Origin of the sequence: Legionella pneumophila subsp. fraseri, assembly GCF_000586315.1 — a bacterium.
Classification (GTDB): domain Bacteria; phylum Pseudomonadota; class Gammaproteobacteria; order Legionellales; family Legionellaceae; genus Legionella; species Legionella pneumophila_B.
On sequence record NZ_JFIM01000033.1, the window covers coordinates 1 to 45,844 of the forward strand.

The window sequence follows — 45,844 nt, forward strand, 5'->3', positions numbered from 1 at the left end:
TAGAAGCCTTTCGATAGGTGGCGGGGTCCATACTATTACGTCAGGTACTCCATCCTGATCGCTTGGGACAATTAATCCATGCCAATGCAGGGTTATTGGCGACGCACTTTTATTTTCAACTAAAACATGAAACATATCTCCTTTATTGGCAAAGTAACCTTTGTTGTCCTTTGTGCCGTCCGGATGGGTAAAAGTGAGTTTAAATTCCTTTGTTTTTTCTCCTTTACCATCGACCTGGAATTCTTCCTCACTGACGGTTATGACCGTCGGTTTACGTTTGTTATCTGTTGCATGAGAGGGGTTAAAAGGAGTTATCATGATAGTTACTATCATGATAAAAAAAGATATTTTACTCAAAGTTCGCACTGTAATTTTATTGATTAGAATTCTTTTCCAACGGGCTTCGGCTAGAGGAGTAAGTCGATAAAAGTCTGTTGTATTGGTCATTTTGATGGTTTTTCCATGTACATCATAGTTCTATTATTTTTATCAGTTAATAACGCAGTAAGCAAATCGCTGATTTTAGGGGTTATTAGGATTAATTTTGAGAATCAGTCGCGCAATTGCAAATAATTCTCGTTTGTATTATTGTTCTCATTTACTGGAATTACACCATGTCTTCAAGTTGCGATAATTCATGAAGGATGAGTGATTCGGCGTTTTTTTACAGGGAATATAATGAAAAGAATTTTTTTAACATCGATGATTGGGATAGTTTTAAATTCTGCATACGCTTTTGAGAAAATTGGAGCATGCGGAGCTCATACCTGGCATGAAGTGACATCGAAATCGGGGTCGTGGAAAATCACTTTAAAAATGATCAGTCAGAATGGCCAATTTGTTGAGCCTTCATGTGCAGAAATTGCTGAATCAGGATTGACTCAGGATAATCCTTTGCATTATGGACTTAAATTCAGTAAAGACGCAGATTTTAATCTGGCTTACACTTTAACGGCTGTTAGCGAAGAACAGGGTTTTCAATCAAAAGCTTGTGTGTTTGTTATCACCGCTAATGGACCTGCGCAACCGGATATTCAGGCGCTTAGCTATCATGGGGCTGAATGTGCATGGCGGGTAGTCAAAGGAGTAGGGGAAAATTTTAGTGTCGGGTAGCTCTATGAAGCAGCCTAAAACCACTTCTTTTTTCTGAAAATTAAAAACAATACAAAAGCACACAGCACTATCAATCCAAGGGCCCAAAAGTAGCCATATTTCCAACCTAATTCCGGCATCCAATAGAAATTCATCCCATAAATGCCGGTAATTAAACTTAAAGGTAAGAATATGGCTGCGAAAGCGGTTAATACTTTCATGGTTTCATTCATGTTTTGCATCAACTGATTATCGATTTGTCCTAATAAGCCATTTAGCATATCGCGAAGAGAATCGACTTCATTGACAATAAGGTGGCAGTGATTCGATAAATTATATAAAGAGGTTCGACACTGCTCTGAGATGACTAAAATATTTCGGCTTGTGAGGCGCATTAATATTTCTCTTATCGCTATGGTATAACGCTTAATTTTCATGACGCCATGCTTTAATTCCAAAACTTGCGAATAGGTGTTTTTATTAGTGGTACGAACTTGCGCGTCCAATTGATCAGCCAATTCTTCATAAGCCAAATGAATTTTGGCGTAATCATTAATTACTCCTTCCAGAAGCAAAAATAACAAAAAACAAGATGTTTTAGCATAGGGTAAGGATTTTGGGCAGCTTTTTAACAGATCAAACAAGACAGACGACAGTGTTTTAGAAGCAGTAAAGCAATAATTGGGTGTGAGATGAATAATCAAATTGCCAAAATCAGCATCATAACTGTCATTCAACTTCATTGAGCACAAGCCTTGAATTTGCAAAGTGAGCGCTTCATCGATATCTATGGTTGTGGATCTATTGTCTTTTTCTCCACACAATTGAATCACTTGTTCGGGTAATCGTAATTTCTCTCGCAATTTTTTAAAGATATTTTTTTGGTTTAAATTGCTATGTATCCAATAAATTTTATCTTTATCCTGATAATCGATGTTTAAATCCTCAATCGCAATTTTTTGCATACTATGATTTTTTAAATCAAATTCAATAGCGATTGATTCAAACGAATGCATTTCAATGCTCATCCCTATACGATTAATTTCCTCATATAGTTTAAGAATAGGAGACTTAAATGATATTGACAAACTATTTTTAAATAGCCCGGGTTTTCCAATAGACTGTGAGTATCTCGTGGCTAGCTAGTCTTCTGTTTCGCCGTTGCCTTGTTTATATTCTATCTCTATATATAATTCAGGTTTTGTTCTGGACAATGAGTATAAAATCAGAATCCATTAATATAGGTTATTTTTGAGCATTTAATGAATCAAGATATGGAAAAGATTGAAAAGATGTACCAACTGATTATGGAAATGAATAAGTTGAAGCTTGTTTTCCGTAATACCATAACTAATCCTCAACGAAAGGAAAGCACAGCGGAGCATTCCTGGTCGGCTTCTATGATAGCCATCATTCTTATGAATGAATTAAAAAGAGAATTTATAGACGTCGATGAATTAAAAACTATTAAGTTGGTTCTTATCCATGATGTCGTTGAAATTTATGCTGGAGATGTTTTGGCTTTTGATATGGAAGCAAGAAAGGATAAGGAAAAAGTAGAATTGGAAGCGCTTGAAAAACTGAGGGCTGTTTATCCTTCATTTGGGATAGAATTGGATGGTTTATGGCATGAGTTTGAGGAAAGAAAAAGTCTTGAGGCAAAAATAGCCAAAGCAGCCGATGCGATTTGTCCAATTTTCCAACGTCTCCAGGCAAAACAATCTTATATCCCTTTTAATATTTCAATGGCTCAACTTGAAAAAACAAAATACCCTTATTTTCAATTTAGTGAAACGTTTAGTAATTTGTTTGAAAAATTAAAAGTGGATTTACTCAAAGAGCAACTCATTCTTTCCTAGTGTCATTTATGCTTGCTTTCAACACATCCTGCCAGACTCAATGTTAAAGAGCTCTCAAGACAGATTAAAAGTTGGTGAATCAAAATGAATCCTCTATACTTTTAAAAACTCTTATTATCAAGAAGATAAGCATTATGTATGATGATCTATGGAAGCCTTATGTGTCTGCCGGCCTACCCTCTTTAAAATTGGGTGGCATTGTCTTAAATGGCCAATTACTCTCTGAAACACCTATTCACTTAGTGTTAAAGGCTTTTAATCGACATGGTTTAATTGCAGGTGCTACCGGAACAGGTAAAACAAAAACCATGCAGGTATTGGCTGAGCAATTATCCCTAAATGGAGTACCCAGTTTAGTGATGGACATTAAGGGGGATATTTCTGGCTTGGCTATGCCAGGTGAAACTTCTACTAAATTAGTGGAGAGAGGCCAGCAGTTACATATCGATTTTACTCCCCGAGGTTTTCCAGTAGAGTTATTGACGCTTACTCCGGAAGACCCTGGGGTTCCATTACGTGCGAGAATTGATGATTTCGGGCCATTGCTTTTTTCGCTGATGCTGGATCTGAATGAAACCCAATCGGGAGTAGTGACTGTATTATTTGAGTATGCCAGGGCGAATCAACTGAATTTGGTTAATTTGGATGATTTTAAATCCTTGCTCCAATTTGCTCAAACGGATAGAGGCAACCAGCTGATTGCCGCACAATTTGGCGGAATAGCTTCAACATCTATTGGTACTATTGTTCGTAAAATCATCGAGCTTGAGTCTCAGGGAGGCAAACAGTTTTTTGGTGAGCCTTCCTTTGTTATTCAAGATTTGTTGAGAACGGATGCGAATGGCCATGGTGTTATCTCGATACTAAGATTATTAAATATGCAGGACAAACCTAAGTTATTTTCCAGTTTTATGCTGAAATTGCTGTCTGATGTTTATCGCCAAATGCCGGAATTAGGTGATCCGGACAAACCACGGTTGGTTCTCTTTATAGACGAGGCGCATTTAATTTTTAATTATTCCAGTAAAGCATTACTTAATTTAATAGAAACAATAGTTAAGTTAATCCGATCCAAAGGAATTGGTTTGATATTTTGTACTCAAACGCCTAACGATATCCCTGAGATTGTTTTAAGCCAATTGGGGTTAAAAATCCAACATTCATTACGTGCTTTTACTGCAAAAGATCGAAAAGCTTTAAAATTGGTATCGCAGAATTTTCCAGTATCCAATTACTATAATACGGAGCAACTACTCACTACTTTAAGTATAGGGGAAGCGTTAGTGAGTGCCTTGGATGCCAAGGGTCAACCAACGCCTTTAGTTCATGCGATGATTAGAGCACCTGAATCGCGTATGGGGCCTTTAAGCAATGATGAGTTAAAGGCTTTATTGAATCAATCGTCCCTTTTCGCTAAATATTATCAAATGATAGATGTGCCCTCTGCGAAAGAGAAATTGTCTGAACTAATCTCTGATCAACAAGTTGCAAAACAACAGACCAGTCAGAAAGAAAACAATTCCTCCGTGTTGAATAATTTAAGTAAAAACACCTTATTCCGACAAGTGGTACGTCAAGTTTTTAGGGAACTCACAAGAGCTATTTTGTCTTTGTTTAAGAGTAAAAGAAACTAGACCAGTGATTTTCCCATATTAATTTTTTAACTTATGCCACGCATAGTCAAAATAAATGCAATTCAATCGACAAGGATATACATGATAAACATCACAGGAACCTACACTGATCAATATCAATTGGCTATGGCTCAAGTCTATTTTTTAAAAGGGTACCATGAGCATAAAGCGACATTTGATTACTTTTTTCGTGCTCTTCCTTTTAAAGGAGGCTATGCGATTTTTGCGGGTCTGGAGGATTTAGTGGATGTTCTGGAACAACTTCGTTTTGAACAACAAGATATAGAGTTTTTACAACAGCAGAACATGCATCCTGATTTTATTAACTATTTGAAACAGTTTAAGTTCAATGGCACGGTGTATGCGTCGCTCGAGGGAGATGTTGTGTTTCCTACTCGGCCAGTTGTGAGTATCGAAGCCAATTTGATTGAAGCGCAAATCATAGAAACGTTATTATTAAATATTCTTAATTTTCAGACGCTTATTGCGACAAAAGCCAGGCGCATCAGACAGGTTGCCGGGGAACGTATTTTAATTGATTTTGGATTAAGGAGAGCACAGGGTGCTGGAGGGTATTTTGCAAGCCGTGCAGCCATAGTTGGTGGTTTTGATTCGACAAGCAATGTCAGAGCCGGACGTGATTATTCAATTCCTGTATCGGGTACTATGGCTCATTCTTTTATCCAGAGTTACGATAGTGAGATACATGCTTTTTCTGATTATGCCGAAGCATGGCCAGAGAATTGCATCTTGCTAGTAGATACTTATAATACCTTACAAAGTGGTGTTCCCAATGCAATCAAAATAGCTAAGGAAATGGAGAAGAGAGGGCATAGACTCAAAGGCATTCGCCTGGATAGTGGCGATTTGGCATGGTTAGCCAAAAGAGCTCGCCACATGTTGGATGAGGCTGGCTTAAACTATGTGGCTATTACCGCTTCCAATCAACTTGATGAGTATGTTATCAAAAATTTGTTAGAGCAGGATGCACCTATTGATGCTTTTGGTGTGGGGACCAATCTTGCGATTGGTGCTCCGGATGCGGCTCTCGATGGGGTTTATAAATTGGCATTTGTAAATGGCCAACCTAGTATTAAATTATCAGATACCCCTGCAAAGATTACCATTCCTTATCAAAAGCAAGTATACAGGGTACTCGAAAAAGATGGGACTTATCGAGGTGCGGATGTTGTGGTTCTGAGAACAGAAAAAAAAATTGATATGATGCATCATCCTTTTGAAATTCTAAAATCGCTTTCGATAAAGCACTATAAACAAGAGGCATTACTGTATAAAGTGATGGAAAATGGCAATCGGTTGCTACCTAAAAAATCACTTGGAGAAATAGCCAGGTTTAGCCAACAAAGCTTTTCTAGATTGCCGTTCGAATACAAGCGTTTTATTAATCCTCATATTTATAAAGTGGGTTTAAGCACCGAGCTTAAAATGAAGAGAGATCAGCTGATAGCTGAACACTCAAGGTAAATTTATGAAGACTTTAATCATCCTCGACGTTCAAAATGATTTCATGCCAGGCGGCTCACTGGGAGTACCGAATGGTGATGCTATTGTTCCCGTTATTAACAGCATTTTGCACTATTTTGATCTGATTGTTGCATCACAAGATTGGCATCCCCCGAATCATATCAGTTTCGCCTCCAATCATCCGGGCCAGAAACCCTTTGAAAAAATCAAACTGGGTGATATGGAACAAACTTTATGGCCTGACCATTGTGTCCAGGGCAGTATTGGTGCTCAATTTCATCCGCAATTGAATACTAATCCTATTGAAGCCATTTTTCGAAAAGGAACTGACCCCAATATAGACAGCTACAGTGGTTTTTATGATAATTTGCATCAGAAAACTACCGGACTGGCCGGTTACCTACGCGAAAAAGGCGCTAAGGAACTTTATTTTTGTGGTTTATGTGCTGACATTTGTGTTTATTTTACAATTAAGGATGCCGTCAGTGAGGGATTTTGCTGTAGTTTGATTGAGGATGCAACTCAAGCGCTTGTGAAGTATGATTTCATAAAAATAAAAAACGAATTTATCAAGCAAGGTGTTAACCTAATTGACAGTTCAAATTTACAATTTGATGTCGAAGGAAATCCCCCGGCGTATTTTTAAGATCCGCTACCATAAGGTTTCGTGATGATTTCAAGAAGGTGCCCATTGGGGTCTTCAAAATATAATCCTCGCCCTCCATCATTATAATTCATCTGACCTAATCGGGTTTGTCCCGGGTCAGCCCAATAATCCACTTTAAGTTGACAAATTCTCTTAAAAATGGCATCGAACTCAGTCTCTGTTACTAAAAAGGCATAATGTTGAGAAGCAATTTCTTTATTTGTTTCACAGAAATCAAGGCTCACCTGGTTACTCATCTCAACCACAAGAAATGGGCCATATGGAGTTGCTTCGGGTAAGCCTAAAATCTCAGTGAGAAAGTGAGCTGATTTATCACGATCTTTCACCCACACGATAGTATGATTCAGTTGTATATTCATCATAACTCCTTGTTCCTGTCGATTGAAGAAATTGAGTTACTTTATTTCATTGTTTTTTTATGAAGTATAGGAATAGTCCCATCATTAAGATACACAGGATAATATAAATTGCTGGTAATAAATATTGTGACATTGGTAATACGCTTAATCCCAAGATAACCACAGTAACCAATCCCATATTGATAAAATTCATTACCGCGGAGCCATGGGCTTTATCGGAAGTGTGGCTCATAGCAAATGTCGAAGCATTTGCAAAAATAAAAGACAGTCCCAAATATATAAATATCATGGGAAGAAATAGCTTGATGAATGCTGAATGATGGGTCAATGCGGCTATCATCATTGCCAGTGCGGCAAACCCTGAGATTGAAATGCCCAATTGGATTCCTGCACGTTGCGAGTATTTTTTCGCAAATTGAGCGGACAGGACTGAGCCCAGAGTCAGGCCTAAGGAAGGTAAAATATTGGCAAGGCCATACTCTGTTGTACTCATGCCTAGCAAATTCATAGCAATAAACGGTGCCGTCGCTGCAAAAAGGTAGACAAAACAGGACGCGCCACCCATTAGTGCCCCACCAGAGATTAAAGGTTTGTTTTTAAATTGACTTACATATCCATGAAGCAGATGCTTCATTTGAAAAGCATTGAGTTGAAGACTTTTTTGTGTTTCGGGAAGCTGTGTGGCCATCGCAAGCAGGATGAGTCCATAAACAATACCTGCATAAAAGCAACTTTCCCAGCCGTAATGAGAGTTTAAAATGCCCCCAAGCGCAACACTCATACCGGGTGCTATCGCAAAAGCCAGCATCAAATAGGAGGTTTTTTGTGCGGCTAATTTGGGTGGATAGGATTCATTAACCAAAGTGAAAGTCATTTTTAGTCCTACGCCGGATCCTAAAGCTAATAGAAACCGTCCTAAAACAAGTAATGGATACAGGGCAAACATTCCGGCCAATACACATAAAATACTGCTGATAATTTGCAAGCTAATACCGCCATAAAGTGTTCTTTTTCTTCCATAGCGATTCGTTATAGGGCCATAAATAAGTTGGCCTAAGGCGTAACCAATCAAAAAACTGGTGATAGTCTGTTGCGCGGCATGCTCTGTGATCCCAAAAAATACAGTGATGTTGGGCAAGGCCGGTGTAAATAAGACAGCATTTACGGAAGCAAAAGAAATTAGCAACAATAAAGTCACGAAAGAAAGTTTGGTTTTTGGATACATGATGAGAATAATTTTAACGATTAACAGTTAAGAACAGTATAATTATTGACAAAATAATTAACAATATCATAATTAATTAACATTTATTAACTATATTGCAATAATAAAATTGAAATCATGGGTAAATTTGATCAAATCACTTACTTTATTGCTGTTGTTGAAGAGCATGGTTTTGCAGCAGCCGCAAGAAAATTTGGCGTATCTACAGCCGCTGTTAGCAGGCAGATTGCACGTCTTGAAGCCGAGCTAAAAGCAGAGCTGTTGGTGAGAACAACTAGAAAATTATCATTAACTGACATCGGGGCTCGCTATTATCAGCAATGCAAAAAGACTCTTTTGGAGTTAAATGAGGCAGAAATAGCGATTGCTAGTAGTCGGAATGAAGCGGTGGGCATATTAAATGTTACTAGCAGCCGTTATTTTGCTATGAGATTTCTTCTCCCTTATTTACCAGAATTCATGGAGTTAAATCCAAAATTGCAGATTAAAATTGAATTGGCGGAAAGATTTCCTGATTTAGCTCAGGAAAACGTTGATGTACTTTTTGGTGTTTCTATGGAGGGCCCCCCTGAACTGGTGCGTAAGCGAGTTTCTACAACACGGTATGTGCTTTGCGCATCGCCGGATTATCTGGCAAAAAATGGTATTCCCAAATCACCTTCCGAACTTGGGAAGCACCGTTATATCACTCACAGCATGCGAAATCCTGATAATTTGGTTACATTTAAAGACAATGAGCAGATTTATGTTGAACCTGTGTTATGGCTCAATGATAGTCGTGCTTTGTGTGAGTGCGCTTTACTTGGGATGGGAATTATCAAATTACATGAATACATAGTGGCTGAAGCATTGCAAGATGGGCGCCTCATTGAGGTTTTGCCTGAATTCCAAGAGTCCAGTTTATCGGTGTACCTTTATTATCAGGCAAGCCGATATTTACAGCCTAAGATACGAAGATTTATTGATTTTTTTACAAAATAACAATAAAAGCAAGTATTTTGTGTCATTCTAGCAGGTCTGAGTTAAAAGCAAAAAAGTTCGGGGGCACGTGCTTTTTTTAGAGAGAGATGTCAGGTTATGCAAGGTCTCATTATGTCGCAAATTAGGTGTATCTGTTAATAAATGCTTCAGGTTGCTTTGTTAGAATAACAACAGTCAGAAACATTATTAACTAGAGAATCTTGAAATGTTTTTAAAACTTGAAAAATATAGTCCCATACTTTGCACAGCAATTTTAGAAACATATGGTAATAACCCTAAAGTTCTAATTTTCTGATTGTATAAGTGTAATAAAACATGATAAAATGTGCACAATTTTTACTATTTGTTTGCATATATATTAACCCTATAGGATTGCAATAGATAGTGCCACTTTGATTTAATTAATTTTTAGAAGTTAATATGCATAAAAAATACAACTACTACAGTCTTGAAAAAGAAAAAAAAACATTCTGGCAACATATACTGGATATTCTGAAGGCCCCATTTAGGCTACCTGGGTGGGTCGTTTCTTTTTTCTTGGCACGAAATATTACTCATGTGGCATTAAATCCTAATAATATTCCGCAACAACGTTTAATACATCTTACAAAAACAAGCAATAATCCAGAGGATGATATTGTTGTCATTAATTTCAAAAAACGGCCTCCTCACAAATGGTTTAATGACACGCTGATTAAAATAGCCAATACCATTGCGGCTCTTCCTTTTGTAACACCAAGATTACGTACAAGATTACATTACGATAATGAGAATGATATCAATCATGTGAACAAGTTGCTTGCCGAGATCGATGCGCTTGTTCAGGGCAAATCAAAACAAAAGTATTGCAAAGGCAGGGCATTCGATTGGTCAAAAATTCATCTGAAGGGATTGGAGTTCCTGGACCCTAAAATGAGAGGCTATGTTTATGAACAACTGCATGAAAAATATGGTTATGTCTCATATACAACAAAACGCAAACCTAATATTGAATTTTTCACCTTAAAAACTCCTGATGGATCTGAATTGGATTCAGTGCAAGTTACAGGTGAAGACGAAGAAAAAAAACCAATGGGGGAACGCAAGTTTATTATTACCTGTATTGCGCGGGATCAAAATTTCATCAATTGGATAAAGGATTTAAACTATACGGCAAAAAATCTGGGCGCCACAGCCATCAGCTTCAACTACAGAGGCGTAGATTACAGTCGCGGTCTTGTCTGGACAGAAAATAATCTTGTCGACGATATTCTGGCTCAGGTGCAAAGGCTAATTAGCCTTGGTGCCGACCCTAAGAACATCTGCCTTGATGGTATGTGTATAGGTGGGGCGGTAGCAACAATTGCCGCAGCAAAACTTCATGAGAAGGGCATGAAAGTCAAGTTGAATAATGAACGCTCTTTTACTTCTCTTTCTTCTCTAGTATTTGGTTTTATTGTACCTGAGTTACAAACAGCAAATTGGTGGAGCCCTTTGACTTATGGTCGCTTCCTACTGGCTGGTGTAGTTTATGCTTTACTCACGCCTTTAATTTGGCTGGCAGGATGGCCAGTTGATGTGACCAAAGCCTGGAATAGAATACCTGCTCAGGATAAAATGTATTCTGTTGTGCGGGATAAAGACAATGGTTTGTACGATGGAGTAATTCACGATCACTTCTGTTCCATTGCGTCGTTGGTTGATTCTCAAATTAATTCTATTTTATATAAATTATCCACTGATCAGCCGCTTACTGAGGAAGAAAAACAAATTTTGTGTGATGATCAGTTTTCTCACCATTTTAAACCAAGTCAAAGTGTTTTAAAAAATCCAAAATACAAAGGCCCGCATTTTATTTCCCGACAAGATTTGGTAGCTGAGCTTGGTCATCGAGAAGAATATTCCAATCATGATTATTTCCTTGACCGCTTGCGGGAAAAATTTCAATTGGATCGCGCAAAACGGCCAGTGGCTTTGACTGAAGATGGGGAAAAGGATATAGATGGGATTCCATCGCAACTATCTAATCATAAAGAGCGTCCCTTAATTATTGCCAGCAGTGGAGGAACAGGGCATATCTCAGCCACGCATGGCATCATTAATGATTTACAGAGTAAAACAGATAATGTTGTCATTACGCAGCATCATGCGGAACTTTACAAAAACAAGCCCTTCTCAATTACATCTGTTCTGATTCGTATTGGTGTTTGGTTTACCTCTCTTCCTATCCTGGAAGACATACTGAAAGGAGTTATGAGGTTTATCGGATATCCCGTTTTACCGAGCTCCTCCATCTTTTGGGATCAAATGTCTAAAATACAGCAGAGTGAAACTAAAAAAGAAAATGGAATTGAAACAGGCAGAACTCGTCCTTATGTGGACATGCTGTTGGATATATACCCGGAGGGATATGAATACACGGCATTCAATAACGCGACTCACTTGACTTCCAGTATTGAAGACATTCAAACGATGATAAGCTTCAAGGGGCATGTTGAAGAGGATAACAGGAATATAGTCTATCAAAATATATTACAACGCCTTATGCATGCGGCGAAACAGAATACTCCTTACACAAGATTAATTTCCACACAGGCACTTTCTTTGGGAGCTATTTGCGATGCCGTTAAATACTACAATACGGTATTTCTGCCTGTATACAATGCTGAAAGAGGAACTTCCTATCAGCCTATTGCTATTGATCAGTATATGACCGATTTGCCTTCACTGGGTTGTATTCATTTTATGAATAATTTGGAGGAACTCACATCAGAGCAAAGACAATTGATGGAGATACATGCAGTAAATATGAGTGAACCATTTAAAGAGGCGCATTTTGGCAAAGAACAAGGCTTTAAAGCGGTTCATAATATTGACCCACGCAATAACCCAATGATTCGCAATGCCTTTAAAGACCCCTCATTGACAAAATACCTGGATAAGACCCAGGCATTTGATTTGCACTTTAATGTTTATAAAAAGGAAAAGCAAAGTGCACTGCCAGTGTTAAATGGTAAAGAAAAAATTACAATCAAACCGCATGCTAAAATTGCTTCCATCATGATAGGCTCTCTGGCGGCAAATGCTTCAGCTGATTATGCGAAGTATTTATTGAATCAGGGGTATGAGCATATTTTTCTTTTCGGCGGGCTTAATGATTCCATTGCAGCACGTATCGATCAAATCATCAATTCTTATCCTGCCTCCAGGCGTGATGAGATACGTAAAAAAATTATTCTCCTGGGGAATCAATCTGACGTTGAAATGGCACCGATAATGACGCGTAGTAACTGTGTGGTTATCCGTGGGGGTGGTTTAAGTGTCATGGAACAAATGGCCATGCCCATTATGGATGATAAAATTGTATTATTACATCATGAAGATAATGAAGAGGGCCCTTTAACATCTGGTCTCAGTTGGGAAGATGGGAATGCTGATAAATTAATTGAGTACCTGTCCGAAAAAGGGGCATATGCTAAAAAAACTTCACCTGGCTTGTGTTCCGGTCATCTCCATGAGGCAGAAAAGGATTTTGAAAAGAAATATATTACCCAGCTGAAGTCGACAGGAACCAAGGGAAAAGTAGATTTAACAATCCCTCAGCAAAAGAAACCTCCCCTGAAAAAAGAATGGGATAGGAAAACGGGATATACTGAATCCGGACATATATTATCCCATCAGCATAGATTTTTTAACACGATACCTGAAGGAAGAGAGCCATTTGGCTCCAAGGAAGAGATACATCACCATGAGCAGCTTTCTAGTCAAAGTTTGGTTAGTGTAACCGCTGGTTGATAAAATATGCCTCTAATCATCGAGGCTCGTTTTAGAGCGGCCTTCTCTGAAACTTGTCTGCTCGGGATAGTATCAATTTGTGATTGCAATACCTACTGATTGATGCAATTCCAAAAGCAGAATTGTATTTTATTAGCCCACATTGCATTTTATATTTTATTTTAGTACAATTACATGCCTTTTTGACGATTAAATGAATTTTTTTGTCATTAATTATATTTTTTAATAATAGAGAAATCAATATGCCTAAAATTTTAGATAGCAATGCATATCGCGAGATGGAAAATGAGCTCAATAATCTTTTCGAGCAAATTTATAAGCATGGTAAAAATGACAGAACCGCGATTACATTACAAGCTCAGCAATTTTTAGATAATTTGAGTGAATCCATAAGGGATCATTCCCGCTTATTGCTTACCAACATTGCCAGAGAAGAACTCATTTATTTTAAGGAAAAAAAACCTGGGGATTCGCGAGAGAAATTTCAAAATATCGATAAGATGAGTGATTACTTTAACAATTTATCTGCATTGATTAATTTCTCGGTGATGCAGCAAGAAGATCCTACTCTGCGGGTTTTTTATTATGATATGTATATTCAACTAATGAATTTTTGCTATCTTAAAGGAGATTTGTTTGGAGCAGGTGCAATATATACGGGATTAATATCCAATAACCTCCCTAACTCTATTGATCGGAAGCAATTGAGTTCCGAGAGTCGCTTGATTTTTAAAGATTGTGAAGAAAAATTTAAGCGATTATTTAATCTCTCAACGACATACAATGCACACAATAATTTAAAAAGACAATTCAAAACTGCTTTGATACCCGCATTACCAGCACTTCTCACGGTTCAGATATATACTAAAGACGCTTACGATAACTCTGTCAGCGATTTTGAAAGAATTCAGGAGAAGTTACGTCAGTTGGATATAGAACATAATCGGTTTCTTAATCAATTACAAAATGACCATTCAACCTGGTCTAAAGCTTATTATGATTATATGAGTAATGTTTATCTCCCGCAAAGCATATTCGAATACACGACTCTCTTAAGAGAGTATGAAGAACTTGTCACAACACATGGTGGCTCTATTGCGAAGCAGTTTCATGAGGATAAGAATTCAGAACCTCTGGTAAATTTTGTTGAATCAACGCTATCAGAAAATCAATCAGTTCTCAAAGTATCTCCTTTTCAAAATGAGAGAATTGTTGAAATGCTTTCCGAGATTGACGTGGTAAAAAGTGAGTGCTCAAGCCCAGCTGTGTTTGATGACCTCTCCTGGAAGTTGAGAGACATGAATTGTACCTTGGTAAAAGCTAAATCTATTGGTGATTATACTTCCAAAATTTTTGCAAATCTTGATACTCCATACATGGAAGAAAATACGGATGAAGATCCGAAACCAGTGCTTGTAGAAGAACTGCAAACGGATGATGTGTACCAACTTCACCATAGTGGTATGAAATTGATGCGTGAGCTCGAACAGGCTATAGAAGATCATAAACCGAAAATTACTTATCATTGTTCAGGTGAGGCAAACTATGGTTTCTTTAGTGAAGCCAGGAGGAGAGGGAGACATTTGAGTCCAGAACCAATGGATATCGAAGTCATGGATGTGGATGTTATGGATTATGATGAGAATGATTTACGTGATCAAACCGTTATGATTACGGTGTAATTTGTCTTGCATCTATAATTGCAATCCATCGGATAGCTCTTGTAGATGCCAATCCGATTTTTATCTTATTTTGTCCTATTTCCTTGCAGAAGTTTTTCTATCTCTTCTGGTGGTATAGGCTTGCTCATTAAAAAGCCCTGAATGTCATTACATCGCCTTTTCTTGAGGAATTTAAGCTGGTTTTGCGTTTCGACTCCTTCGGCGATGATATTAAAATTCATACTTTGTGCGATAGCAATAATCGCATCAATGATCGCTTCATCTCCTGGCGATTTTGAAATATTCTGAATGAATGATTGGTCGATTTTAAGACTATCGACAGCGACCTGTTTTAATAAATTCAGGCTGGAATTTCCTGTGCCAAAATCATCTAAAATAATCAACACACCCAGTGATTTCAACTTTTTGATCGTTCTTTGTATTTCTTTGTCAATAATCACATTTTCAGTAATTTCCAGCTCCAGACAATGAGGTTCGACTGAATATTCTTTTAAAAGATCCTCCACCATTGCAGGGAAATCTCGTTGTCTTAACTGTTTACTTGCTACATTACAAGCGACACGAATTTCAGGCAGCCCCATTGTGCGCCACGTACCAATTTGTTTACAGGTTTCCCGCAAAACCCACTCCCCTATTGGTACGATAAGCCCTGAACTTTCGGCAGTGGGAATAAAATCCAAGGGTAAAATAATACCTTTTTGCGGGTGATTCCACCGGATTAATGCTTCCATGGAACGAATCTCATGAGTATTAACTGTAAATTGAGGCTGGTAAAGGAGGAAAAACTCATGATGGATAATCGCTTTTTGCAAGTCCAATTCCAGCTGAAATTGCTGGTTTGTTTTCTTGTTGAGTTTCTCTGTATAAAATGAGAATTGGTTACCGCCGCGAAATTTTGCCTGATACATCGCCATATCCGCATTACTGAGTAAAGTGTTTACTGTTTTGCCATCTGTTGGATAAACGCTAATACCGATGCTGACATGAATATTGATGTCTCTTTCAGCGATATGAAATGGTTTTTGAAAGGATTGGAGGATTTTTTGAGCTACTCCGGCAATTTGCTCTTCAGAATTAAACGATTGAAAAAGCATTACAAATTCATCCCCACCAAGTCTGGCGAGAGTATCCTCTTTTCGCACCAAAGAACGTAATCGTTCAGCGACGGCGCACAGTAATTGATCACCGGCTTCATGGCTCAAGCTGTCATTGATCATTTTAAAGCGGTCCAAGTCAAAAAATAGTATGGCAAATTTCATTTTATGGCGGGCATAACCGCTGATAGCATGTTCAATACGATCAATTAATAACAAGCGATTGGGTAAATTGGTTAATACGTCATGAGTGGCCTGGTACTCCAGCTTTTCCTTTAATCGCGTTTGCTCAGTGATGTCTCTGAAGCTCCATACACGGCCTACTGTTTGCAGACCAACGCGATGCGGTTTGGAACAGCATTCAACCACTTTACCATTTCTAAAATGATAAATTTGTATACTGGAATCATCGATGTGAATAGAAAATTCTTTAACATGTTGGGCATGCTGTTCTGAATTCAGTAATTGCGTTGACATATACTGAATGAGTTGGGATTCGCTGGTTTTTTTCATGATGGATTCGGGTATATTCCACAATTTGACGAATTGAGAGTTGTAATCAACGATTTTCCCTTGTAAATCGACAACCAGAATGCCATCCGAAGAGGACTCAATCGTTGCTCTCAATAAGGAGAAGGATTGTTGCAAAGATTCGGTTCTTTCCTCTACCAATTGATTTAAAAATTCAGTGTGTTTTTGAGTTTCTCTGGCAAGTACCCATTTTTGTGTTAACGCGCTTGCCAGCTGTCTTACGGCAATCACATCGAAAGGTTTTTTTAATACCAATAAATTATCACTTAAGCCTAAGGTATTCACTGTGCTTTCCCATGAGTAGTCGGAATAGGCACTGCATATAACAATTTGTATTTGTGGATCAATGGCCCAAATGCGTTTGATGGTTTCTATCCCATCTATCCCCGGGGGCATTCTTATGTCAACAAAGGCGAGCGGGTATGGCCGGCCTTCTTCAAGTGAGCGTTTCACTTTTTCTATGCCTTCAATGCCTTGAGTCGCCACATCGATTTCAAATTCAGGCAAAGAAATTCCAAGTTGTTCTGTCTCATCATCAAACAGCTCGGCATCAAATTTATTTAATAATACAGAGTTCTTGCTGACATTTAAGATTTTCATAAAATCCTGATGAATCGCTGGATTGTCATCGATGACCAGAATGCGAAAAGATTCAGTGCTCATTTCTACCTCGTACCCAAGGTTTTTGGATTGATGGGTAAATCTAATATAAATTGGGCGCCTTTGCCATTGCCATTACTTTCAGCGTATAGCGTACCACCCAGATCCCGTGCATAAATTGCGGAACAGTGTAGTCCAAAACCATGACCATTTTTTTTGGTTGTAAATCCAAAAGAAAAAATTCGATCCAGGTTATCTTTTTGAATTCCAAGGCCATTATCATTTATTTTAATCATAATATGATTATTTTCTGCTCTCCTGATGGAAATAACAATTTTTCTGGAATCATTCGCTTCGTGTAATAAAACAGAATCTTTCGCATTAGCGAGTAAATTGGTAAGAATTTGAAATAACTTGGATTTGTCAGTGATAAACTCATTGATATCCGGTTCAATCTCAATACGGACATCAATTTGATGTTTGTCCAATATGACTGATTTTACCGCATTAAGAATCACATCATGGATTGAAATTTTCTCTGTTAAATTCGATAAGCCGCTCAATGATTGCTGCATGGCTATGATTTCTTTAATATGATTAATGTTAGTTTCCAGACTGTTGGCTTCCTTCATGTTTTCTTCATATTCTTCATGCAGGGTTTTCGATAACGCGTCCAAATAGGGAAGAATCAATTTACCTTTTGGATTCTGTAACAAGTATTCGCTTAATTGATTGATGTTTTCGTCAAGCATGGTTTTTATAGCGGACAGTTTTTTATAATGAATGTTGGATATATTCTTTTTCAGAATAATGGCAGAAACATTGACGCTGTTTAAAATATTGCCCACATTATGAAGTATCGAGGTGGCTACTTCCGACATCCCGGCAAGACGAGCTGTTGAAACCAGTTTATTATTCAGTTCAAGAACTTGTTCTTCAATTATTTTTCTTTTGGAGATATCCATCAAAACCCCGGAAATTTCATTTTTCTCCGGGTTGGCTCTTGCTATGGTTCGGTACCATTTGTACTCATTGTCTGCATTTCTTACTCTTAGCTCATAATCATAATCTTCTTTTTCTTTGAGGGCTTTTTCGACCACATTTTTTAGTCCTGCCTTGTCATTAGGATGTACAATATCCAAAAATGAAGAATAGTTCAGTGCCGCATTACTAGGCGGCAAACCCAGAATTTTAAATAGTCCTTTGGACCATGTCGCAGTATCTGTGTTTGCATCATAATGCCAATATCCCATTTGCGCTATATCTTGGGCGTATTCGAGTTTCGAATTAATATCCCTCATTTCTTTAGAAGAAATATCAATAGAGCGCTCTAATAAATAGCGGTCTTGATCGTTTTCGTAGTATGTTTTATTGATATGTGCAATAAATTGAGTCCAACTCTCCAGATTTTGTGGTAATCCATCAACAGTAAAACCAAGTTTTTTTAACTGTCGCCGCAACAACCGATGCATTTCTGTCATTATTACTGAATTCCTTTTTGGTTTATGGACTCTCTAACAGGGTCGTAATGGTCATGGTTTGATTATGCAATTCGCAGGTACCTGTTGCCAGAGGTGATAATTCACCGTAAGAGTAGAAGCCAATTTGTATCGATTTAGGAGGCAGTGATTGTAATGTTGTTTCTGTCTCTTCCTCCGTAAGTTCACCTAATACCAATCTTCTGCCGACGCAACTGATATCGATTGCCAAAACAGGTTGTGTATTCAAGTTTCCATTTTTAAAAAGTCTATCATTAGCGTTTTCTCCCGCCTCATTGGCACTGACAATCAGGCGGTCAAAATTGGCACGCATTAATTGAGCATAGTATCCTTGAGGCAAATCGCCAGCAAAAATGAGGGATTGCTCTTCTTCATTGACTCCCAGAATAGTGCGCACAATGTGTTGAGAATCTGGTGCAGATGGGTTACGGATAGCAAGCGGGTAAAGCAAGCCTGCCGCTGGTAATTCAGAAGCCCTGTCACCAAGATAGGTTTTATAAAGTTTTAGCGCGGGCTGGTTGTCCAGTTCATAGAGAATATTTGCTTTAGATTGTGTAATGACTCTTTCTGGTCCAAAAATATCCCAACCTCCTCTTGAACCATGCCCTACATGGATTTGATCACCATAAAACCCTACTGCCCCAATGCAATGGTCTATAATTTTTCCATCGTAAATAATCCAGGTATTTTTAAAATCCGCACCATCTCCTGCCAGACCGCCTGTAATAATAACCCCTTTGCCAGCATGCTGGTTTAATCCTTTAATTAATTCGGAACCGTTGACATTTAAGCCATCGGACAAAACAAATATGCTTTGGGGATTTTGCTTTTGATGCAATGATTTTGATAAATGAATTCCTGCCTCATAAGACTCTTCAGTGCTTTTAACCTCTGTTTTTGCCAATTGAAGTTTCGTTGACTCAAATTGAACTACTGCAACCGAAATGCTGTTATCAAAAATATTAGGCCCAAAAATTTCTCCTGCAGTGGAGCATCCTATGATTTTTGATTTTTTATAGGCTTGAGCCAATTCTTCAATTGGTTTGCTGTTTGCCCTAAATACGGGACTGGCAAAAACTAAAATTAAGGTATTCTCGGAGTCGAGTTCAGGAAATGTTGGGATACTCCACCCCTGGTTTTGAATGTATTGAAATGATTCTATTTTCATCATATGGTGTGATTCGGGTTTATCTTATGATTAATTATAGTCTATGTTCAAAAGGATCAATGAAGAGGAGGGTTATCTATTGCAATGTTCATATAGAAAAAGCGCAAATTCATTCCTGTTTATTATCACGATTTTGCCATTTTTTGAAGTTGCTTAGTAAGTCATTAATCAAGCGGTCATTGATTCTTTTTTTGAGATAATAAGCATGAAATGGGATTGTGAGTTCAAGGTCTTTTATTTTTAAGATTTTTAACTTTTCTGATAGCAAACTATCAGGCAGATAACTCCAGCCTAAACCGTACTCTACTATAGATTTTATTGCATCAATAGTACTCATTTCAAAACCCAGGTTTAACACCAGTTGATTTTTTTCAAATAGGGTATCAATTTTATCACGCAGCGCAGCCCCCTGCTCAGTTAAGATGGCGGGGAACTGTGAAAGTTCTGAGAGTGAGAGTGCGGAAGTTCTATGGGCTAGCTCATGATTTACTGCCACAACCAAATTCAGTTTTTCCTCCCAGAGCAAAGAATCGCCCAATAATTTTTCAGACACTTCCCGTGCGGGGCAGATAACCAAATCAACCGTGCCATGGTTCAGAATATACTCCACTTCTTTTTCACTAATGGTTTTCAGATGCGCTTGGATGGCAGGATTGATTTCTTTTAAGTATTTAAAAAAACTCGGCAATACGTAGTGAGAAACATACACCGAAGCCCCTATGATGATGCTTTGTGTGAATTGTTGTGAGTTTTTAAGGGTATGGACCATATTTTGATGTGCGGAAAACATTTGCCTGGCATAAGGGATAAGCTGTTTGGCTGCTTCAGTAAAAATTAATTTGGAACCCTCGCTAATTATCAAACGTACATTTAACTCGTCCTCTATTTTTCGAATGCGTTTGCTCATGGCTGATTGAGTGACATGCAATTTTTTAGCCGCCAGGGTGAGGGAATGGTATTCAATGACAGCGAGAAAGGATTTGATGTCTCTAATGTCCATAGGATTCTTGCCTTTTTACAAGAAGTATAGCATAGAGGCACTAAGCGCTTTCTAAATAAGGATGGCAAGATCATCATAACGTTTAGGCCAAAATCGAGGCATCAGGCAAAGAAGGGCAGTGAATTGAAAACAGGCAATGACTCTGTCGATTCCCAAAATTTATGCGACACTGGTTTAAAGATTTAGAAGAGATAATCTACTTTAAAAAAAACTGTATGCCTAAAAATGTCAGGGTTAATAAAATGGAAATCATCGGGAAAACAATAGGGAATGAAATAGCCTCTGGTGGTTTTTTTTCTGTCAGTTTGATTTTAATTAATGAGGCATGAATGATGATAAAAATACACAATATGATGCTGCTGGTTAATTTGGCCAGGGTTGTAATAGGGAGGGCATAGGCAAATAGTAAAATAATAAGAGACACCAGTAAGGTCGAGTTGACTGGTGTTTGCGTTTTGGAATAAACAAAGGAGAATATTTGAGGGGCATTTTGTTGATTAGCCATACCATAAATAAGTCGCGAAGCCATAATAATTTGCACCAGAATTCCATTGGTAATAGAAATTAGTGCAATGATTGAAAACAACAAGGGGGATTGTCCCTGAAGCTTAATAATTTCAATAAGGGGCATGTCCGTTGTGACTAAAGCATTGGGTGGTATGGTCGAGACGATAACCCAGGCGACTGCAACATATAAAATGGTTGCGGATATTAAAGCAAGAAAAATAGCTTTTGGAAGAGTTTTTTCAGGATTTATTGTTTCCTCGGCGGTATTCACCATATCTTCAAAACCAATAAAAGCATAAAACGCAATAAAAGCTCCGATAAGCACCCCATCAAAAGAATGAGGAAAAGAGAAGGATTGGATGTCGATAGAAGCTAATGAATAACGACCGTAATAAATAATCATCAATAATCCACCCACTTCCATGAGTGTCATGAACAGGATAAGAGTCGCTGATTCACGAATACCCCAAACAGCAACTCCCGCTAAAATGACAACTAAAATAGTGATGATAAGGGAAGGCGGTAAGGGTAAAAACAATTGAAAATATTTGACAAAGCCATGGGATAGGGTGGCTGCCGAGATCACACCTGTTAAAATCACTATCCAACCGATTAAGCCAGATAGCCACCTTTGCTGGAATGCTTTCCGCACATAAAGAGCGGAGCCTGCGCTAAGCGGTAACCTTGAGCTTAGTTCCGCATAAGAAATGGCAGTAAAAAAAGCGATGATGGAGGCGATTAAGAAGGATAGAGGGGTAAATTGTGCTGCCTCCTTTGCAACTTCACCAACAAGGGCATAAATTCCCGCGCCCAATATGGTTCCAAGTCCATAAAAGGCCAGCAGTGTTAATGATAAAGTCCGTTTTAAGTGCATTACTCCCCCATTTTATCTGGAGATCTATAGTCGTAGAACAAGTCTTCTTTTTTGTTTGCTTACTTTTTTATTTTTCGCCGGTTACTAAATAGATAGTGAAATTAAATTGATATTCACCATGATATTTGGCTTGGCATTCATTATCGTAATATTGAACCATAGCTTCGTTGATTTTTTGTATCTCTTCATTGGGCAATTGTTCTTGATAAAAAGCAATGCCATTGACGAATTTCCTGAAAACATCCAGGGAAGGGAGGGTAATGGATTGCCGGCATAGCTTTACTTTTAGCTCCTGACAGCTTAACGACTCCAGTTTTTTTTCCAGATTGTTTAAGTGAGAATAATCTACGGGAGGGATAAAATCATGCAAGGATACAAATTGCCCTGATTTTTTTAAAGCGTAATAACTCATGATAAACGGATCGTCTCCTGCTGGAAAAAGAGTAAGAAATTTTCCCCCGGGTTTCAATGCGTTAACGATATTTAAAAATGCTTTTTGAATATTGGCACATGCCCATTGCAAACACCAAAAAGAGACGACATAGTCAAATTGTAAGTGGAAGTCCATTGTGAGTACATCGGCTTTCTGGACTGAAAAGTTAGGATATTCCTTACTCACGTCTTGGGCTAAATGTAACATATTCTCGGAAGCGTCTATGCCTAATACAGAGCCTTGAGGCACTTTCATAAGAATGTTTTTTGTAAAAGCGCCGTTACCGCAGCCGATGTCCAATATTTTGTCGTCAGGCTTCATTTTCAGGCAGGGTAAATATTCTTCAGCCACAGTCGCTTGAATGTAAGATCCAATGGCGTAGTTATTGGCGGGCCACTCACGTCTTGACATACTTATTCCTTTCTTTTGAGATGGTTATTTATTCCATAATTGTTCAGGTCATCATTGTTCATGATACATCACGGATAGTCTCTAAAATAGATCATGAATTCGTTTATGAATAGTTTTTTATTGAGATGAATGAATTAAATCAATTATAGTGAGCACTGTAAAAAAATCAGGATGTTTTTACTTCAAACTATGAAAAGGAGTCAGGTATGTTCAACCAGAGTCAGCAAAAAATTGTTTGTGTACTTTATGATGATCCCAAGGGTGGCTTTCCTCCAAACTATGCCAGAGAATCCATTCCAGAATTGGATCAATATCCTGATGGTCAAAGCCTACCTGCTCCTGATTCGATGGATTTTATTCCAGGTGAACTGCTAGGTTCTGTTAGTGGTGAATTGGGACTGAGACAATTTCTTGAAAGCAATGGACATCAATTTATAGTAACCTCTGATAAGGATGGCCCTGATTCAGTATTTGCCAGGGAGCTGAAAGACGCTACTGTCGTCATTTCCCAACCTTTTTGGCCAGCCTATTTAACTCGTGAACGTATTGAGAGAGCGCCTAAACTTAAGCTGGCAATTACAGCAGGTATTGGTTCAGATCATGTCGATTTGCAAGCAGCCATGGAACATAATATCACTGTTTGTGAGGTCACTTATTGTAATAGCATCAGCGTTGCTGAACATACAGTAATGATGATTTTGGCCTTGGTGCGGGATTTTATTCCCCAATACAATACGGTAATTGATGGCGGGTGGAATATCGCGGATTGCGTCAGTCGCTCTTATGATTTGGAAGGCATGCAGGTGGGATGTGTTGCTGCAGGGCGAATTGGATTGGCTGTTTTAAGACGCTTAAAGCCATTTGCTGTAAAACTGCATTATACCGACAGGCATAGACTGCCAGTACAGTTGGAGCAGGAACTGAATTTGACTTATCACCCCTCTGTTGAATCCATGGTGAAAGTTTGTGATGTGGTATCGATTCATTGTCCATTGCATCCGGAAACAGAATACCTTTTTGATGAGCGATTAATAAAACAGATGAGACGAGGCTCTTATTTAATCAATACCGCCAGGGGGAAAATATGCGATCAGCACGCTGTGGCCAAAGCTCTGGAATCTGGGCATTTGGCTGGTTATGCCGGAGACGTTTGGTTCCCACAACCTCCAGCCAAAAACCATCCATGGAGATCGATGCCAAATCACGCCATGACACCACATACCTCAGGAACTACCTTGTCCGCACAAGCGCGGTATGCCGCGGGAGTCAGAGAAATATTAGAGTGTTGGCTAGGGAACAAACCAATTAGGGATGAATATTTGATTGTGTCTCAAGGCCGTTTAGCCGGGGTTGGTTCTCACTCCTACAGTGCAGGCAATAGTACAACAGGGGCTGAGCAAGAAGTAGAATTGGTTTGATTCACCGTCGCTTAAGCCGTCTTATGTCTTTCTGTTTTCATTCAAAGTAGCCGCTGCCTTTAAAGACAGCGGCCAGTTCAGGGAAAAGGGACAAACAGTGATGATTTAAAATTTAAATAAATTCTTTTGGAGGTCTGGTTTTAAACCAACATCCTCTTGACCAAATGAAAAGAAAGCTGGATTGTAGACAGGGTGTGTTTGCTCAAACTGCTCTAGAAAATCGTCTGCTGTCTGTTTGTTATCCCAAGTGTTATGGTTTGAGTCAATATTTACTGTTTCTGTGGATTGATTGGCTGTTTCTTGTCTAGGTTGAGGCACTTCTTGTTCCTGATGCTCATATTTTCTTCTTTTTGTATTGGTATGAATTTCTCTCTCCGAAACGATTGATAGATCAAAATAATCCCTGTGATCAAGTAGCGAATGAATACAGTTTGCCATGTCTTTTTCAGATGATGTGTCACGCTCTGTAGTGCCTCCTTCTCGAACCGCATGAGTAAAACATTGACCTTCCTGATTGATTGAAAAATAATTCACAAGTCGGCCGAATCCCTCAAAAACGTAAGCTATTTCCAGTTGTTGATTACCTTTTGATAAGGGGAAAGCTAAATTTAACCAGGGGTCCATTAAAAACTGTTCATTGACAATTAATATAAAATGATTATTAAAGGTCGCTAATCGCAGGGAGTAAATTAGGCTTTCTGGTTTTTGTGCCTGGTGTAACAGAAGTGCAAAAGCAAAAAAAGCTTTTTCCTGGCAATTACCAAAACCGGAGCCTCTGCTATACAGAGCAATCTTCAGAATTTTATTTAGCCAGGTCAAATCAGTTCTTTCCAGAGTTTCATCAGCGAAAATTTGAGTTAGCTTAACCAGTGACGCATCGTCTTCATTATCGGTAGGTAAATCACAGGAACTGATGTTTTGTGCCAATTGATTGCCAAGCAGAATCAGCTCCCAGAGTTTTTTTTCTTCAGCATTGAGATGGAATTTATCATTAACTGTCCGGACTTTTGCTTTAACTTCCTGAACTTGAGAATGAGTAAGGGCGGCATGCTGATTCGGCTTTTTTGTTTTTTCAGAAGATTTGCAGTGAAGCTCTCTTTTTTTGGAGCGTTTTTCTTGTTGCTGATTGAGTGCTTTTTCTTTCATCTTTTGAAAATCACCTAAAAGGCTATCCATAAATAATTCCTGTCTATTTTTATCAGCCGCTTTGGCACAGGATTTTGTGAACATGTTACACTCTCTTTTAATAGTTAATTACGATATGACACATTGAACCTCTGATAATAATGAGCTGGACTGCTGTAAAAACAGAGCCTGGCTCACTGAGGCTGCTATTTTATAAGTTAATTATTAAGATAATATTAATTTTTGCATTTAAATTAACCTAACGGGATATGTTTTTGTCACTTTACAAGCGGTTTTTGATTTAAAAAAGTATAATAGATAACAAAATAAGAACCGCCTGTGTTTATAATTGGAAAATTGATGAGCAAAGAACAAATTAAGAAAACAGCACTGGAGATTGTCAAATACATTCATGACAATATAAAAGCGTGTAATATTCCCAATCAAAAAAAAGAAAATAAGTTTTTTGCGCCTTTGGTTTATCTCTGTCAGACAGAATGCGATAAGATTTTGAGTAACACCAAAATCAGTTTGTTGGAGCGTCTTTTAAAATGCGCAAAAATTATTGATGATCTACAGTCAGGAAATTGTATGCAGCAAGCCTTTTTAGCATTTCAACGTTTATTGATGCAATTGGTTGAAGATAAGTTATCTGATTTTTCCACTTGCATTCCAATTTCTATTATGACCATTTCCAACCATGCCTTTTTAATCATTGATAACGATATAGTGTGTGATCCCTGGTTAAATTTTGTGGGAGATTTGCGGGATTATTGCTTTGCAAAAATGAACAGGAAGGAGTATTTTGGAATACGTTCCGACTGGACTTGTTTTACCAATACAGAAATCTATGACGAAGACTCTACTGAATTTACAATTCAATTTGTAAATGCTTTAGGGGTAGGGATATCGGGTTTCAGTGAAGTTAAGTTGGCAAATCAATTGATGCAATCATCGACTATGGCTTCTGATCATGGAGAGGATCCTGTGATTTCTATCCCCAAAGAGTTTCATCGAATTTGATGGAGCGCTCATCTTGATTGTAATGAACTCTATTGCTGTTGTTTTTGTTCAAGTTCTGGTTCGATTTAACGGTAAATATATTGTACTTGATAATGATGGGGGAGAGGATGAATTTTTTAAACAATAAAATTGTAATGATAACCGGTGCGTCCAGCGGCATTGGACAGGCTTGCGCCCGACTTTTTGCTGCGCAAGGAGCACGACTCATTTTGGCGGCACGGCGAGTTGAACGTTTACATGAATTATCCAGCGAGTTAAAACATCATAACAATCAAGAACATTATATTCTTCCCTTGGATGTCAGCAAGAAAGATTTGGTGAGGCAACAAATCGAATCGTTACCTGGTCAGTGGCGCTCTATTGATGTGTTAATCAATAATGCGGGTTTGGCTCTGGATACTTTGCCTTTGCATCAAGGAATATTGGAGCATTGGGACACCATGATAGATACCAATATTAAAGGATTGCTTTATATTAGCCGGCTAATTCTTCCAGGGATGTTAGAACGAAATAGCGGGCATGTCATTAATATCGGTTCCATAGCAGGTCATGAGTGTTATCCTAATGGAAATGTTTATTCGGCCACCAAGCATGCTGTTCATGCGATATCAAAATCCATGCGACTGGATATGTTAGGAAGTGCGGTTCGAGTGACGGAAATTGCGCCAGGTGCTGTTGAGACTGAGTTTAGCGAGGTTCGCTGGAAAGACAAACAGCGAGCTATAGATTTCTATAAGGATTTTCAACCGCTTATGGCTGATGACATTGCTGATGCTGCTTTATATTGCGCCACAAGACCTCTGCATGTCGATATTGAGCAAATGATTATTATGCCGACAGTTCAGGCTTCTGCAAATCATTTGTCAAGGAAAGGCAGATAATCATCTGGTGAATAATTGTTTAAAAATTTGCCAATAATGGGGCTGTTAGTCTATTATTTTAAATATAGGTGATGACTGATCCTGGCTGAACCAGTAAGTAGTGCCAGATTAGGAGGTCGTTTTGGAGGGTGGTGTGTAAGCCTACAAAGGGTAGGAAACCTGAAGCTCTACATAAATCTCCACAGTGTCTTTCAGTTGCGGCTCAGAAACCGGGAAGTCGTTACCTGTACTTAAACTCTCTTTTTATTCTCTGTTGAAACAAATTTAATTCTTCAGGACTTACGATAAACCCCAATCTCTTTGGTTAAAAAAGGTTTTTAATTTGGTCATTTGGTTTATCTAAACCTCCTCATTAACAACGTTTTTTGCCTCGACCTTGGGGTTTATCGTAAGTTCTGTCTTATTGAAGGCAAGTCTGATACCTATCTATATTAAAAGAAAGCAATTTGAGCAATTAATAATACTATCTTATAATTAAAGAACAGTTATATTGCCAGGAAGCAATTATGAATAAGTTAATTGTTACAATCACTGCTGGCGCATCATTATTCCTGCTAACTGGATGTGCGGTTGATGGTGTGGCTATTGATGATGTTTCTTACGAATCAGGTTATAGCAATGACTATGTTTATTCGGTTGGATATTATAGCAATCGTCCTTATTGGGGTAATAACTACTATTCGTCACCTTCTTATGTAGGTCCTTATGGATATTGGGGGGGAGATTACGATTTCTAATTTCCGGGTAGGCAAGGCAAGCCTTCAAATCAAATGAAGGCTATTCCTGTTAATAATTATTCTTTAGCTCGAGACACGTATTCGCCTTTGCGGGTGTCTACTTTAATCAGTTCGCCAGTTTGAACAAACAATGGCACGCGAACCACGGCACCTGTTTCCAATGTGGCTGGCTTTCCACCACCACCAGAAGTGTCTCCTTTTAATCCAGGATCTGTTTCAGTGATTGCCAAAATGACAAAGTTTGGTGGTGTCACCTGTATAGGTTCATTATTCCATAGGGTCACTACACAAATATCCTGTTCCTTTAACCATTGTGCCGCATCGGCTAATACATTTTCAGTTATGCCATATTGTTCAAACGTATCAGGAACCATAAAATGCCAGTATTCGCCATCATTATATAGATACTGCATTTCTACGTCAGCCACATCAGCAGAGGGTAAGGTGTCACCCGATTTAAATGTACGTTCTACAACGCGTCCGGTTTTTAGATTACGAATTTTTATGCGAGTGAATGCTTGACCTTTTCCGGGTTTTACAAATTCACAGTCAAGAATGCTGCACGGAGCATCATCAACCATTACTTTTAAGCCGTTTTTAAATTCATTTGTGCTATAGATTGCCATTTCTGCTCCATAGTTGAGATTTTGCTGTATTTTCGCTAAAGTTCGCACAGTTTATCAAGTCTGTAACTTTAATGCGAGATACCTCTTTGAGTTGGCAAAAAATTTTAGCACAAGGGTTTACTTCAACAACTGATTTATTAAATTTCCTGGAATTGCCGAGATCCGGAGAAAATTTATTCGCTGAAAAACAATTTCCAAGTCGAATCCCTAGAGGTTTTGCTAACCGAATGCAAAAAGGAAATCCTCAGGATCCCTTACTGTTACAGGTTCTTGCAAAAGAAGAAGAGCTTGCCGAAGCAGAAGGTTATGTTATCGATCCTCTAAGTGAAAGTAATACCCTCATTAAAGGGTTATTGCATAAATATCACGGACGTGTTTTGTTGACTTTAACCGGTGTTTGTGCAGTGAATTGCCGTTATTGTTTTAGAAGGCATTTTCCTTATCAAGCGAATAATCCTGGTCGCCAGGGATGGAAAGAGGTTTGTGCCTACATTGCAAATGATCCCAGTATTACCGAAGTTATTTTAAGTGGTGGAGATCCATTACTCGCTGCCAATTTGGTTCTAGAAGAGTTACTCCAATCTTTGGAAAAAATTTCGCATGTACACACTCTAAGAATTCATACTCGAATTCCTATTGTTTTACCAGAACGTATTGACAAAGGATTACTTGATTTATTAACAAATACACGTTTTAAGAAAGTGATGGTTGTTCATTGCAATCATCCGCAGGAGTTGGATGAGAGTGTATTGCAGGCTTGCTCTGATTTGAAGAAAGCAGGTTGTTATTTACTGAATCAATCCGTCTTATTAGCCGGAGTAAATGATGATGCAGTGATTTTATCAAAGCTAAGCCATACGCTTTTTGATTACGGGATCACGCCTTATTACTTGCATTTACTCGATAAAGTGAAAGGTTCAGCACATTTCGATATGCCTTTTCTCAGGGCTCAGTCAATCTACCATCAATTACAATCCCTTGTGCCAGGATATTTATTGCCCCGCCTGGCGCGAGAAGAACCGGGGAGGTCCAGTAAAACCTTGCTGATTTAAATAGCTCGATATATCTGGGCTACTTATTGTTTTACTCAATCGCGTTGTTTCTAGTGCGGTTTTTTCAGACTAAATTGATTTATCTTCTTCCTCGAAAAGCGCAATTAATTTTTCCTGAGCGCAGCTGCCGCTTTGCAAGATATGCTTATAGGCCCCGTCACTTTGCATTTCCCAAACATTGTTATTATCTTTAAGATAGTTTTTAATGATTTCGTTTTTTATCCTTTTTTGACATTCCTCATCATAAATGGGAAACATGATTTCAATGCGATTATATAAATTTCTTTCCATCAGATCGGCGCTGGAACAAAAATAATGTTCTTCTTCGTTGATGCGAAAATAAAACACTCTATGATGTTCAAGGAATCTGCCAATAAAAGACAAGACTCTGATGTTCTCAGACACACCAGGTAATCCTGGTTTTAAACAACATACACCACGTACAAGAAGATTAATTTTAACGCCTGCCTGTGATGCCTTATATAATGCTTGAATGGTCACTTTATCAGTTAATCCATTCACTTTCAGGATGATTTCAGTATCAATACCTTCTGTAGCGGCAGTAGCGCATTGCTCAATGTACTGTAAAAGAGTTTTTTGCAAGGTAAAGGGTGAATGGCTCAAGGCTTTTAGCTTAACGACTTTCCCAAGACCTGTTAATTGCTGAAAAATAAGCTGAGCATCAGAAGTAATAGTGGGTTCACTGGTTAATAATCCCAGGTCTGTGTATTTCTTGGCGGTTTGTTCGTGATAGTTTCCCGTGCTTAGGTGCACGTATCGTTTTAATTTACCATGCGTTCTTCGAACAACCAGAGTCATTTTCGCATGAGTTTTATAGCCTACTACTCCATAGAGTACCAGGATCCCGGCAGCATGCAGCTTGTTAGCCAATTTTAAGTTGGACTCTTCGTCAAAACGGGCTCTTAGTTCAATGACAGCAGTTACTTCTTTTCCGGAATGAGCGGCGTTAACCAGCGCATCGACCATCACTGATTCCGAGTGGGTTCTGTAAAGTGTTTGATTAATTGCCAGTACATTAGGGTCTGAAGCTGCTTGTCTGACAAAATCAATGACTAAATCAAATGCTTGATAGGGATGATGTAATAGAATGTCTTGTTCATCAAGAACATTAAACAAATTACGTTGTGATTTGGAGAATTTGGGGTATTGTGGGGTAAAAGCAGGGTAATTCAGATCAGGTCTATCGATGCTGTTAATGGCACTCATATATCGTTGTAAATTAACAGGCCCATCACAATAGTAGGTGTCTTCATGCCGCAAATGATATTTTTGCAGGAGAAAATCAACAATTTTTTCGGGGCATTTGTTTTCAATTTCCAGTCTCACGACATGGCCATAATGACGGGAAAATATCTCTCTTTGTACGGCTTTAGCTAAATCGTCTATTTCCTCTTCCCTTAAAAATAAATCGCTATTTCGCGTCAGCCGAAATGAATAACAGCCACTGATTTCCATACCAGGAAATAAGCTATTAATATGCGTTTTAATAATGGAAGATAAATAAACAAAATAATGGGCGTCTCCACAGAGCTCTGAAGGCAAATGGATCATACGAGGAATCGAGCGAGGGGCGTGAACAACTGCGTAATTGATATTACGATCAAAAGCATCTTTTCCACTCAGTGAAATGATAAAGTTTAAACTTTTATTGATAAGTCTTGGGAGAGGATGAGCCAAATCAAGAGCAATTGGGCTTATAACGGGTAAGATTTCATGTTTAAAATAATGTTTTGCCCACAAATGGATGTCATCAGTCCATTGCTCTGTTTCAAGGAAATGGATGTTTTCTTTACGCAAAGCTGGAAGTAATTGTTTGTTAAAGATACTGTAAAGCTGATCGATTAAAGCATGAGCTTTTTGGCTAATTTGGCTGAATGCTTCATCAGCCCGTAATCCATCTATGGTCAATTTGCCTGAAGACATGGCTATTTTTTCTTTCAATCCAGCCACCCGGATTTCAAAAAATTCATCAAGATTACTGCTACAGATGCTAAGAAATCTCATCCTTTCCAATAAGGGGACGCGTTCATCATTAGCAAGCATCAGCACTCTCTGATTGAAGGCTATAGCAGAAAATTCTCTATTAATATAATAATCCGGATTATCCAGAGTAATATCCATGCGGAACTCCAGTTTTTTTCATTTCATGTTTCCAGGTGATTTAGTTACCATGCAAAGCCCTTACATCGGGAGGAATTTTTTGCCAGGGGTAACCTTTTACCGCTTTGGAATAACCAATTTGATACAACTGATTCATTCTTTGAGTATCAAACAATTCTTCCGAGTTTGAATCAAATTCATTCGGAACATTAGCTAAATTAAAGTCAACTCCCTCTATAAGTGCACAAAGATAGACAAAAATAACATCGGCAGCCCCCTGGGATGCGGTGACGCTTTCTATCGCCCGTTTGCCAATGACCAATAATTTAGGTTTGATTACTTTGTAATGGAATTGATTCTGGTTATTGCGAATCACGTAGATTTTAACGTTTGGTTTTTCTTTCAGTTTGAAATGTTTTTTCGCAGTTTTAATATCAGAACCAAGACGGCTTAAAAAGACAGCAAACGTTGTTGAGCCATCGACGTGCATTTCTGTGTAGGGTTTCCCGTTGGCCATGACATCAAAATAAACAGGCGGCATGACCACGGGAATGCTGGCAGAAGCAAGCAGAATTTTTCGGAATAACTGAACTCTCTCGGGGTTTTTGCTTGCCGCAATGCGGGTCATATCCCATACCACCAGTTTTCGAGAGTAAAGATTGGATGTCCCTACATAAAGCCGTCGCCCTTGATAATAGCCTTTGGCAATGTCATTAAGCAATTTTTCATCGACATGACGAGCAATCAGGTCTTGTAATGGTTTGGTTCCTTTAAGGGCGCTACCTCCTGTTAACAGAGTCCATAATACAGGTTTATTACTCAGTACATCCTTCGTGGTAATGGTTGTATACACTTTTTTTAATGTAGCATCATACTTGGGGCCAGCAAAAGCTAAAGGTGCTATTAATGCCCCAGTACTTATACCTGTCACGGTTGTAAATGTTGGCCGAGAACCGGATTTTGTCCACCCATTCAATAATCCAGCACCAAAAGCACCATAATCACCACCACCTGAAATAATCAGCAAGCTGAAAGAGCCTTTTTGATGGAACATGGTATCAGGGTAAGCTTTAGCCAGTTGCTTTACACGTTCAAGAGATTGCTTTTTAATTATTGGGTCATCACTGCTGGTGAAATCAGTGCGTACCTCTTTAAATCCGGGCACTAAGGCCTTATCTGCCAATTGCGCTGGGAGAGGATTATTTTTTGCTGTATTGCAAGCGGTTTCTAAACAAAGCAAAAATACAACAAAAAAAATCCTTTTCATAATTTTCCTTTAAATTAATATTTTCCTGAATTTTATTCAAAAAATGGATTAAAAGCGATAGTGTTTGTTTTCATATTAACGCACCACAAAAAAACATACGGCTATAAATGCTAAAAAGCCATAAAAGGGTGATAGATTCCAAAAGGCCAGGGCAAGAAAAAACAAAATACAGCAAATAGCCATAGGAATAGAATAATAGACGTCAATAACACCTTGAACTACTGAAAATGTAGCGGCCGCTAACAAGGCCAAAGCGCCGTATTGGACCGAGATCATAATTTTGCGTGTTATTGGACCGTTATGAGAATTAAGCCACTGATATCCCACAAGAGCCATGATTAATCCTGGTAAATTCAGGCAGATGATCGCAAGAATTAAACCGGTTATTCCGGCCGCTTTATAGCCTATTAGTGCGGCCAGTTTTATTCCAGTTAATCCCGGGAATAAAAAACTTGAACCTAACATACCTACAAATTCTTCTTTTCCTATCCAGTGCCTGTACGTGACTGCCTCATATTCCAATAATTTTAACATGGAATTGCCGCCGCCTAAGGATATCAGGCCAATTTTCCCGAAACTGTAAATGATTTCAATGAAAGTTTTTATCATATTTTTAAAGTCTTTTTTAAGAAGGTAACGTATTCAAAAGAAGGTTGGGTTCCGAATAAAAGGACGCTGATGGTTTCTACCAGGTTTAATGATCTCCCCTCAATACAGGCACTGAAATACACTTTATCCCTGACTTCAAGACGAGCAAGCTCAAGCTTGACAGTTGGCGTTGTAGGGAATTTAAAAACAAAAGCTTCTTTTTTAACAAAAACAACGATTCCTTTTTCTTTTATTTTTTTCAATAGTTCTTGTCGATTCAATTGCCCAGCGTCGCCATGGCAAGAGAGAGTTTGTGGGGTTTCAAGATGAATTTTAGGCCCAAAACCTAGTGCAGAGCCAGATTGCTTAATAACAGGTTTATACAATAATTCGTTACGTCTTTGTTTTATATTATGATCAGAGTCAGGCAGTAAATAATAATAGTCTTCTTTATGTTTTTTCTGATAGTTGGCTAGATCAAGCAACGAACTGTCAATAGTATTTAAACGGATGATTTGATCTGTAGGCCAAAAATAGCGCTTTTCCCATTTTAGATTGTCTTGAGCATCATGACCTAAAGTGGTAAGTGGTGTTGTTTGTTCAGAGGAAAATTCAAAGTTCCAAACCAGTCTTTGCATTATTAGTATTTTATTTTCTGTTTTGCTTACGCTAGATGATTTGATTTGTTTTGGCAAGGTTAACTTCAATGTTTCTTATAATTTTTAAAGGATTATTGCTCGCTAAATAAAGCGTAAAAAGTATATACTGGTTATTCTATAAACCTCTTAATAAAATAGCAAAGGAAGGTATTTTATGGCTATTGTGTTCTTTTTAATTTATTTGGCTTTTACTCTGGTAGTACTGTCCAGAAGAATTAATCCATTGGTTTGGGAAATTGGAAGCATAATCTACCTCATTCCCGCAACATTTTATTTTGGGTTCCCCTGGATTATCGGTTTATTCATTTGGTTCTTTATTATAGCTGCCGTGCTGGTAGTTCGAGTAGAGGCATTACGTCTTTTCATCGGGGATTATTTGTATAAAACCGCAGGAAAATCGGTGCCCAAGCTCTCTAAAACGGAAGAAGAAGCTTTAAACGCGGGGGATACCTGGCTGGAACAAGATATTTTTACAGGAAAACCTGATTGGCAAAGATTATCAGCAGTTTCTACAGAGCTCACAGCAGAAGAACAAGCTTTTTTGGATAATGAAACTCATACTTTGTGCAGTATGTTGGATGAATGGGAAATTAGTCAGGAATATGATTTATCTCCCAAGGTTTGGAATTACATTAAAGAGAAAGGATTTTTAGGATTAGTGATACCAAAGGAATTCGGTGGCAAAGGATTCTCAGCTCGAGCCCATTCCGATATTGTAATGAAAATTGCAACTCGCTCAAGAGTAGCGGCAGTGACGGTAATGGTTCCTAATTCCCTGGGCCCGGGTGAGTTAATAAATTATTATGGAACCGAAGAGCAAAAGGCATATTATCTTCCACGTCTTGCCAAAGGTGTTGAGATACCCTGTTTTGCATTGACAGAGCCAGGGGCTGGAAGTGATGCGACCTCCATCCAGTCAGAAGCCATTGTAGTTAAAAAGAAGATAGATGGGAAATCAGTACTTGGCTTAAATATCACCTTGGATAAACGGTGGATTACTTTAGCTCCTGTTGCGACTTTAATTGGATTGGCCGTGAACTTGAAAGATCCGGATGGGCTTTTGAAGGGTGAAGGCGAGGAGGGCATCACTTGCTTGCTGATTCCAAGAGATACTGAAAATCTTGAAATTGGCAATAGGCATTTACCAGCTGATCAGCCCTTTATGAATGGAACTTTACGTGGCAAAGATATTTTTGTGCCTATTGATACCATCATTGGTGGTCAAAAGAAAGCGGGATCCGGTTGGCAAATGCTGGTTGAGTGCTTATCTATAGGGCGCTCAATATCTCTGCCAGCACTTGGGGCAGGTTCTTCTTCTATTTCTTATTTAACAACAGGTGCTTTTGCCAGAATTCGTCGCCAATTTAATGTAGAAATCGCTCAGTTTGAAGGAGTAGAGGAAAAACTTGCAGAAATAGCGGGTTTGAATTATTTAATCAACTCTACTCGGTTGTTGACGGTTGCTGCAGTGAATGAACATAAGAAACCCTCTGTAGCTTCAGCGATTACCAAATATTTTAATACGGAATTGGCACGAATCACTGTGAATGCTTCTATGGATGTTCATGCTGGACGAGCCATTGTTGTTGGGCCACGCAATTACTTAAATAGTTTATATCAAAGTGTTCCTATTTCTATTACGGTAGAAGGGGCTAATATTATGTCTCGCAATTTATTGATTTTTGGGCAGGGATCTATGGCGTGTCATCCGTTTATTCGTGATGAATTCTACGCCATCTCCAGTGAGAATAAAGAGGCATTTAGAGAGATAATTTGGAAGCATATTCATTATTTTATGCAGAATTTTGCTAAAACAATCTGTTCAGCATGGACAAGTGGTTTGTTTATTGCGGTTCCCGAAAATTCAATGAAAAGAGAGTATAAGAAACTGGCGCGTTTGAGTTATGCCTATTCCTGGCTTGCTGATCTGTCTTTAATTTATTTGGGAGGTGATTTAAAGCGCAAGGAGCGATTGTCTGCAAGATTGGCCGATGGCATGTCTTATCTCTATATGGCAATGGCTGCTTTACGAAATGTTCAATTAAATCAAGACCATCCCGATGAGCAATTGCATGCCAGATGGGCAGTAAGCTATTGTTTTTACCACGCGCAAAAATCCATGATTGCACTTTGCCACAATTTCCCTTCCAAGTTTTTAGGTTTTATTGCCCGAGTAGTTGCGTTTCCATTTGGGCAAACCATGCGTTATCCTTCAGACAAATTAGATCATCAGTTGGCTCGTTTGATGACGGGCAACAATCATTATCGTGACCGTTTGAAAAAATCGGTCTTTCTCAGTGGTGATTCCAAGCAGCCTGTGGATCGTATGGAACATGCTTTACAGCTTATTATTGAAGCGGATGGATTAAGCAAAAAAGTGAGTGATTTGAAGCGCTATAAGTGGAGTAAGTTGAAAGAGAAGTTAAAAGAAAAAGTAGAGTCTGGCCAGTTGTCACAACAGGAAATGGAAGAGTTGCTTGCTGTTGAAGACGCGCGTTGGGATGCCATTTTAGTGGATGAATTTACCTTCGACTCCATGAAGAAGAAGACATTGCATTCTGTGATAGAAAAAATGAAATCTCCCTTGGCGTGATTTTTACAGACTTTTAACATCGATTCACCAACCAGCTATCAATCCAAATGAGGCTGGTTTGCTATAATTAAACTATATTGCCTGGACCAAATATACATTGTTGAGAGTAAGTTATGCCAAAATACACACTGCCCACAAGAGATGCCTTATTAAAAGCGATGCAAGTAGGTGAAACATCCATTGAAGCCGCTGAATACATGGCAACAAGGTTTGAGCAGATTTTAACGAAAGCGAAATTATTACCAGAATGTAATGATATGCTGGAAAAAATAAAAGAATACGCTCAATTCGTTAAATTCAAATTATTATCCTCTGCTCAAGTTTGGTCTGGCCAAGAAAGGCCAACTTCAGATTACCAAAACACGCAGGAAAACAAAGCCGAATTTTTGGCAAGCCATTTGGAAGGGTTACCAAGTGGATTAAAACTCGAAGTTGCTATTGGGGACGATGCCAAAATATTGCGAGGGTTTTCTTCTAATGGAAAAATGGTAGAAGGAGATCAGTTGAAAACCATGGATGGATTATTAGAAGGATGGCTTGCCAAGAATGGTCTTGCTATTTCAGGAGGTGCGGTTGTTAAAATAGACAACACAGGCAACCAAACCAAAGTAGATCCACAGGAAATCAGACAATTAATCAACGATAGCGAAAAGGGAGTCGCCAAATATTTTGCAGATAAAGGCGTGAGCACGGAGGTGGTGCAACGAGCTTATCCAGAAACCAAAGCAGTGGAAACCAAGCGAGAAGAAATCAGGCAAGAAATTGAATCCGGTGCTGAAGCTCCAACCACTCAATCCATCAGATAGGAATATATTGGTTCACCTAAAAACCAAGATTGGCTTTTAGATGAACTGATTTGCTGCCTGTAGTCTATCGAATGAGCCTATGTCATACCAAATTCCTGAATGAACACTTCCGGTGGCTTTATTTTGTTCCACGTATTTTCTGAGTAAAGGGGTAACAGAATACCTTCCTTGTCTGCAGTTGGCAAAAACCTTTGGGTTATAGCATGCAATACCTGAAAATGTGTAGGCCTGATTTGTATTGGTTAAGTAGGATTCATTGATTAAGCCAAAATCGCCATGATGAAGCAGGGAAGGATTTTTGGGTATTAAAATAAGATGAAGTGTATCAATATTTTTGAGTTGGAGCTTGGCAAAATCAAAATCAGTATAAATGTCGGCATTGACTGTTAAAAATGGCTCATCACCCAGTAAAGGCAACGCTTTAACAATCCCCCCTCCGGTTTCCAGGCCGCCAGGTGGTTCTGGAGAATAAATAATATTCAAACCCCATTGTTTTCCATTTCCTATGTATTGGCGAATTTGCCCGCCCAGGTAGGCATGATTGATTACCAGTCGTTCAAAGCCGGCATTGGCCAGGTTAATGATATGGTGTTCAATTAGAGGTTTGTTTCTTACTGTACACAGCGCTTTAGGAATTTTGTCAGTTAAAGGGCGTAATCGTTCTCCGCGTCCTGCTGCAAGAATCATTGCGGTTTTCATGGTAAATAAACTCGTTTTTGCAGAAAATTGTAAAAAGGGTGTAATTCGTCATATATTTCTGTGCATTCCAACGCATATTTTAACGTGAGAGGCAAGTCTCCAAGATAACCTGCTTTATTATCACGCAAATACAGACGGCAAAAAACACCTAACACTTTTAAATGTCTTTGTAAACCACACAGATCAAAGGCACGAATAAAATCGGTTAGAGAATAAATATTAGCGAGGGGGCATTTTTCATGAAAACAGGATACCCATTCTAAAACCCTTTCTCTCGGCCATGAAATATAGCAATCTTTGAGTAAAGAAACCAAATCATAGGTAACAGGACCTTGCATGGCATCCTGAAAATCAATAGTGGCTAAACAGTTATCCTTATTTTTAACTAACATCAGATTTCTTGAATGGTAGTCCCTGTGAATGAAGACTCTTGGCTGAGTGGCTACTTCGCTGGCTATCCACTCGATGGTATGTTGAAAAAGTTGTAATTCGTCTTGTTTTAAATCAAGAGAAAGATAGGCTTTCAAGAACCATTCCAAACATAAATTCATTTCTTTGAGCATGAAGCTTTTATCAAATAAGGGAAGTTTAGGATCGTCAGTGGAACATTTTTGAATTTGTAATAGCAAATTGATTGCCTGGGTATAATAATTATCAACCGTTTCATGATTCAACTTACTTAATAATAATTGATCCCCTAAATCACTGAGTAATAAGAAACCTTCTCTTTTATTTATTGCCAGAATATCAGGGACGGGTATTTGGGTTTTATCGAGAACGTTCGCTATATGCAGGAAAGGATCGATATTTTCTTTCTCTGGAGGAGCGTCCATAACTACCTGAGTTAATCCATTATATTGAATACGAAAATATCTTCTAAAACTTGCATCTCCTGCCAAAGGAACGAGGACAAAGTCTTTTTGTTGAATCGTTTGAGCCAACCACTCTTTCAGTGCGTTTTCTCTTTCATGCATGGTATACTTCCCGTTTTTATTTCCAGAGTGCGGTTGATATACTCCCGTATCTAAAGAGTAATTTCATTCGCGCACAAATAATAAGGTATTTTGTTAGCTGTGAACATGAGGTTTTATAAAAAGCTAATTATATACGGTTTTATATCATTTATCGCCTTCTTGCGAGGCTTACTCTATTGTCATTTAAAAAAGTTGTTTAAAAAATATTCTGAATCTTTATTTTCCGTGCAATGGGTATTTATGGTTGCAGGGATAGCTGCTTTTGTTTTGTCTTTGATTAATTATCAAGGTTTAGCTTATTCTGCTGCCTTGATAAATGAACCCATTCAAGCGTGCGTGATTGCGCGAGAGGTCGATTTAACAGATGACATAAGAACTAAATTTGCCCAATGTTTGGGTTGGCAATCGGATCCAAGCTCCCCGGTTTGTCTCGGTTCTTATAAACCCACTACGGTGACGCCACTAGCTAACCCAGATGAAGTGCGTATTCTGGCAGATACGGTTTCCTTCTATCGTACGCAAAGATCAACCTTATCTGGGCATGTAGAAATGCAGCAGGGGCAAAGAATAGTTAATGCTCAAACAGCTTATGTGTATAGAGATCCTAAAACAAATGAAGTAACAAAAATTGAATTTTTGAATCATGTGCGTTATTTGGAACCTGATAGAATGATGATCGCGAGAAAAGCAATTGTGTATCCTCAAGATAAATCAGGTGAAGTAGAAGACGTTCTGTATCGATTTAATACGAATAGAAGCAATGCATTGCTGCCTGCCTGGGGTAGGGCGAGTTTAATCAAGCGTTTTGCAAATCAAGATTACTTTTTGAAAGAGGCAACTTACACTACCTGCGCGCCTCAAGATAAGGCTTGGGCTATCGAGGCGGAGTCCATCAGTATAGACAACGCGAAAGGGAAGGGTGTGGCTCGAAATGCCAAATTACGTATCCATGAATGGCCAGTGCTTTATACTCCCTATTTAAGTTTTCCTACCAATAGAGATAGAAAATCAGGGTTTTTGATGCCCATAGTGGGTTATTCCAATGTGGGGGGGGCTGATTTAGGTATCCCCTATTATTGGAATATGGCACCAAATTATGACATGACCCTTGTTCCTCATCTTTATACAGAACGTGGTTTGATGATGGGGGGGCAATTTAGGTATTTGACTTCAAAGGGCACTGGAACATTTAATGGAAATTTTTTACCAAAAGATAAAGCCTTTGGCCGATTTTTACAAAATAATGAGATAGAGTTCCCTCAAATTCGAGGTCTTTCCACGAATCGTTGGGAAGTAAATCTGGTCGACTCAACCCAGTTTCTCCCTAATCTTCAATTAAATGTTAATTTTCAACAGGTTTCTGATGATTATTACTTGCAAGATTTCAGTACAAATTTGGCATCGGTAACTCAAAGACAATTATTACGACAAGCGGATTTAACCTATGAAACTGAAAACTGGACTTTCAGGGGTATGGGGCAAAGTTATCAAACATTGCACCCGATTAACGAAATCCCGGTTTCCCCTGTTTATGAACGTTTACCGCAACTTATGGCACGGGGTTATTATGATGATTTACCTTTTAATGCCAATATAAATATCCTGGGTCAATATGATCAGTTTCACTGGCCTAATGATTCATGGAATGTAGCACTTAACAATATGCCTCAAGGACCTCGATTTCATCTGAATCCCATTTTATCAGTGCCAATGACGAAGCCATGGGGATATGTTACTCCTTCGGTACAATTTGTGGAAAATTATTACGATGTTTCAAGAAATTACACTTGGGTTACGCCTCGTGCTAATTATAACCTGACAATACCTCGCTACAGTCTTGATAGCGGGTTATATTTCGAACGTGATTTGCATCTTAAGGGTACGTATTACATACAAACTTTAGAACCCAGATTATTCTATTTAAGAGTACCTTTTTATAACCAAACACTTATTCCGGTTTATGATTCCGGGTTTATGATTTTTAATGTCGATCAATTGTTTAGAACCAATCGCTTTTCAGGGTTTGATAGAATTGGAGATGCCAATCAGCTAAGTTATGCCCTAACCACAAGGTGGTTAGAAGATGAAACGGGTGCGGAGAAAGCGAATTTTTCTATTGGTCAAATTAAATATTTCAGTGAGAGAAGAGTACAACTTTGTCAAAGTCCTACCGGATTTTGTACCGATAATCCAGATACCTTTGGAAACTTATCTTCTACTTTTGGAACATCACCTGTTGCGTCAAGGGCTGTATATAAATTTAATCCAGCCTGGGGAATAACAGGGGATTATATTTGGGATCCGGCAACAAAGGCCACCAATAACGCGGATTTGAATTTGCACTATCAGCCAGCACGTAATGCCATTATCAATGGTGGGTATAGTTATTTGGTTAATGGTGACGTCACTCAAGTAAGAAATAATGACACTGAAAATAATGCTTTACATCAAGCCATTCTATCTGCTGCCTGGCCACTGAGTGAAAAATGGAGTGGCATTGGAGCTTATAGTTATAATATCAGTAAAAATTACAGTATGATGTCATTTCTTGGCGTTCAATATGATAGTTGTTGCTGGGCTATGCGTATTTTAGGAGGGCGAACTTTTAGAAGTTTAAATGATGAATTTGAGCCTCAGTACAATAACAACATTTATTTGCAAATATTATTAAAAGGCTTAGGATCAGTAGCTAGCAGTGATCCCAGTGGGATATTGAATACCTATATTCCAGGATACTATGACCCCTTCCGACGTCGTTAAAATCCGATGATAAATGGCGCAATAAAAGCGAGACAGGTTTGGGTGTTGAGGTTAATACAGGTTGAGAATATTTTAATCTATTTTTTATGAATTATGGTGTAAATTAAGCAAACTTGCTTGTATTTTGACAAAGAATAACATAAATTGCCCGAAAAATGTAAAAGAGGATTATGGCATGTTTAAAAGAATAGCATTGGTATGCGTTTTGTTTTCAGGAATATGTTTCGCTGAGGGAAAGCAGTTATTAGATAAAGTGGTTGCTATAGTGAATGATGACGTCATTACTTCCAGCGAATTGAATGCTCAAGTCGAGCTATCCAAAAAGCAAATTATCGCCCAAAATATGCAAATGCCAGATGAATCCGTATTACGTAAGCAAGTATTACAACATTTAATAGACGTAGATCTGGAAATGCAAATGGCAAAACAAAATGGTATTGCTATTGATAATGCTGAAATTGATGAAGCGATTGAAAAAATTGCGGCTTCAAATCATCTAAATTTATCGCAAATGCGTGATGAAATTACAAAGCAAGGGATTAGCTGGCAAGAATATAGAGAAAATATTCGTAAGGAAATGATAATTTCCAGGGTTCAACAAAAAGCAGTAGGCAAAGATGTTATTGTTACCAATGAGCAGGTGGAACAATATTTAAAAACTTCAGGTCGCATAGAAAATTCTAACTTAACTTATCATTTAAAAAATATTGTTATCCCTTTAAGCGAAGAGCCAACGACCAAGCAGCTACAAAGAGCTAAAATCGAAGCAGAAAACTTATTAAATAAAATTAAAAAAGGGGAAGACTTTAGCCGTTTGGCAATAGAAGAGTCAAGTGGAGAGTTTGCATTGGAAGGTGGTGATTTAGGTGAGCGTCATTTGGCTGAACTGCCTGAGGTATTTGCTAAGGAAGTAGTGCACATGAAGGTAGGTCAGGTAGCCGGCCCGATAAGAGCAGGGAATGGATTTCATTTGATCAAATTAATAGCTGTTGGCGGTGAGAATCAGCGTCATGTGATCACTCAAACCCATGTCAGACATATACTGCTTAAACCCGATGCCAGCATGGTGCCATCTGAAGCAATTAAGCAAGTCAATAACATTTACCGGCAAATAAAGTCAGGCAAAGATTTTGCTCTTATGGCTAAACAGTATTCACTTGATGCCGCCAGTGCAGTGAAAGGCGGTGATTTAGGATGGGTTAATCCTGGTGAGTTAGTTCCAGAGTTTGAAAAAACCATGAACAGTTTGCCATTACATAAAGTCAGTAAACCGGTAAAAACTCAGTATGGTTGGCATCTCATTGAAGTGATTGCACGCCGACAGAAGGATGATTCAGAAGCTTTTAAGAAGCAACAGGTCAGGCAATTTCTACAACAGCGTAAGTTTGTAGAGGCAGTGCAAAATTGGCAACAACATTTGCGTTCTCAAGCTTATATTAATATAGTTGATAAGGATTTAGCATGAACCCACTGCTTATTAGTAGTGGAGAGCCTGCTGGAATTGGCCCGGACTTATGCCTGGCTTTGGCAGAAACCGATTTGCCCGTAGTGATATTGGGTGATCTGTCTTTATTAGAGGCAAGAGCCAGTGAGTTAAATCTCAGTATTAAATTTTTAGAGTACGGCCCTCATCAAAGCTTCGAAAAAAAAGCAGGATATTTAACTGTATGGCCTGTTCCATGCGCTGCACCGGTCATTAGTGGTGAATTAAATCCGCAAAATGCGGCTTATGTTATGGAGCTTTTGACTTTAGGGGCTTCGCTATGCTCCAAAGGGGAGTTTTCTGCATTAGTTACAGCGCCTGTTCATAAGGCAAACATTAATGCAGCCGGTATTACGTTTACTGGCCACACGGAGTTTTTTGCTGATTTCTTTGAGGTGGAAACAGTGGTGATGATGTTGGCCTGTTCTCAAATGAAAGTGGCATTAGTCACAACACATCTTCCTCTGCGTATGGTGTCTGATGCCATTAGCTCTCCGCTCATCATAAGGGTCATTCAACAATTGCATCATTCATTAAAACATGATTTTGGAATTCAAAGCCCCAAAATAAAAGTGGCTGGTCTGAACCCGCATGCTGGAGAATCAGGATATTTAGGTCGAGAAGAAATTGAAATTATTGCTCCAGCTTTAAATAGTTTAAAACATCAAGGTATCAATGTGTCAGGGCCTTTACCAGCAGATACAATGTTTATACCTAACCATACTAATAGCTGTGATGCTTATGTGGCTATGTACCATGATCAGGGACTGCCAGTTCTAAAATACGCAGGATTTAATGAAGCAGTCAACATCACTCTGGGGCTGCCGATCATTCGTACTTCTGTCGACCACGGAACCGCATTAGAGTTAGCTGGTAAGAACAAAGCTAACCCTGGGAGTATGCTTGCGGCGGTTAAGATGGCGAAAGATATGGCTTTGACAAGGATAAAATGAAATGTCTCTGATTAGCCTGATTGCTGCCATAGATGAAACAGGAGGATTGGGTATTAACAATCAACTACTCTGTTATTTGCCAGCCGACTTACAGCACTTTAAATCGATTACCATGGGTAAGCCTGTTATCATGGGCAGAAAAACTTATGAATCAATAGGCAAACCTCTTCCAGGCAGACTAAATATTGTGATTAGTCAATCGATTCAGTCAATACCGGGTGTTATTGTGGTCAATTCTTTGTGGCAGGCTATCAATGAAACTGCTCACGCACCAGAGGTAATGATCATCGGGGGAGCCAAAATCTATTCTCAAGCTATATTAATGGCTAATCGCTTATATATCACTCGGATACATCATCAATTTATGGCCGATGTATTTTTTCCAGAAATCAATGAATTGGAATGGGACTGCCGAAGCAAGGAGTTTCGGCAGCATGATGACAAAAACCAATACGATATGACATTCTGCCTATATGAAAGAATATCAACTTGATATTGATCAATAATGATAATGTCTGTTTGGTGAGGGATGTCTATGAACGGGTGGTTGAGCCCTTACAATGATTTCAGATGGTCTGCTCAGTATTCTAAAATTATCCGTAATAATTTCTCGACCACCATAAGAAATATTACAATGTGAGTAACCTGGCCATGTTTTCCCAGGCTGAATACTTCCATTGAAGTTACTTTGACAGACGAATAAAGGATTACCATTGGTATCTTTACCCATTAACAATGCATGCTCTGCATTGAGTTCCCAACTGTATCGTCCAAACTCCTTCTGATTCGGTATAGTAAACTGGCTGAGAACATATTCTTTGCCACCATAAGGTACATTGCATCGGCCATATCCGGCCCATGTCTTACCTGGCTGGATACTGTTAAACAGTTTTGCCCTGCACAAATACAATGCATTCCCATTAGTGTCTGTTCCAGTACGTAACGCATTAGCTAACGGTGAAACAGGATGTTGATGGTAATGGGTATTAGCCCAGGCAGGATTAAGAAAGAATATCATCAATAAAAGGTATATAAGTTTGGACATATCAAATCTCTAAAAAATTAAAGAGCCGCAAGCATAGCGCAAGAAAAAAATATGCGCAAGATGAGCACTTAAAGATCGATATGGTTTATCTATCATAAGCTGAAGAAAAACAATTAAAAAAATTTAAAAAAGTATTTGACAGGGAATCTGAAATGAGTA

General features: G+C 38.6%; 38 protein-coding genes. 19 read left to right on the forward strand and 19 right to left on the reverse strand.

Annotated elements, in window-relative coordinates; all coding sequences use genetic code 11:
• Positions 1-447 (reverse strand): multicopper oxidase domain-containing protein (locus CC34_RS01000000116255; protein ID WP_032833112.1); only part of this gene is annotated, 447 nt, incomplete at its 3' end.
• A gap of 231 nt (positions 448-678) precedes the next feature.
• Here CC34_RS01000000116255 and CC34_RS0108330 point away from each other — a divergent pair.
• Entirely contained in the window at positions 679-1,113 is a 435-nt protein-coding gene (locus CC34_RS0108330) for a hypothetical protein (RefSeq protein ID WP_027228531.1), read from the forward strand.
• Positions 1,114-1,127: 14 nt separating this feature from the next.
• Here CC34_RS0108330 and CC34_RS0108335 read toward each other — a convergent pair whose 3' ends face one another.
• Positions 1,128-2,108 carry a magnesium transporter CorA family protein gene (locus tag CC34_RS0108335; RefSeq protein ID WP_027228530.1) on the reverse strand — a complete coding sequence of 327 codons (981 nt, stop codon included), beginning with the start codon at positions 2,106-2,108 and terminating at the stop codon, positions 1,128-1,130.
• A gap of 246 nt (positions 2,109-2,354) precedes the next feature.
• Here CC34_RS0108335 and CC34_RS0108340 point away from each other — a divergent pair, with 246 nt between their 5' ends.
• The 4 genes from CC34_RS0108340 to pncA all read left to right on the forward strand — a co-directional run bounded on the left by CC34_RS0108340 (position 2,355) and on the right by pncA (position 6,716).
• A complete protein-coding gene (locus CC34_RS0108340) occupies positions 2,355-2,951 on the forward strand; it encodes an HD domain-containing protein (RefSeq protein ID WP_027228529.1) in 597 nt (198 codons plus the stop codon).
• 134 nt (positions 2,952-3,085) lie between these two features.
• Positions 3,086-4,585, forward strand: a complete 1,500-nt coding sequence (locus tag CC34_RS0108345; RefSeq protein WP_027228528.1) for a helicase HerA-like domain-containing protein — start codon at positions 3,086-3,088, stop codon at positions 4,583-4,585.
• An 81-nt stretch (positions 4,586-4,666) separates the two neighbouring features.
• Complete coding sequence (locus CC34_RS0108350) at positions 4,667-6,070, forward strand: nicotinate phosphoribosyltransferase (protein WP_027228527.1); 1,404 nt, start codon at positions 4,667-4,669, stop codon at positions 6,068-6,070.
• Positions 6,071-6,074: 4 nt separating this feature from the next.
• Positions 6,075-6,716: a bifunctional nicotinamidase/pyrazinamidase gene (pncA, locus tag CC34_RS0108355; protein ID WP_027228526.1), complete on the forward strand. Its 642-nt coding sequence runs from the start codon at positions 6,075-6,077 to the stop codon at positions 6,714-6,716.
• On the opposite strand, the gene CC34_RS0108360 is transcribed toward pncA, so the two are convergent.
• Positions 6,713-7,096, reverse strand: a complete 384-nt coding sequence (locus CC34_RS0108360; protein ID WP_027228525.1) for a VOC family protein — start codon at positions 7,094-7,096, stop codon at positions 6,713-6,715. The genes pncA and CC34_RS0108360 overlap by 4 nt on opposite strands.
• Positions 7,097-7,142: 46 nt before the next feature.
• The gene (locus tag CC34_RS01000000116260) at positions 7,143-8,321 is read right to left on the reverse strand and encodes an MFS transporter (RefSeq protein ID WP_050598210.1); all 1,179 of its coding nucleotides are present in this window, start codon (positions 8,319-8,321) and stop codon (positions 7,143-7,145) included.
• 117 nt (positions 8,322-8,438) lie between these two features.
• Between CC34_RS01000000116260 and CC34_RS0108370 the strand changes: the two genes are divergently transcribed.
• The 3 genes from CC34_RS0108370 to legG2 all read left to right on the forward strand — a co-directional run bounded on the left by CC34_RS0108370 (position 8,439) and on the right by legG2 (position 14,758).
• On the forward strand, positions 8,439-9,302 hold the full coding sequence (locus CC34_RS0108370; RefSeq protein WP_027264869.1) for a LysR family transcriptional regulator: 864 nt from the start codon (positions 8,439-8,441) through the stop codon (positions 9,300-9,302).
• Between the two features lie 420 nt (positions 9,303-9,722).
• On the forward strand, positions 9,723-13,076 hold the full coding sequence (gene sdbA, locus CC34_RS0108375; protein WP_028379396.1) for a Dot/Icm T4SS effector SdbA: 3,354 nt from the start codon (positions 9,723-9,725) through the stop codon (positions 13,074-13,076).
• 242 nt (positions 13,077-13,318) lie between these two features.
• Positions 13,319-14,758 carry a Dot/Icm T4SS effector LegG2 gene (legG2, locus tag CC34_RS0108380; RefSeq protein WP_028379397.1) on the forward strand — a complete coding sequence of 480 codons (1,440 nt, stop codon included), beginning with the start codon at positions 13,319-13,321 and terminating at the stop codon, positions 14,756-14,758.
• A gap of 65 nt (positions 14,759-14,823) precedes the next feature.
• Here legG2 and narR read toward each other — a convergent pair whose 3' ends face one another.
• From narR to CC34_RS0108410, 6 genes are all read right to left on the reverse strand, one after another.
• A complete protein-coding gene (gene narR, locus CC34_RS0108385; RefSeq protein WP_028379398.1) occupies positions 14,824-17,046 on the reverse strand; it encodes a NosP-associated response regulator NarR in 2,223 nt (740 codons plus the stop codon).
• A 2-nt stretch (positions 17,047-17,048) separates the two neighbouring features.
• Positions 17,049-18,464, reverse strand: a complete 1,416-nt coding sequence (nahK, locus tag CC34_RS0108390; protein WP_028379399.1) for a NosP-associated histidine kinase NahK — start codon at positions 18,462-18,464, stop codon at positions 17,049-17,051.
• Between the two features lie 22 nt (positions 18,465-18,486).
• Entirely contained in the window at positions 18,487-19,650 is a 1,164-nt protein-coding gene (gene nosP / locus CC34_RS0108395) for a nitric oxide-sensing protein NosP (protein WP_028379400.1), read from the reverse strand.
• A gap of 109 nt (positions 19,651-19,759) precedes the next feature.
• Complete coding sequence (locus CC34_RS0108400) at positions 19,760-20,650, reverse strand: LysR family transcriptional regulator (protein WP_028379401.1); 891 nt, start codon at positions 20,648-20,650, stop codon at positions 19,760-19,762.
• Between the two features lie 196 nt (positions 20,651-20,846).
• Positions 20,847-22,031, reverse strand: coding sequence for an APC family permease (locus CC34_RS0108405; protein ID WP_028379402.1), 1,185 nt, complete (start codon positions 22,029-22,031; stop codon positions 20,847-20,849).
• 67 nt (positions 22,032-22,098) lie between these two features.
• Positions 22,099-22,875, reverse strand: coding sequence for a class I SAM-dependent methyltransferase (locus tag CC34_RS0108410; protein ID WP_028379403.1), 777 nt, complete (start codon positions 22,873-22,875; stop codon positions 22,099-22,101).
• 206 nt (positions 22,876-23,081) lie between these two features.
• Here CC34_RS0108410 and CC34_RS0108415 point away from each other — a divergent pair, with 206 nt between their 5' ends.
• Entirely contained in the window at positions 23,082-24,293 is a 1,212-nt protein-coding gene (locus tag CC34_RS0108415; RefSeq protein ID WP_028379404.1) for an NAD-dependent formate dehydrogenase, read from the forward strand.
• Between the two features lie 105 nt (positions 24,294-24,398).
• Here the strand turns inward: CC34_RS0108415 and ceg10 are convergent, their stop codons facing one another.
• Positions 24,399-25,523, reverse strand: a complete 1,125-nt coding sequence (ceg10, locus tag CC34_RS0108420; RefSeq protein ID WP_028379405.1) for a Ceg14 family Dot/Icm T4SS effector — start codon at positions 25,521-25,523, stop codon at positions 24,399-24,401.
• A 234-nt stretch (positions 25,524-25,757) separates the two neighbouring features.
• Here ceg10 and CC34_RS0108425 point away from each other — a divergent pair, with 234 nt between their 5' ends.
• The 3 genes from CC34_RS0108425 (at position 25,758) to CC34_RS0108440 (ending at position 28,059) form a co-directional block, all read left to right on the forward strand.
• On the forward strand, positions 25,758-26,441 hold the full coding sequence (locus CC34_RS0108425; protein WP_080274173.1) for a hypothetical protein: 684 nt from the start codon (positions 25,758-25,760) through the stop codon (positions 26,439-26,441).
• Between the two features lie 107 nt (positions 26,442-26,548).
• Positions 26,549-27,322: an SDR family NAD(P)-dependent oxidoreductase gene (locus CC34_RS0108435; RefSeq protein ID WP_027228512.1), complete on the forward strand. Its 774-nt coding sequence runs from the start codon at positions 26,549-26,551 to the stop codon at positions 27,320-27,322.
• Between the two features lie 506 nt (positions 27,323-27,828).
• Complete coding sequence (locus CC34_RS0108440) at positions 27,829-28,059, forward strand: hypothetical protein (protein ID WP_027228511.1); 231 nt, start codon at positions 27,829-27,831, stop codon at positions 28,057-28,059.
• 56 nt (positions 28,060-28,115) lie between these two features.
• Here the strand turns inward: CC34_RS0108440 and efp are convergent, their stop codons facing one another.
• A complete protein-coding gene (efp, locus tag CC34_RS0108445; RefSeq protein WP_028379407.1) occupies positions 28,116-28,685 on the reverse strand; it encodes an elongation factor P in 570 nt (189 codons plus the stop codon).
• Between the two features lie 71 nt (positions 28,686-28,756).
• On the opposite strand from efp, the gene epmB reads away from it, so the two are divergent.
• On the forward strand, positions 28,757-29,737 hold the full coding sequence (gene epmB, locus CC34_RS0108450; protein ID WP_027228510.1) for an EF-P beta-lysylation protein EpmB: 981 nt from the start codon (positions 28,757-28,759) through the stop codon (positions 29,735-29,737).
• A 69-nt stretch (positions 29,738-29,806) separates the two neighbouring features.
• Here epmB and ppk1 read toward each other — a convergent pair whose 3' ends face one another.
• The 4 genes from ppk1 to CC34_RS0108470 form a co-directional block, all read right to left on the reverse strand.
• On the reverse strand, positions 29,807-31,879 hold the full coding sequence (gene ppk1 / locus CC34_RS0108455; protein ID WP_027228509.1) for a polyphosphate kinase 1: 2,073 nt from the start codon (positions 31,877-31,879) through the stop codon (positions 29,807-29,809).
• A gap of 40 nt (positions 31,880-31,919) precedes the next feature.
• Positions 31,920-33,125 carry a patatin-like phospholipase family protein gene (locus tag CC34_RS0108460; protein ID WP_027228508.1) on the reverse strand — a complete coding sequence of 402 codons (1,206 nt, stop codon included), beginning with the start codon at positions 33,123-33,125 and terminating at the stop codon, positions 31,920-31,922.
• 75 nt (positions 33,126-33,200) lie between these two features.
• Entirely contained in the window at positions 33,201-33,734 is a 534-nt protein-coding gene (locus tag CC34_RS0108465; protein ID WP_011945532.1) for a chromate transporter, read from the reverse strand.
• On the reverse strand, positions 33,731-34,351 hold the full coding sequence (locus tag CC34_RS0108470) for a hypothetical protein (protein ID WP_028379408.1): 621 nt from the start codon (positions 34,349-34,351) through the stop codon (positions 33,731-33,733). The genes CC34_RS0108465 and CC34_RS0108470 overlap by 4 nt, the downstream gene beginning before the upstream one ends.
• A 175-nt stretch (positions 34,352-34,526) precedes the next feature.
• Here CC34_RS0108470 and CC34_RS0108475 point away from each other — a divergent pair, with 175 nt between their 5' ends.
• On the forward strand, positions 34,527-36,965 hold the full coding sequence (locus CC34_RS0108475; RefSeq protein WP_028378657.1) for an acyl-CoA dehydrogenase: 2,439 nt from the start codon (positions 34,527-34,529) through the stop codon (positions 36,963-36,965).
• A gap of 113 nt (positions 36,966-37,078) precedes the next feature.
• Complete coding sequence (gene dotY / locus CC34_RS0108480) at positions 37,079-37,771, forward strand: type 4 secretion system coupling complex assembly protein DotY (RefSeq protein WP_028378658.1); 693 nt, start codon at positions 37,079-37,081, stop codon at positions 37,769-37,771.
• Positions 37,772-37,807: 36 nt separating this feature from the next.
• Here the strand turns inward: dotY and murU are convergent, their stop codons facing one another.
• The gene (murU, locus tag CC34_RS0108485) at positions 37,808-38,470 is read right to left on the reverse strand and encodes an N-acetylmuramate alpha-1-phosphate uridylyltransferase MurU (RefSeq protein ID WP_028379409.1); all 663 of its coding nucleotides are present in this window, start codon (positions 38,468-38,470) and stop codon (positions 37,808-37,810) included.
• Entirely contained in the window at positions 38,467-39,444 is a 978-nt protein-coding gene (locus tag CC34_RS0108490; RefSeq protein WP_028378660.1) for an aminoglycoside phosphotransferase family protein, read from the reverse strand. The genes murU and CC34_RS0108490 overlap by 4 nt, the downstream gene beginning before the upstream one ends.
• 240 nt (positions 39,445-39,684) lie before the next feature.
• Here CC34_RS0108490 and CC34_RS0108495 point away from each other — a divergent pair, with 240 nt between their 5' ends.
• The 4 genes from CC34_RS0108495 (at position 39,685) to CC34_RS0108510 (ending at position 45,133) form a co-directional block, all read left to right on the forward strand.
• Positions 39,685-42,204: an LPS-assembly protein LptD gene (locus CC34_RS0108495; protein ID WP_028378661.1), complete on the forward strand. Its 2,520-nt coding sequence runs from the start codon at positions 39,685-39,687 to the stop codon at positions 42,202-42,204.
• A 175-nt stretch (positions 42,205-42,379) separates the two neighbouring features.
• Positions 42,380-43,669: a peptidylprolyl isomerase gene (locus tag CC34_RS0108500; protein ID WP_028379410.1), complete on the forward strand. Its 1,290-nt coding sequence runs from the start codon at positions 42,380-42,382 to the stop codon at positions 43,667-43,669.
• The gene (gene pdxA / locus CC34_RS0108505; RefSeq protein WP_028379411.1) at positions 43,666-44,640 is read left to right on the forward strand and encodes a 4-hydroxythreonine-4-phosphate dehydrogenase PdxA; all 975 of its coding nucleotides are present in this window, start codon (positions 43,666-43,668) and stop codon (positions 44,638-44,640) included. Before CC34_RS0108500 ends, pdxA begins: the two co-directional genes overlap by 4 nt.
• Before the next feature lies 1 nt (position 44,641).
• A complete protein-coding gene (locus CC34_RS0108510; RefSeq protein ID WP_028379412.1) occupies positions 44,642-45,133 on the forward strand; it encodes a dihydrofolate reductase in 492 nt (163 codons plus the stop codon).
• A gap of 6 nt (positions 45,134-45,139) precedes the next feature.
• On the opposite strand, the gene CC34_RS0108515 is transcribed toward CC34_RS0108510, so the two are convergent.
• Positions 45,140-45,685, reverse strand: a complete 546-nt coding sequence (locus CC34_RS0108515; protein WP_028379413.1) for a DUF3421 domain-containing protein — start codon at positions 45,683-45,685, stop codon at positions 45,140-45,142.
• Between the last annotated feature and the right edge of the window lie 159 nt (positions 45,686-45,844).

What these genes read in the sequence shown, in the direction of transcription:
- CC34_RS0108400 (WP_028379401.1), bottom strand. Translation starts at nt 20,650, where the DNA reads ATGGACATTAGAGACATCAAATCCTTTCTCGCTGTCATTGAATACCAT.
- CC34_RS0108370 (WP_027264869.1), top strand. Translation starts at nt 8,439, where the DNA reads ATGGGTAAATTTGATCAAATCACTTACTTTATTGCTGTTGTTGAAGAG.
- dotY (WP_028378658.1), top strand. Translation starts at nt 37,079, where the DNA reads ATGCCAAAATACACACTGCCCACAAGAGATGCCTTATTAAAAGCGATG.
- murU (WP_028379409.1), bottom strand. Translation starts at nt 38,470, where the DNA reads ATGAAAACCGCAATGATTCTTGCAGCAGGACGCGGAGAACGATTACGC.
- ceg10 (WP_028379405.1), bottom strand. Translation starts at nt 25,523, where the DNA reads ATGTTCACAAAATCCTGTGCCAAAGCGGCTGATAAAAATAGACAGGAA.
- CC34_RS0108345 (WP_027228528.1), top strand. Translation starts at nt 3,086, where the DNA reads ATGTATGATGATCTATGGAAGCCTTATGTGTCTGCCGGCCTACCCTCT.
- CC34_RS0108475 (WP_028378657.1), top strand. Translation starts at nt 34,527, where the DNA reads ATGGCTATTGTGTTCTTTTTAATTTATTTGGCTTTTACTCTGGTAGTA.
- nahK (WP_028379399.1), bottom strand. Translation starts at nt 18,464, where the DNA reads ATGACAGAAATGCATCGGTTGTTGCGGCGACAGTTAAAAAAACTTGGT.
- CC34_RS0108490 (WP_028378660.1), bottom strand. Translation starts at nt 39,444, where the DNA reads ATGCATGAAAGAGAAAACGCACTGAAAGAGTGGTTGGCTCAAACGATT.
- CC34_RS01000000116260 (WP_050598210.1), bottom strand. Translation starts at nt 8,321, where the DNA reads ATGTATCCAAAAACCAAACTTTCTTTCGTGACTTTATTGTTGCTAATT.
- nosP (WP_028379400.1), bottom strand. Translation starts at nt 19,650, where the DNA reads ATGAAAATAGAATCATTTCAATACATTCAAAACCAGGGGTGGAGTATC.
- CC34_RS0108410 (WP_028379403.1), bottom strand. Translation starts at nt 22,875, where the DNA reads ATGTCAAGACGTGAGTGGCCCGCCAATAACTACGCCATTGGATCTTAC.
- sdbA (WP_028379396.1), top strand. Translation starts at nt 9,723, where the DNA reads ATGCATAAAAAATACAACTACTACAGTCTTGAAAAAGAAAAAAAAACA.
- CC34_RS0108510 (WP_028379412.1), top strand. Translation starts at nt 44,642, where the DNA reads ATGTCTCTGATTAGCCTGATTGCTGCCATAGATGAAACAGGAGGATTG.
- ppk1 (WP_027228509.1), bottom strand. Translation starts at nt 31,879, where the DNA reads ATGGATATTACTCTGGATAATCCGGATTATTATATTAATAGAGAATTT.
- CC34_RS0108460 (WP_027228508.1), bottom strand. Translation starts at nt 33,125, where the DNA reads ATGAAAAGGATTTTTTTTGTTGTATTTTTGCTTTGTTTAGAAACCGCT.
- CC34_RS0108335 (WP_027228530.1), bottom strand. Translation starts at nt 2,108, where the DNA reads ATGCATTCGTTTGAATCAATCGCTATTGAATTTGATTTAAAAAATCAT.
- CC34_RS0108435 (WP_027228512.1), top strand. Translation starts at nt 26,549, where the DNA reads ATGAATTTTTTAAACAATAAAATTGTAATGATAACCGGTGCGTCCAGC.
- CC34_RS0108470 (WP_028379408.1), bottom strand. Translation starts at nt 34,351, where the DNA reads ATGCAAAGACTGGTTTGGAACTTTGAATTTTCCTCTGAACAAACAACA.
- CC34_RS0108415 (WP_028379404.1), top strand. Translation starts at nt 23,082, where the DNA reads ATGTTCAACCAGAGTCAGCAAAAAATTGTTTGTGTACTTTATGATGAT.
- efp (WP_028379407.1), bottom strand. Translation starts at nt 28,685, where the DNA reads ATGGCAATCTATAGCACAAATGAATTTAAAAACGGCTTAAAAGTAATG.
- CC34_RS0108340 (WP_027228529.1), top strand. Translation starts at nt 2,355, where the DNA reads ATGAATCAAGATATGGAAAAGATTGAAAAGATGTACCAACTGATTATG.
- CC34_RS0108495 (WP_028378661.1), top strand. Translation starts at nt 39,685, where the DNA reads ATGGTTGCAGGGATAGCTGCTTTTGTTTTGTCTTTGATTAATTATCAA.
- CC34_RS0108515 (WP_028379413.1), bottom strand. Translation starts at nt 45,685, where the DNA reads ATGTCCAAACTTATATACCTTTTATTGATGATATTCTTTCTTAATCCT.
- narR (WP_028379398.1), bottom strand. Translation starts at nt 17,046, where the DNA reads ATGAGCACTGAATCTTTTCGCATTCTGGTCATCGATGACAATCCAGCG.
- CC34_RS0108360 (WP_027228525.1), bottom strand. Translation starts at nt 7,096, where the DNA reads ATGAATATACAACTGAATCATACTATCGTGTGGGTGAAAGATCGTGAT.
- epmB (WP_027228510.1), top strand. Translation starts at nt 28,757, where the DNA reads ATGCGAGATACCTCTTTGAGTTGGCAAAAAATTTTAGCACAAGGGTTT.
- CC34_RS0108405 (WP_028379402.1), bottom strand. Translation starts at nt 22,031, where the DNA reads ATGCACTTAAAACGGACTTTATCATTAACACTGCTGGCCTTTTATGGA.
- CC34_RS0108330 (WP_027228531.1), top strand. Translation starts at nt 679, where the DNA reads ATGAAAAGAATTTTTTTAACATCGATGATTGGGATAGTTTTAAATTCT.
- CC34_RS0108440 (WP_027228511.1), top strand. Translation starts at nt 27,829, where the DNA reads ATGAATAAGTTAATTGTTACAATCACTGCTGGCGCATCATTATTCCTG.
- CC34_RS0108465 (WP_011945532.1), bottom strand. Translation starts at nt 33,734, where the DNA reads ATGATAAAAACTTTCATTGAAATCATTTACAGTTTCGGGAAAATTGGC.
- pdxA (WP_028379411.1), top strand. Translation starts at nt 43,666, where the DNA reads ATGAACCCACTGCTTATTAGTAGTGGAGAGCCTGCTGGAATTGGCCCG.
- CC34_RS0108500 (WP_028379410.1), top strand. Translation starts at nt 42,380, where the DNA reads ATGTTTAAAAGAATAGCATTGGTATGCGTTTTGTTTTCAGGAATATGT.
- pncA (WP_027228526.1), top strand. Translation starts at nt 6,075, where the DNA reads ATGAAGACTTTAATCATCCTCGACGTTCAAAATGATTTCATGCCAGGC.
- CC34_RS0108350 (WP_027228527.1), top strand. Translation starts at nt 4,667, where the DNA reads ATGATAAACATCACAGGAACCTACACTGATCAATATCAATTGGCTATG.
- legG2 (WP_028379397.1), top strand. Translation starts at nt 13,319, where the DNA reads ATGCCTAAAATTTTAGATAGCAATGCATATCGCGAGATGGAAAATGAG.